Origin of the sequence: Lysinibacillus boronitolerans JCM 21713 = 10a = NBRC 103108, assembly GCF_000772935.1 — a bacterium.
GTDB classification, from domain to species: domain Bacteria; phylum Bacillota; class Bacilli; order Bacillales_A; family Planococcaceae; genus Lysinibacillus; species Lysinibacillus boronitolerans.
The window spans coordinates 1-57,671 of record NZ_JPVR01000061.1; the positions used below are offsets into that span (position 1 = coordinate 1).

The window sequence follows — 57,671 nt, forward strand, 5'->3', positions numbered from 1 at the left end:
GCCACAAATGCGACGTTAAGGGTAGGGGCAAGTGTAAGTGATGGAGGAATCCTGAGCTATCAATGGTACAGTAACACGACGAATAGCCCGAGTGGAGGGACTCCAATAAGCGGAGCCACAAATCCGATTTATGCAGCCCCCACCTCTACAATAGGCACGATGTATTACTATGTAGTAGTAACGAACACAAATAGTGGAGTAAGTGGCAATCAAACTGCTACAGAGACAAGTAATGTAGTAGGGGTAACAGTGAATGCGTTAGTAAATGCCGAGACGCCAGCAATCGGAACGCAGCCAGCAGGAAAGACCGTGAACCAAGGAGCCACAAATGCGACGTTAAGTGTAGGGGCAAGTGTAAGTGATGGAGGAACCCTGAGCTATCAATGGTACAGTAACACGACGAATAGCACGAATGGAGGGACTCCAATAAGCGGAGCCACAAATGCGACCTATGCAGCCCCCACCTTTGCAGTAGGCACAGTGTATTACTATGTATTAGTGACAAATACGAATAGTGGAGTAAGTGGCAATCAAACTGCTACAGAGACAAGTAATGTAGTAGGGGTAACAGTGAATGCGTTAGTAAATGCCGAGACGCCAGCAATCGGAACGCAGCCAGCAGGAAAGACCGTGAACCAAGGAGCCACAAATGCGACGTTAAGTGTAGGGGCAAGTGTAAGTGATGGAGGAACCCTGAGCTATCAATGGTACAGTAACACGACGAATAGCACGAGTGGAGGGACTCCAATAAGCGGAGCCACAAATGCGACCTATGCAGCCCCCACCTTTGCAGTAGGCACGATGTATTACTATGTAGTAGTAACGAACACAAATAGTGGAGTAAGTGGCAATCAAACTGCTACAGCGACAAGTAATGTAGTAGGGGTAACAGTGAATGCGTTAGTAAATGCCGAGACGCCAGCAATCGGAACGCAGCCAATGGGAGCGACTGTGAACCAAGGAGCCACAAATGCGACGTTAAGGGTAGGGGCAAGTGTAAGTGATGGAGGAATCCTGAGCTATCAATGGTACAGTAACACGACGAATAGCCCGAGTGGAGGGACTCCAATAAGCGGAGCCACAAATCCGATTTATGCAGCCCCCACCTTTGCAGTAGGTACAGTGTATTACTACGTAATAGTGACAAATACGAATAGTGGTGTAAGTGGGAGCCAAACGGCAATAACCACGAGTAGTGTAGTTCCTGTGATAGTAAATTCAGCACAAACTATTACTGTCACCTACAATGGCAATACAAACACTGCGGGCACAGTTCCAACAGATAGTGAAACGTATGAGCAAGGAGAAACTGTAACAGTTCTGGGTAATACAGGAAATCTGGTAAAAGTGGGTTACACGTTTGAGGGCTGGAACACGCAAGCAGATGGAAGAGGAATAGATTATGCACCAGCTTCAACTTTCCTAATGGGTAGTGGAAGTATCATATTATATGCAAAATGGAAGCCAGTGATTGTGACTTATACGGTAAGATTTGATGTAGCGGGGGGAAGTCCTGTCTCTAATCAGACGGTGGTACATGAAGGAAAAGCAAGTCAGCCAACCCCAGCACCAACGAAAGCTGGCCATATATTTGAAGGCTGGTATACGAGTCCTGCCTATACAACACCATATGATTTTAACAGTGCCATTACTAGGCACACAACGATATACGCAAAATGGATACCAATAACGTATACGGTGCGTTTTGATGTCAACGGAGGAAGTGCCGTCTCGAATCAAACGGTAGAGCATGGGAAAAAAGCAAGTCAGCTAGCCCAAGAGCCAACGAAAGCGGGCTATACATTCGGTGGTTGGTATATAAGTAATGCTTATACAACACCATATGATTTTAATAGTGCCATTAACGAGAACACAACAATCTATGCAAAATGGATTCCTGGGATGTATACAGTGAGGTTTGATGTCGACGGCGGTAGTGCTATCTCAGATCAAACGGTAGAATATGGGGAAAAGGCAAGTCAGCCTAAGATTGAGCCAACGAAAGCCGGCTATACATTTGTTGGCTGGTACACAAATAATGCCTACACAACACCATTTAAATTTGATACTGCGATTACAGCTAACACAGTGATCTATGCAAAATGGATTAGTAATGATACAGGTGGCGGTAATACTGATCCTTCACCAAATCCTGATTCCGGTTCATCAACACCTTCAACCAATGTAGAGGAAATTGTGGTAGATGTAGAGTCTGGTGATGGTGACTTAGTTTCTAAAACAGCTATAAAACGAACAAAAAATGTAGATAACACTATAAACGATGAAGTGACATTAACGGCACAGAGCGCAACAGAGACGATTAGGAAATTAAAGGAACAAGGAAATGATAAAGCAAGAATCATTATTCCGGATCAACAGGATCAAGTAAATCAAGTCCATGTATCCGTACCAAGAAATGTGGTGACACTTCTACAAAATAGTGCAGTCCATCTTGAAATTGTCACAGATAACGTTAGAATTGAAGTGCCAAAAACTTCGTTGGAAACGTTTAATGATAATCTCTATTTCCGACTTGTTCCTATAAAAGAGCGGGCTAATCAATTGGATATTAAAGAACAAGCTAAAAAGGAAAGGGCTGTACAGCAGTTGGCAGGAAGTACGGTTGTTGAGTTGCTTGGTCGTCCAATGACCATTGAAACAAATATGCAAAGCCGTCCTGTTATATTAACCTTACCTCTACCAACTGATTTAACACGTGAACAGCTCAATCATCTGGCTATTTATATCGAGCATAGTGATGGCACAAAAGAAGTTGTACGTGGGAAAGTTGTAGAATATCAAAAGGGAATAACAGGTTTACAGTTTGAGGTGAATAAGTTCTCCACCTTCTCCATTCTCTACTTACCAGAGAAGGAAGAAGTGAAGGAACCAACTACTGATGGTGTTACACATCTACCTTATATTCAAGGCTATCCAGATGGTACCTTCCGTCCAAATGCTCCTGTTACAAGGGCACAGATGGCAAGTATGTTTGCTCGTCAATTAACAGGTAATGCCATTCCGCAAGCAAAGGCAACCTATACAGATACATTCCAACATGATGCTAAAGATGCAATCGAATTCGTGAAGGAGAAGGGTCTGTTTAAAGGGGTTACAGCAACAAACTTTAATCCAAACGGCTTGATTACACGTGCACAGATGGCTACAGTGGCTGCCCGCTGGATAGGACAGCAATGTGTAGAACGTCCTGATACAGATTTCTGTGAGCCAACCTCACCAAGTGCAGCATTCAAAGATGTGAGCTTCAATCATTGGGCAGTGAAAGCAATTGATACTGTCAATGCAGCGGAAATTATGACAGGAGTAACAGCAGATACATTCAATCCAGATGGTTTTTTAACACGTGCACAAGCAGTGAAGGTATTAAATCGACTGTTTGAACGTCAGGTACTAACAGAAGTCCAAACACCATTATTTACAGATGTGCTAAGACAGCATTGGGCATTTTATGAAATTCAAGAAGCGGCAAAAAAATAAGCTAAAAAGGGTACGACGATTCGTTATGTAATCGCCGTGCCCTTTTTTCATGGTTCAAAAAGGAATTGATACCCCGAACCTCTCACTGTCATAATCTTTGCTTTATGACCATCAACGGATTCTAACTTTTTTCGTAAATTACTAATATGAACCTTCAATGCCTGTGTATGCCCAATACTTTCCTCAGCCCAAATAAGCTTATACAGTACTGATGGGGGAAAGATTTGACCTGGTCGTTGTGCTAGAAAGAAAAAAATTTGAAATTCCTTTGTAGATAAGGCTAATGCTTTGTTACCAATATATACTCTTCCCGAATGTACATGAAATTGAAAACCCTCTATTATACGAGCATCTTCATCTATGTGGTGTGCATCAGCTTTTTCATGAAATTGCTTTCTTCGCAAGGAAATTCTTTTGATTGTTTTCATTAAACGTTCTTTCTCAATTGGCTTTAAAATATAGTCAACAGCCTGTACATTAAAAGCTTCTATTGCATAATGCTCATAAGCAGTTACAAATACAATGTCCATTAAAAACGGAAAGTCTGCAATCTTACTAGCAAATTCAATACCATTCAATTCAGCCATATCTATATCTAAAAAAAGAATATCGGGTTTGAGTGTAGGGATATTTGCTATAGCTTCTAGTGGATTTAGGAATTTTCCGATAATAGTAACAGCGCTATTATCATGTAACGTAGCTTCTAATAAGTTGATTGCCAAAATTTCATCATCTACTATGATGGCTTTTAACATTTTTTCACCTCTTATCTTCTAAAAAGTAGAATATTATGTAGCACAGCCGTACTTTGTAAATTTTCCGCCACTAATTTTATACTTTGCTTGTAGCAATGGAAGGTTGAATAGCAAATCATGTAATTCGGAAAATTCTATAATTTATTGCGAGGTAAAAACGCTATTCGCCGTCCAATATTTGGACAATCCCTACCGCTCTCTTTTTCACCTTTAACTGTTTTAAGTTTATTAGTATTCCTGCACTTTAGTAAATGAGATGCATTTCCCAAATCGTGATGTATTATGAGTGGATAATAAAATGTGCCTTTCTACCTATAGTGTAGCATGCCAATAGTTAACAAAAAATAGATTAAATCGTGCATCATTATCTAATGATAGAAATTTTAATCTAAGGGTATTTGTGCATTTTGTGTATTTAAAGTGCATATACTTACAATCACTCTGTTTTTTGCTTATAATGAGAAAGTCAGAATTATTTCTGAAAAAGTAGCCACAAAGTGAGCGATTGCGATTGAAAAAATTATTATATGGTATCTTCTTTGTTGTTTTTATAGTCATTTTTTTGTACGTAAACAATCACTGGCTAGTCGTAAGTAAACATACGTTTGAATCAGAGAGTGTGCCTGATAGCTTTGATGGGCTACGCATTGTACAAGTTTCGGATTTACATGATGCCGTCTTTGGTGGCAATCAACAAAAATTGATTGCTAAGATAAAGGATACAAAGCCGGATTATATTTTTATCACAGGTGACGTGATCGATAGTAATCGCTATAATTTAAAACAAAGTCTCCAGGCAGTAGCAGGACTAGTTGAAATAGCGGATGTTTATTATGTACTAGGAAACCATGAGGTAGCGACGAATAAGGTGAATGAAATTTATGAGGCGCTGTCATCGTTAGGGGTACATATTATGGCCAACGAATCGACCGTGTTAGAGCGCGACGGGGAGCGCTTGGCGATTGTTGGTATTGAGGATCCATTAATGGGTAGAACAACAGAAGATATGCTAGACATTGCAACAGCCTATTTGCCAGACGATATGTTTAAGTTGTTACTAGCGCATAGACCAGAAATGTTTAATACGTATGTAAATTATCACGTTAATTTAGTATTTTCGGGACATGCGCATGGTGGGCAAGTTCGTATTCCTGGGCTTGGAGGACTTGTTGCACCAGGACAGGGGCTTTTCCCAAAATATACAGCTGGTGTCTACGAAGCAGGCGCGACGAAAATGGTAGTTAGTAGAGGCTTGGGTAATAGCTCAGTACCATATCGCATTTTTAATCTACCAGAAATTATTGTGATGGATCTAAAGAAAAAATAAGCACTGCGTAAAATTTACGCAGTGCTTTCAATTTGTTTGCGTTCTATACGTTTAACGAGATAAATACTTATTTCATACAAAATAATCATCGGTATTAAAACGAGTAACTGACTTATAAAGTCTGGTGGCGTGATAACAGCGGAGCCTACGCCCATTGCGATATAAGACCAGCCTCGTATTTTTTTCATGGATTCAGCAGTCAGTACACCAATGGCAGATAAGAATAGGGCAACAATCGGTAACTCAAATAATAGACCAAGCGGTACTGTAGTCATGATTAAAAAGTGCATATATTCATTTGCTGATACCATGACATCGAAATTGGTAGCCCCAATGCTTACTAAGAATGTATAGCTAAGTGGGTTTACGACAAAATAACCAAAAGCAACTCCTACTAAAAATAGAACTAACATGATTGGTGCATAGAGGCCTAAAAATCGACTTTCCTCTTCTTTTAAGCCTGGTTTAATAAAGCTCCATAGAAAGTGAACGAGGAAAGGCATTGCAAGACCAAAAGCTAAAGTAGTTGAAATCGTCATGTAAAATTTAACTACTTCTAATGGTCCTAAAATAACGAGTGAGTGACCTCGCGTTATGAATGGAAACCAAATATTAATAGTAGAAAAGACAACAATGAAAAATAAAATAAAAACAGTTAACCCTTTGATAATTTGCTTACGTAAATCAGTAAGATGCTCCAATAATGAGGTAACAGGAATAAGGGGCTCATTATACACATGCTCCTCTTCAATTGCTACCTTTGTTGGTATTTCAACTAAAGCCTCCACTGGTTTTGGAGGCTCAGCTTGTGGTTTATCAAGAGGGCTTAAATATTTTCTTTTTCCGTCTTCATATGGATCCATAGGAAACCCTCCTACGAAGCATCAGATTTTTTTTCGACCTTTTTCACGGTATCATCATCATCATCCATAAGTCCCTTTGTAGACTTTTTAAATTCTGCAAACGTTTTACCAACCGCTCCACCGATTTCTGGTAATTTTTTTGGGCCAAATACAATTAATACAATCACTAAAATAATGATTAATCCAGGTACTCCAATTGCTCCTAGACCTCCCATAAGTCTTGCCTCCTTTAGAATGATTTTTTTATACTAATGAACCACCTGATTGACTATATTTAATGACTCCCTCAGCACAACGGTAGGCAAGTGCTCCTAATGTACCTGTGGGATTATAACCGCTATTGTGTGCAAAGTTGCCTGCACTTACTGCGAAAAGATTATCAACATCCCAGTGCTGTAAGTAATTATTCACAACACCTTGTTCTGGTGTTAAGCTCATCACCGTACCACCCGTATTATGTGTTGTTTGGTATGGGACGATATTGTAATCGGTAATTTCTGCGTTAGGGACAATTGTTTTTGCACCCATTTCCTTCATAATCTCTGCTGCACGTGCAGAGATATATTTATGGAGAGCTCGATCCTGATCAGTAAAATTGTACGTTAACTGAGTTAATGGTAGTCCGTAAGCATCCTTGTAGGTAGGGTCAAGTGATATATAATTTTCCTTATGTGGCATAGATGCTCCTTGCGCACCAATACCGAATGAGCGTGTATAGTAGTAAATTGATTGCTTTTTAAATTCTGGTCCCCAAGTAGGTGTATCTGGTGGGGTTGGATTTGAGCCGATTGGTCGCGCACCTGTCTGTGTAAGCGCAATGTTACCTCCGTGAATAAAATCTAAATCACTATGGTCAAAATTATCCCCATTGTAATCGTCTATACACATACCTAACGAACCTGCGCCCATAAATGTATTGTATTGTTCCTCGAAGAATCCAGCGGCACCTGGCAAGATTTGATAGCAATAGTTTCTGCCGAGTGTTCCTTTACCAGTAGTAGGGTCATATCTTTCGCCTATGTCAGATACCATTAATAGCTTGGCATTATTAAAGACATAACTAGTTAATACAACAGCATTAGCTGGCTGAATGAATTCTTCTCCCGAAACAGTATCGATGTATCTTACACCTGTAGCCTTGTTACCCTGCTTTAAAATTTCAACAACATTGGAATTAAAGCGTAAATCAAAATTTCCTGTCTTCAGGGCGGTTGGGACAACCGTAATTTCTGCGGACGACTTTGCACCATATTCGCATCCAAAGCGTTCACAAAAACCACAATATTGACAAGCATTGATCGTTTCGCCATCTGGGTTTTTATAAACCTCTGACACGTTAGCTGAAGGAACCATATAAGGTGTTAGCTTCAGGTTTGTTGCAGCTTTTTCGAATTGTGCAAGCATAGGTGTTTTTTTCATAGGCGGTGTTGGATAGGGATTCGAACGCTTTCCACTAAATTTATTTTTATCATCGCCTGAAATACCAGCAGTTTTTTCAAACTTATCCATATAAGGTTCAAGCTGATCGTATGTTAAACCCCAATCTTGAATCAGATAATCTGGTCCAAGCTTATTTGGTCCATATCGTTTATCTGTTAATGTTTTGATCTGAAAATCATAGGGTAAAAATCGATAAGTCATCCCATTCCAGTGTGTTCCTGATCCACCCAGACCCTCACCAAGCAAGAAGGAGCCAAGCTGACGCATTGGTAATGCCTTCATATTTCGATCATTACGAAAGCTTACTGTTTCTTTGGATAGATTTTGCATTAAATCATATCGAATCGCATAACGGTATTCATCATGGACATTTAAATAATCCTCGGTACCACGCTTTTGACCTCGCTCTAAACCAACTACCTTTAGGCCAGCTTTGGCACATTCAGCAGCAACGATACCGCCTGTCCAACCTACACCAACTGTTACAACATCTACACTCGGTAATGTTTTAGCCATTTTTAATCCCCCCTTAATGGTTGCCTAATGAATTAGGCTCAATTTTTTGGAATTTCGCATCTTCTATTTGTGTAATATAAGCCATTTGATGACCAGGGAAGCCCTTCATACGCCAGCCATCCATATTACGATTTCCTCCATACATAGGGTCAGAATAAGCTCCCTCTAATGTAGCTGCTCGTAATAATGTAAAGAAGAACGCGGAAGTAACCCCAACCATTTCTATGTCACCTTTTTGGAAGGCAGTTAAAATTTCATCCATTTGCTTGCCATCTAAATCGTTAAAGCTTTTCTTATAACGCTTTTGTGCTTCATCCTCCATTTTTTGAATACCCTGCCTAAAAATCTCCGCTCGCGTTAAGCGGCTCTGATAGCCTTGAGTTGGGGCACCCACATCAAATGGACCTTGCATATATTCTTTAGAGTTACTCCCATAATTTCCTGCAAGTTGATGATCGATAAAATAGGGAACATCTAAACCAATAGCACCTGGTCCCAAATCGTCTTCTGGGAAAATACGTTCTGTGGCCTTTGATAAGATACTAAAATCTTTTTCATTTCTGAAAAACATCTTAGCCTTCGGTGAGCCTATGGCCTCGTTTGTTGTTTCATGACCACCATGTTCCAGGGTAGAAGTACCTTTACCATGGATGTTGTAGCCTACTAATCCTCCAATTAAACCACCACCGACTAATGTACCAGCAGCAATACCTGTTGTTTTTAAAAAGTCTCGACGAGAAACATTATTTTTGTCTGAACTCATGGAAATCCTCCCCTCAAAATGTGTTAAACGGATCCTATCTTTAATAATCAGCAAAAAATGTGAATTATAATCAATTTTTGTTGGAAAATGTTTAAATTTCATCCAACAACATTATATTCTCTGTCTTTTTATAACAAGAAGGATATATGAATTGAAAATTTTGTAGAAAATTGTTAGCACTATAAAGATAGTGATAATGGTATTATTATACATTTATTAATCATATTGGAAAATCTTTGTTGACTTCTACTTTTAGTGACTTTACTCTGAAGTTATGCAAAAATATGCGGTTTGTATAGCTAAAAATGGAAGAAGTAGGAAAAAGAGAAATGTGGTTAAAAGGTATTGGTGGTAAATTAATCGTTGCAATTATAGCTCTTGTATTTGTAACATGCGGCACGCTCGGGCTATCTACTTGGATAAATAGTACAAAAGCTGTGAATGAGCAAGTGGAATCTAATTTGGTTTCAAGAGCAGAGGATGTTTCTCACTACATAGAAGAACACTTCCAATTAACACTAGTGGAAGTGGAAGCAATTGCAGAGCAAGAGGCAGTTCGGAGCATGGACTTTGAGAAGCAGAAAAAATATCTATCGAAACGACTTGCTAGTAATGAAAATTACTTAGGCTTTGGCATTATCAACGCTGATGGGGTTGCTCATTATCTAGATGATACAACAGCTGAACTAGGGGATCGTGATTACGTAAAAGAAGGCTTTACTGGTAAGTCTGTCATGTCTGAAATTACGATTAGTCGTGTGACAGGTGAACCAGTCATTTTAATCGTTTCTCCAATTGAAACAGTAACAGGTGAAAAAGCCTTATTATTGGCACGTATTGATGGCTATTACCTATCTAAAATAGTAGAAGGCATTAAGGTTGGAGACAGTGGCTACGCATTTATGCTAGACGCTAACGGAACGATTATTGGACATAATAATCACGCGTATGTGAAGGAGCAATACAATCCAATCAAGGAAGCAGACGAAACAGGTCTCAAGACAGGCAGGGCAATGGCTGTTAAAGAAATGCTTGCTAATGATAACGGTTATTTTTCTTTTGAAACGGAAGATGCAGGAATTAATTTAATGGGCTATCATACCCTTGATAATGGTTGGAAAATGGGTGTTATCGCATTAGAAAATGAGATGCTTTCAGGGCTTTCTAAGCTTAAGACAAACTTTATAGTCACTACGATCATTGTTTCGATACTCGGGCTATGCATCTCGTTTGCCATTTCCCGCTCTGTTTGTAGACCACTTCGACATGTACTTCGCATTAGTGAGGGGTTATCAGAAGGAGACTTTACACAGGAGATTCCAGAAAAATATTTGAAACGTATTGATGAAATGGGAACGATGGCACGTGCATTAGATCGAATGATTGATAATATGCGGGAAATGATAGTCAAAGTCAGTCAAGAAGCAACGGCAGTGAATGAAGCTTCGTGTGATTTAATGGGAGATGTAAACGGAGTAACAAAGCATTCAAAACAAATTGCTGGTGCAATAAGTGAAGTAGATCGAGGGGCACAAAGTCAAACTGTGATGGCAGAGGAAAGTGCCTCAGCAATGGAACAAATGGCAATGGGGATACAAAATGTAGCTGAAGTTGCCTCCACAATTGCTTGTAATACAGATTTTATTTCCCAGAAAATTAGTGAAAGCAATCATGCTGTCCAACAATCAATTCGTCGTATGAATGAGATTCAGCAAGGCACAACAGATGAACTAACAATTATTCACAAACTAGAAAAAGAGTCAACGGAAATTAGCTTAATTTCAAAAATGATTACCGATATTTCCGATCAAACGAATTTATTGGCATTAAATGCCTCTATTGAAGCAGCACGGGCAGGAGATGCTGGTAAAGGCTTTGCCGTTGTAGCGGAAGAAGTTCGCAAGCTATCAGAGCAAACAGCAGAATCAGCTACTAAAATTAATGTGCTCATTGAAAGAGTTCAATCTTATACATTAGAAGTAGTAAAAGCAGCGGAATCAGGTGAAGATAATGTTGAGCGTGGTTTAGCTTCCATTGAGGCAGTTGGAGAACGCTTCGAGGAAATGGTTCAAGCAGTAGGAGAAATAGCAGGTCAAATTGAAGAAATGAATGCTTCAGCTGAACAAATGTCTGCCAATACGGAGGAAGTTTCAGCATCTATGGAAGAAATGGCAGCTACTGCACATGCAGCAAGCGATTATGTTCATGAGGTAACAGATGCAACAGCGGAACAGTTGAAGACGGTAGCAGTAATGAACAATCAAACTGAAAAACTATCAGAAATGGCAAAACGTTTATATGAAGCCATTCAAAAATTTAAATATTAAATGAGAGAGGAGCTGTCTATTAATGATAGCTCCTCTATTATGCAATTAAGCGTCTTGCATTGCTGCTAGTAATTCTTCTTTCGAAACGGTGTAATCGCCACCGCCTTGTACCATTTGGTCACTTCCGCCACCCTTACCATTAATAAGAGGCAGTGCCTTTTGGGCAACATCCTTCATGCTTTTTGAAACATTATTACCTCTTGCTGCAACGAATTGTAGCTTGCCTTCATTTTCGGACACAAGTAGAGCTATTACATCTTTCTGTTCCGTAACAATAATACGGGCTATTTTTTGTAGCTCTTGCATTGTTCGCTGATTAAAAGCAGCTGTTACTACACCTTCGTTATTAACAAGTGCCTTTGCTTCATACGTGAGTAATTCCTCTTTCGCAGCAGCAAGTGCTTTTTCTGTATTTTTTTGAGCAGATAGAACTTTTGTGAGTGCTGTGGCAGCTTCAATCTCAGGGACACTTAATTGTCGAGCAACGTCTGCTAATACTTTTTTTCGCATGCCAAGCTCAGTCAACACACGTTGACCACAAACAAAAGAAACGCGCACATTGCCCTTCATTTTTTCGGTACCTAATATTTTGATGGTACTAACTTGTCCTGTAGATGTAGGGTGAGTGCCACCACAACCGTTGTAATCAAAATTAGGGATAATCACAAGTCGAATATCACCCGTCACGGCTACTTCTTTACGAAGGTTATAGTTACCAAGCTCTTGTTCTGTAACCCAGGTAGTTTGAATAGGGCGATTCTCTAAAATAATGTCATTGGCTCTTGCTTCTGCTGCTGCAAGCTGTTGCTCAGAAATCGTTTCTACAGCAAGATCAATTGTTACTTGCTCACTGCCTAGATGAAAGCTTACAGTCTGTGCATTAAAAAGCTCAACAAAAGCAGCTGTTAAAATATGTTGGCCAGCATGCTGCTGCATATGATCAAATCGTCTTGGCCAATTTAATTTGCCATGTACGACGCCATCTAAAGTCGATAGATCACCTTGAATATAGTGACGAATTTCATCATCCACTTTTTCAACATCTATGACCTCCAACGCATTCAATGTACCTGTATCGTGGGGTTGACCTCCACCAGTTGGATAGAAAGCGGTGTTCGATAGTACAACATAATGACGGCCTGATTCATCAGTTCCTTTACCAATAATAGTTGCATCAAACTCTTGTAACATAACGTCTTGATAATATAGTAGCTCTTTCATGAAAAAGCCTCCTTGTATGTAGGGAAATTTAGTTCTAAATTAATTCCATTTCATTGTGGCATAATTACTTACAGGTGTATACGGCTTTTCTAGTTGACCCATGCTGAAATTGATTTAATATAGAAAAGAACAGCTAAAGAAAAAGGAGCAAACATAATGGAAATTACACAATTCTCAATGGAAGAAATTTTAGACCCAACAAATATTATTGAAGGTAAGCGTTATGAATTTATACTGGATGTAGAAATTGATGAAGAGGATGAGCTTTACCACGAAGCTGGTATTGAAATTCGTGTCCTTATTGGTGAAAAAGACGAAGAACCATTCATATTAAATTACTTCATCATGGAAAAGGCTGAAGGTGAATATTTAGACTTTGCATTAGAGGATGATGAACTAGAAGAAATTTTGACATTCTGTAAAGAAGAAATAGCTAAAGCATAGTAAGTAACAGGTAGAGAGTATATATTCTTTACCTGTTTTTTTATTGAATTAAGGATTATGTAAGCTTGATGAAATATACATGTAGTATTGAAGGACTAAACTTAGTTTTAGTGTTCAGAAAATAGGGCAATTTAAAGAGAGAGGTGTTTCTATGTCAACGTATACACAATCCATTTTTATAGCTTTTTTCATAACCATCATGTTATCCTTCGTACTATTTATACCATGGCTGATTTATACGTATCGAAAGTATGGATACTTATCGATGTCCAAAACCATTATCATGTTCTCATTTATTTTTTACTTTTTATCTGCGCTTTGTTTAGTATTATTACCATTTCCATCTACCAGAGATACTTGCTCACTTCAATCCCAAGACACCGTTCATACTAATTTGCGACTTTTTCAATTTGTTGATGATGTTTTAAAGGATAGTGGAGTAGTTTTAACAAATCCATCTACATGGCTTGCTATCACAAAACAGCAGGCATTTTTTCAAGCCTTCTTTAATTTCTTACTACTGATGCCATTCGGCGTTTACTTGCGATATTTTCTTAAAGAAAGAAGGTACTGGAAACGTGCATTTTTAATTAGCTTTTTGCTAACATTGTTTTATGAGGTCACACAAAGAACAGGCATTTATGGCATCTTTAATTGCGCATACCGAATCTTTGATGTAGATGACTTATTACTAAACAGTGTAGGTGCGCTCCTAGGCTTCTTCTTAGCACCAATTGTTTGGGCATTATTCCCCTCTCATGAAGAGGTTGAGGCTAAAGCTGTTGAAATGGAAAAAAATGATATTGTTAAGCCGATTTCTATTTTACTAGCATTGGTCATTGATTTATTTATCGCCCAATTGGTTTGGATGATTATTGGTGTTCTGACTGGGTACAGTGGTACTTTTGAATTCTTAGTGAAAATGGCTCTGTACATTGTACTCTTTGGTTTGATGCCAAGTTTAATGAATGGTGCAACGCTCGGTATGAAGGTGATGCGTTTTACAATGGTCAACAAGAATGGCAAAAGTATTGTAAAGCAATCATGGCGTCGCTGTATTGCCATTATCGCTACCTTGTGTTTATCAGATGTCATTTCAACATTAGGTGACATTCAATTAGATATGGATTCACCATTTTATGTTCTGCAAATTGTCATTTCTCTACTTGCCGCAATAGCAGGTTTTGCACTTACAATGATAATAGCCGTTCACGTGGTAAGGGTCATCGTAAGTGGTGGAAAACGACGTTTGTATATCGATCAATATGCAGATTTAATGGCAACAAGGAAAAAATAAGGGGGCTTGTAGAATGAAATACGTCATCATTGGGGGAGATGCTGCAGGTATGTCTGCAGCAATGGAAATCTATCGGAATGTTCCAGGGGCAGAAATAACTACTTTAGAACGTGGTTTTATTTATTCATATGGGCAATGTGGATTGCCTTATGTTGTAGATGGTCGTATTTCATCAACCAAACGTTTAATTGCAAGAGATGTCGAAACTTTTCGAGATAAGTATGGCATTGATGCAAGAGTTGGCTATGAGGTAGAGAATGTAGATATAGAGAAGAAGGTTATTACAGGTACACAAGCAAGTGGTGATAAATTTGAGATTACCTACGATAAACTTCTTATTGCAACGGGGGCTAGTCCAGTCATGCCTGTGAAAAGGGGGAATGAGCTAGATGGTATCCATACGGTAAAAACAATACCTCAACTGGAAGATTTGATGGCAGATTTATCATCAGAGATTGAGCAGGTAACCATCATAGGTGGTGGCTATATTGGTTTAGAAATGGCTGAAACCATACATGCCTGTGGGAAAAAGGTAAGGCTTATTCAGCGCGGAAGTCATGTGGCCCGTATTTTAGATGAGGAGCTTGCTCAGCATGTTCATGAGGAAGCGAAAAAGAACGGTGTCGAGCTGTTATTAAATACGAGTGTTGAAGCTTTTGAAGGAAATAAACGAGTAGAACGTGTTATTACAGATAACGGCGTACTAGAGACCGATTTAGTCATTGTTGCTTCAGGTATAAAACCAAATACTCAGTTTTTAAAGGATACTGGAATGGCATTTGCAAAAAATGGAGCGATCATTGTAAATCGCCATTTAGAGACTTCTATTGAAAATATTTATGCAGCTGGCGATTGTGCAACTCACTTTAATATTGTGAAAGAACGTTTAGATTATATACCTTTAGGAACGACTGCCAATAAGCAAGGTCGTTTAGCAGGTCTCAACATGTCAGGCAAATTTGCTCCGTTTAGAGGAATTGTGGGCACATCTATTTTAAAATTTTTCAACTTAACTATTGCTACAACAGGCATTAATGAGCGCGATGCTAAAGAGCTTGGTTTTGACTATGAGGCATTTAAATTATCTGCACGCCATATAGCTGGCTATTATCCAGGCGCACAACGTATGTTTATAAAAGTGGTCGTTCGCAAGCGCGATCAATTGTTATTGGGTGCGCAAATCGTGGGACCAGCGGGAGTCGATAAACGTATCGATGTTTTTGCGACGGCATTATATAGTAAAATGACCTTACCTGATTTGTTAGATTTAGATTTGGCCTATGCACCACCATTCAATGGTGTTTGGGATCCTTTGCAGCAGGTGGCAAGAATGAATGGACGTTTATAATAGGAGGTAGAGAGATGAGCATTTATGATATTAATGTAACTTTAGAAGATGGTACTATTTATAGCCTTGAACGTTATAAAGGAAAGCCGATGCTTATTGTTAATACAGCTTCCAAATGTGGCTTTACACCACAATTTGAAGAATTAGAAGGTCTCTATGAAAAGTATCAGGAGCAAGGTCTGGTTGTACTTGGTTTCCCATCAAATCAATTTAAACAAGAGCTAGCGACAGCTGAAGAAGCTGCCTCCCAATGTCGATTAACATATGGTGTGACATTTCCCATGCATGAGATTGTTAAGGTGAATGGTAAAGAAGCACATCCTATTTTCGATTATCTCACTTCCCACTCCAAAGGATTTTTAGGCAATAGTGTTAAATGGAACTTTACAAAATTCCTTGTAAACCGTAATGGAGAGGTTGTTGGACGATACGCCTCAGCAGATAAGCCAAGTAGCTTTGAGGAAGATATTCAAAAAGTATTAGCTCAATAGATTAGAAAGGTTCATGCACTACTTGTGTATGAATCTTTTTTTGTCTATAAATTTCAAAAAGCTGAGGATTTAAGGTTGCTGTAAGCTTGCGACAAATTTGCTGTAAGTTTGAGGTCGTATACTAAAGTCAGAAAGAAGAGGTGAGCGTATATGACGCCATTATTAAAGGTACAAAACGTTGGAAAAACTTACGGCAAAGGCGCAAATACTTTTACAGCGCTATCGAATATATCATTTGAAGTAGCAAAGGGAGAGTTTGTTGGTGTAATGGGTCCTTCTGGGGCGGGGAAATCTACGCTTCTTAATGTATTAGCAACGATTGATACGCCAACGACTGGTGAAATTATTATTGAGGATACCAATTTGGCCCGTATGAAGGATGCTGAATTAGCAGATTTTCGTCGTGATAATTTAGGGTTTATCTTCCAGGATTATAACTTGCTCGATTCTTTAACAGTGAGAGAAAATATTGTCTTACCGCTAGCGATTGCGAAGATGCCAACAAAGGCTATTAATGCAAGAGTTGACCGCATTGCTGAATTGTTTGGCATTAGTGAATTATTAAATAAATATCCTTATCAAATTTCAGGTGGGCAAAAGCAGCGTACCGCCTCGTCACGAGCATTAGTGACAGAGCCGAAATTAATTTTTGCTGATGAACCTACAGGTGCACTAGATTCAAAATCTGCAACTGACTTGCTAGAAAGCTTAAGTGATTTAAACCAATCTCAAGCCGCAACAATTATGATGGTTACCCATGATGCCTTTGCAGCTAGCTTCTGCCAGCGCATACTATTTATTCAGGATGGACAGCTTTCTAAGGAAATTCAACGTGGGACTCTAACGAGGAAGCAATTTTTCCAAGAGATCTTGCAGGTGCTGTCTAGCATCGGGGGTGGAGTAAATGACGTTATTTAGTTTAGCGCGTAAAAATATTCAACGCAATTTATCGAATTACTTTTTATATATTGCTTCGATGGTATTTAGTATCGTTATTTACTTTACGTTTGTGACGCTCAAATACAATGATGATCTTTCAGCCTTAAAGCAATCGTCACAACAAATTAAAGGATTGATGAGTGCCTCGTCAGTCGTACTTCTGTTCTTCATTGTTATCTTTATGGCCTATTCCAATTCGTTTTTTATGAAGAAGCGGAAAAAGGAAGTAGCCCTTTACTCTTTACTTGGTGTGCGTAAGCAAAAAATTGGCTTAATGCTCTTCTTTGAAAATTTAGTCATAGGGCTTGTCTCTCTAGTGTTTGGTATCCTTCTAGGTTTCTTTATGTCCCAAGGGTTATTAATGATACTAGTTCGCTTAATGGGCTATGAAGTGGTTGGTAGTCTGACATTTTCAATGGAGGCACTAATTAATACAACGGGCATTTTTACACTATTGTTTTTATTCACATCCTTACAAGGTTACCGTGTGATTTATCAATTCAAGCTAATTGATTTATTCCATGCAGACAAACAGGGAGAGCAAATTCCACGTGCATCATTAGTAGCTGCTTTACTTGGCACTGTATTTATTGCATTTGGTTATTATACAGCTGCCTCTGATATGTTTACGAGTAAAATATGGCGATTCTTTACGGTGTTAGGTACGCCATTAATGGTCATTGGCGTAACAATTGCAGGGACATACCTTCTCTTCCATAGTGTGAGTGTCTTTGTGTTAACAGCATTAAAAAAAGCAACATCATGGTCATGGAAGGGCTTAAATTTAATCGGTGTTTCTCAGCTATTGTATCGTATTCGAGCCAATGCTAAATCGTTGTCAATTATTGCAATTTTAAGTGCCACTACGATTACAGCAGGTGGCGGTGTCTTCGGTATGTATTACAATGCAGAAGCTTCTGTACGTCAGATGCTGCCAAACACATTTATGTGGAAAGGCGAGACAGTAGAATTTTCACAAAAGGATGTCTTATTTAATGAAGCACTGGCTGTGAAAAATTTACGTGTGGATAATGAATTCTCATTTTTCGAATATACATTACTTAAGGAATCGGACTATAACCGCTTAGCGAAATTACAAGGCAAGGATAAAGAGCTACACATTGCAGATGGCTCTACGGTTTTACTTGATGCAGCCTTTGATGAACGATTTTCACATGATTTTACAGGTGAGGACTTTAAGCTACAAAACGGCGACTCCTTTCATGTAGAGAAGATGTACACGGAAAGCGTGTTAAACTTTATAGCAGCTGGAACAGTTCTCGTTGTGAATGATCAAGAATTTAAAGCTACTGATGGCGATGAGATCATGATGCAGGTTGTTGGATTAGACAATGATTTGAAACAACAGGACGTGTCAAAAGACATTTACCAGCAGTTATCTACTGAACAGCAAGAATCATTCTCTAGTGTACCGCAAAGCTATGAGGATAGTTTAGCAACAGTAGGTGCCCTATTGTTTGTGGGAAGCTTCCTAGGATTGGTCTTCCTAGCAGCAACGGGCAGTATTATCTACTTCAAAATTTTAACGGAAGCCGAAGAAGATCAGGCGAAATATGCTATTTTAAATAAAATCGGTGTAAATAGTAAGCAAATCTTAAAGACAGTAGCAGGACAGGTCGCTGTTATCTTTAGTGCGCCACTTATTGTAGGGATTGCACATAGTGTGTTTGCATTACTAGCATTTTCACAGCTATTTAACATGAATATTACAAAACCAGTCATCTTGTGGATGATTGCATATTCAGCTATTTACTTTATTTATTATATCTTTACGGTTCGTTCGTTTTATAAAATAGTGAGACAGGGGAATTAATATGAAAAAAGTATTTTTCGGAATAGGTGCGTTGTTCATCTTATTCGTAGCAGGATTGATTGTATTGATGACAGTAGATTTTAACCGTTTAAATAAAGATACCTACTATGTTCATATCACGGCTGATGGTGAGGTAGAGGAGTATAAGGCAGATAGTGGTGAAATCTTTAAAATGTATTGGTACGAGCTACCTACTTACGATAAAAATGGGGGAGAGAAAACATTAAAGTTTTCCGCTCATAAAAATTTACGCCAGGATGCTTATTTAAAGCTTTACGTGAAAAAGGAAACAGAAGTTACTTCATTTGATGAAGTGAAATTCCATGAATTACCTGCTAAAGTACAGGATCAAATGAAATAGCACAAAGTGGGAGTCTCAAAATTATATGAGACTCCTTCTTTTTTACACGTAAGCGCAGTATAACGAAGCGGTAGTGCCAAAATTCAATTGGTTAAATTTGGTTTATTACTTATTGGTATCCCTTTTGTAGATCAATAATAACGCATGTACCTTTTCCTTTTTCCGAGGTGATGGTCACTGTTCCTCCATGGGCCTCAATGATATCTCTAGCAATAGCTGTGCCTAAACCAGTACCAGCAGTATTGTCCGTATTTGTGCCTCGATAATAGCGTTCAAAAATATGTTCTAAATCCTCTGGGGCTATCCCCTTGCCATTATCAGAAATTGAAAGAGTATGCTCATCAACAGACACATGGACAGATACATCGGGAGCATTGTGAAGCAGAGCATTGTGTAAAAAGTTCATGATAGCTCTGCGCATAAAATGTTCATCGATTTGATGCAGGCTGTTCTCGGTTGTCGCCTCAAACGTAAGATTAGCCTGTTCATATTGTGGTGTATTTAATGTTTCAATCACTATCTCTCGAATAAAAGGCACCATGTTAACTTCATTTAGTGTAAGTGGAAGCTGTTGATGTCTTAAACGCATCGTTAAATTTAAGTCATCCAGTAGATTTTGCATATGCAATGATTGTTTTTCTATAATTTGTGCGTACTCCATTTGCTCAGTATTGGTTATTTGTGCATCATTCAATAGTTCTGCATAACCTCGTATAGAGGCAAGTGGGGTTTTCATATCGTGGGAGACATTACTAATCCATTCTTCACGCATGATCTCTAGTCTCTTTCGCTCCTGTTCATGAGCTGCCAATTCTCGTGATACTTCATTTAAGTTTTCAAAAACCGGCTTGTAGACACCACTAGGAGCCTTAATAGACGTATGATCATGATTTTTTAAATGGTGAATGCGATCTATCATCGCATAAAGAGGCTTTGTTAATGTACGACCAAAAAGCCACCCTACTAATGTAGCTACTAACAAGTCCGCAATCACGATGAACAGGCCAAATTTTCCTATAAACTGTAAGAGTGATGTGCCAGAAACATGCGTCACAATTCTTGTAACACCGCTCCCTTTAATACCGATTAAATAACTAATGGGATCCTTACTGCCAATATACACCGTAGTATCAGAATCGAATTCTTTATATTTATATACTTGAATTAAGTCGATAGGTGCATAGTGCAATGGTGCTTTATCTGGTGCAAAATGAGAATCAATAACTTGGCCATTTTCATCAAGCAATTGTATCCAAGCATTTCTTTGATGCAATTGTTCGAGTCCTTCTGCACGTATGGAGGTTGCTCCATTTTTTATCTCGATATATTTTTGGAATTCTCGCACAAAGTCTTCCTCTTCGGTGGCAGAAACGCCTTCAGAGTCAGTTGCTAGCCGATAAGTAAGGAGTCCCAGGAAGATAGCTGTATTGACGAAAATAACAATGATGACTATAGAAAGTACGGAAAGGAGAAAGCGAGCGGTTAATTTCCACTTCATTCTTGTGCCTCTTTTGGCATGACAAACTTATAGCCAAGTCCTTTTACAGTTGTGATATATAGAGGATTAGAGGCATCCTGCTCAATTTTTTCACGCAAACGACGAATATGCACCATAACAGTGTTATCAGAACCGAAGAAATCCTCTCCCCATACACGTTCAAACAATGTTTCTTTACTTAAGATTCGATTGGGATTGTGCATAAAGCATGCCATTAATCCAATTTCCTTAGCTGTTAACTCCAATAATACGCCATTTTTATGCACTTCAGTTTCATCGGCATTCAACTGAAATGGTCCAATTTGTAGTGTTTTTTCAACAATATTCGTTACGGTATCTTGTGTTTGATAGCCAGCTCTACGCAATTGAGCCTTCACACGATAGGCAACTTCTTTAGGACTAAAAGGTTTTGTAATATAATCATCTCCGCCAATGGCTAATCCTAAAATTTTATCGATTTCTTCGTTTTTAGCAGACATAAAGAGTACAGGGACATGGGATACTTCACGGATACGCCTACATAAATCGTAGCCCTCACCATCTGGAAGCATGACATCTAGAAGTATAATATCGGGTGTTGCTTGTTGAAAGCTTATCCAAGCATCGTGAATGGTACCAGCTGTATAAATTTGTTTGTAGCCCTCTTTTTGTAAGCTTACTTTAAGAAGATTCGCTAAATCAGCCTCATCATCCACTACTAAAATGGTTGGTTCTTGCACTTGTTCACACGACCTTTCGATTTGGAAGAATCTTTACTGACAATCATTATAAATGAAATGTATAGAAAAGAGGAAATGTTGGGTTGCACATCTTAATCAACAGATGATTTTAAGAGAAGCAACATTTTGTATATAAACCGCTCCATAGTGAAACCTTTAGAGATGGTAAAGCGTAAAAAGAGTATGACAAATTAGGAGGAATGACGATGTTTAAAAAAATAGCAGCAGATGCACTTGGACTTTCAGATATTGGAGTGGTTGTACCGCGAGAGGACTATGATAAGACAGATGCAGATGATTTTATCTTACATGAAATTGATGAAAAAATTTATTTTTTAATTAAAACGAAGGCAGATGAGTATTGCTTTACGAATCGTGCCATTATTCATGTAGATGGCGAAAGCGCTATGAGTAAGAAACGATTACTGCGACGCTATGATTATTCAATGTATACTGTTACAGAAGTTTTTCTCGAAACAGCAGGAACAATCGACCTTGATGTCGAAATTAAGTTTACAATCGGCAATTCCCCACTATCCATCGACATTCATAAACGCTTTATAGATGATATTAAAGATTTATATAAAGCACTACATGCCATTAGCTATGAACAAAAGAACAATGCTTATAAGCTAGAAGTAGCAGAAAAAAGTTTACACATTGCTTCTTCTTCACTTGGACGAATTGGCAATGACAACATTTCTCCATCAGCGTCATTCGAGGAAATTACACGCTTTGCAAATACTTGGATGATCGATCATAAAGATAAGTATAAAAAAGAAGACTTCTCACATATTTTTGATTTATATATGAACAATTGATAAAAATAGCTCTCTGCAAGTGTGGAGAGCATTTTTAACATATAACGATATACATAAAAATTATTCTAGGAGCGTGATAGAAAATGACAAACGAATTGCATGTGCTAGAAAAAGAAGAGGTAGAAAGTGATGATTTTATACAGCGACCTCAAGCCGCTGAGACATTGTTCGTAAATGAGTTTATTGATGGTATTTTAGATCCGTCACAAAAGATGTTAGGACCGGTTAAGGATGGTGGAACGATTATTGCCAATACAACACCTGGGTGTTGGGGGCCCATGCTTACACCCACTATTCGTGGAGGACATGAAGTTACGAAGCCCGTGTTTGTAGAAGGGGCAGAGGTGGGTGACGCTATTGTTATAAAAATTAAATCTATTCAGGTCACATCTCTTGCAACTTCATCTGGTCATGATGAGGCAATTGTAGATCGATTCATTGGTGATCCGTTTGTTTCTGTAAAATGCCCAGGCTGTGGCAAGCTTCACCCAAGCACAGTTGTAAAAGGAATAGGGCCTCATGCAATTCGATGTTCAACATGTGATACAGAAACCGCACCCTTTAAAATGACAAATGGCTATACGATGGCACTAGATCATAAAGGGCAAATGGGTGTGACTGTTGGACGTGAGGGTGCTAGACGAATTGCACTTGATGCTAGGAACTTCATGAGAACACCTGAAAATTCTGTACAAAATCCTGTTGTTGCACTAGCTCCAAGTGACTTAGTAGGTGTAATAGCGAGAATGCGACCATTTTTAGGTCAGCTTGGTACAACCCCTTCTAAAGCGATGCCAGATTCTCATAATGCTGGTGACTTTGGTTCATTCTTAATTGGAGCACCACATGAATATGCTTTTACCCAAGATGAATTGGATTTACATCGTACCGATGGACATATGGATATCAGCCGAGTTCGTGAAGGGGCGACAATAATTTGTCCGGTTAAGGTACCAGGCGGTGGTGTATATATTGGAGATATGCATGCCATGCAAGGGGATGGGGAGATTGCTGGTCATACAACCGATGTAGCGGGGATTGTGCAGCTTCAAGTAAAAGTCTTGAAAAAAGTAGCATTGCAAGGCCCTATTTTACTACCAAATGTAGAAGATTTACCTTACACAGCAAAGCCCTTTACGAAGGAAGAAAAACGTCGTGCACGTGAGCTAGCGGAGGAATTCGGTGTTAAACAGGTAGAGGATGCATTCCCAGTGTCGGTAGTTGGTTCTGGGAAAACGTTAAACGATGCGACTGATAACGCGATCAATCGAGCTGCGAAGCTATTTGAGATGAGCGAGCCAGAGGTTTTAAATAGAGCAACAATCACAGGCTCCATTGAAATCGGACGCCATCCAGGGGTTGTTACAGCCACCTTCCAAGTACCTAAATCCGTATTGAAAAAGGTAAGAATATATAAAACTATTAAAAAACAATATGACTAATAGATGATTTCTTGAAAAAGCAAACTTTTAAAAGTTTGCTTTTTTGTATGGGTTACAAGTCAGATAAGTAAAGGTTTGTCTGAAATTTGAAGTTTGGATTGAAATCTATTGTTGTATTGATATAATAGTTAAAGTTTAACAATGATTAACATGACGTATATAAATAAATGAGTATGGAAGAGAAAAGTTGGTGTCGAATGACAGAAATTATAGGTGCGGAAAACAAAATAGAGAAAAAGAGTAGTATAAAACCTTTTATATTAAAAATGAGAGGAGGAGGTCATGCTCCTTCTCGAACAAATTTCGCAGATGCCTTTACTGGAGCAATAGGTGGATTAATATGCATTTTTGTGTTGCTATGGCTAACTAACATTACCGATTCACCTTGGTTAATGGCATCATTAGGTGGTAGCTGTGTTCTTGTATTTGTCGTCTGGAATGCACCATTGTCACAGCCTCGAAATATAATTGGAGGTCATTTCATTTCAGCCTTTATTGGGTTGACCATGTATTCATTACTAGGCTCCAATATATTGTCTATTAGTCTTGGCGTTGGATTAACTATATTTTTTATGGCCTTTTTAGGTGTCATCCATCCTCCAGCAGGCGCCAATCCTATAATTATTATTTTAGGAGGTTATGGTTGGAGTTATTTACTAATCCCTGTATTCATTGGAGCAGTCATCATTGTATTTTTCGGGTTGCTGATAAATAATTTACGAGAAAAAAGAAAATATCCATTGTTTTGGTAAGGATGATATCCATCTATGAAGTGTGTTCACTTAATAGATGGTTTTTTATTTGTTAACGTTTTCGCTATGCATACCGATATTTTTTTAGCATATGTTAGTTAAGATTTGTTATATTGAAGAAAGAGTGTAAAAAACATGTATTTGAATGGTAGGGGAAGATCTTTGTTGGTAGAAATTGATGGGAGGATCCATTTTTATGCTGTTGGACTGTGATGAGCAATTATTCATGGCTTATAAACAAAAAAGTGAAAAGGGTGCTGAAAATATACTAGCAACATGGCTGGAGGCAGAGTCAAATCTACAAGAAGATCCAAAAATACTTGGTACTTCGCTTTCACCCAAACTATTTTTAGTAAACGAAGAAACGGCTAAGAATATTGCCTTTTCCACAGCACGTAAATATTGGGGTCATGTATCAACAGAAATGCAAATGTATTTTGACAAGTATGGTTTGGATTCAAAATTTGTGAATGAGCGTCTCAGTGCTTTTTTCTATACACAAAAAGGTAAAGATACTTTTTTTGAGCAGCTTTTTGCCCAACATACAATAGACTTAGAACGTTTAATTTGGTTGGTTTTCGGAAAACGAATGCAAATGGCTATGCCAGCTAATGAGCTACAATCAATTATTTTATATAAATTTCAAGATGAATATTTAGTGCATATGATGTATAAAGAGCATGCGTCTTTTTGGCATTGGCTTTTCACAAAAAAAGTTTATTCACTGCTTATCCACAAACCATTAGAGCAATTCACATTTCTTTATGAAATAATGGGACATTTCGAGCAATCTATGAGAGAAAATTGTGAACATGTGGATAACTTTGTGTATAACTATAAGGCGATACTGGATAAGTGTATAACTCATGTGGATAAGCATAATGCTAGCTGTTTGGCAAAGAAACAGTTACGTCTTTATCAAATTGTTACTCATTACTGCTTATCAGAAGGTGATTTTAATAGTGTCAAAGCGTTTATTACCTCATTTGAAGCCGAATGGCGCTACTCAATGTATGCACTATCAGAGAAGGAGAAAGTGTTAATTGCCTATATTTTATTTCATATAGCAAATAGAGAACAGCAGAGTGAAAAGGTTATTCATTATGGTGAATATTTATTAGAGGATGAACGAATAAATAATTATGCCATTGAGATACTACTGGAGTATAAAGAACTATTACCAAATCGTAAACCAACACCACCTGCCATTATTAAAAATTATCAGCTAAATTATTTAGAAAATTTATATGCCATTCTACTTGAGCACTATGTAAAAATGGCACGTTATGAGGATGGCTTACTTTTATTAAAAGAGCATGTTTTAGCCTCGAATAAAAAAATTAATTCCTCATTAGTACAAAAAAACTTTAGTAGTGAACAACTTGTTGCGATTGAGGCATATGTTCAACAGGATATAGCACTTCATGTGAATAACTCTCTACAGCATATTGGTTTATCTGTGGAAGAGTGGCGACGCAATTATCGTCAACCAGATGCACCATACTATGTTGTAGCACAAAGTGCTTCTCTGCATATGTTAAATATTTTAAGAGTATTGTTTGTCACCGAGCAGTACGAGCTTTTTGAAAAATTAATGGAGATTTATAAAAAATATCTACTAATTGATGATCATTTTGAAAACCTACGTATGTTTATTAGTGCGTATGTATAAAAAAGGTGTCTAATACGTCACAGTATTAGACACCTTTTTTTACTCTAAAACGCCTTTTTCTTTCAAAGCTTCGATTTGTTCAGCATCAAAGCCCAGAGATAATAAAACTTCCTCATTATGCTCTCCTAGCTTAGCACCAACATGCTTGTATTCAGGCTGCGCACCATCAAATTTAAATGGAGAGGCGATTTGTTTTTGCATAGTCCCATCGTTTTTGGGAATAGTTACAATCATTTCTCGTGCCTTTAGCTGTGGATGCTCACATGCTTCAGGAAATGTTAGAACTGGCTCTACACAACCTTCAAAATCCTCGTTAAATACTTCAAGCCATTCCTCATATGTCTTGGACAAAAAGGCGTCGTGAACAGCCTCTTTAAAACGAATTTGTGTATAGTAGGAATCATTGAAGGTGTTATCGATTAACTCAGGAATATCGAGTGCTTCACAGAGTAATTTGCGAAATTGAGGCTCTAAACTACCAACAGAGAAAAACCGCCCATCCTTTGTTTTGTAAAAATCATAGTAACTGCCTCCATTTAAAATTTCTTGCTCTGGCTGTGGGACACGTCCACCTCCAATAAATGCAGCTCCATACATAGCATTAAGTGAAAAGACAGCATCTGTCATACTAATATCGATGAACTGTCCTTCTCCAGTTTTTTCACGATGAAGGGCAGCAGCAAGCACGCCAATTGCTGCATGCATTGTCCCTCCAGCTATGTCAGCTAGTTGAACGCCCATGGAAACAGGCTTTTTATCCTTATGGCGAGAATAGTCGAGTATGCCTGCTAAGGATAGATAGTTATTATCATGTCCTGGTCGATTACTATAAGGCCCTGTTTGACCATAGCCAGTAATGGCACAATAAATAACCTTAGGATTTATTTCTTTAAGCGCTTCATAGCCGATGCCAAGTCGCTCCATTACACCGGGTCGAAACCCTTCGATAATAACGTCATACTCCTGTACAAGTGATTTAACAATGTCGATAGCTTCTGGTGATTTTAAATTTAACGTTATGGATTTTTTTGATCGATTTAAATGTTGATGGATGTATGCCTCGTGATCATCGTCATAGGGAGGCATAATTCGCGTTAAATCAACTCGCTTAGAAGATTCAACATGGATGACATCTGCTCCTAAATCAGCAAAAATCATTGTCGCCATTGGTCCTGGTAGTAATGCAGAAAAATCGAGAATTTTTAACCCCTTTAAAATGCCCAAATCTTCCAACCCCTTTTTGTGTAGGCTACACAACCATCTGTATGATGATGGCGAGTAGCGCTTTTCTCATAATCCCCATTGTGTGAAAAGCGTATTCTATATACTGTATTATTACAGTTTATTATATTTTAATGAGTATTATAACAGATTGAATCTTAACTTGCCTATGCTAATTTTTATTATAAAATAAACGCTTCAACTTTTATATGTCAGAATAACAATAAAAGTAAAAAAATTTAGAATTTAGATTTTCTATCAAATTTCAGATAATTAGAGTCAGCTGTTAGAATATTTAATCTAAGTATCTAAAATGTTGGAATTTTGTTTGCTAGATTCTATAGGATACGACCTCTTTTATTGTTACAATCCTAGAGGTGTATTGGATTCTTCTTACACAATTAATACATGTTACTTTTACCTATAGGAGTCTTTGCTTATAATAGGCACTAATTGTTTAAAGAATCTCTCAAAATATACATATTAAAAAATATAAACAGGAGGGCAGAAATGAAATCGCATCAGTTAAAATTAAAGCATCTTATAATGGGCGTAGCGATGGCGGCATTCTTTTTTACAAGCATTGGTAGTGTTTGGGGCGGGTATAGGATGAACATTGATTCCATTAAGGAAAATACGCTAGAAACGAATAGAGTTTATGCTCAAAAATTGGCCTCAACGGCTGATTCCTATCTACATGAGGCTTTTCAAATCTTAGGATATAGTGCGGATCAGATCAGGACGAAAATGGATGATGAACAAGTATTGAATCAGGAAACAGAGCGATTGAGATTGCAAAATCAAATGTTCAATTCTGTGGTTATAACAAATGCAAAGGGACTTGTTTTATCTGTCTCCCCACCCTCTATAGAGATTAAAGGAGAGGTTTTAACATCAATTGGCGCTAAAGAGGCATTAGCCAAAAAGACACCAATTATTTCTAAGCCATATGAGGCGATGACAGGGCGGCTCATCATTTTTATATCGTACCCTATTTTCTCAGAGTCCAATGAATATTTAGGAATGATTGCTGGCACTATTTATTTAAAGGAACCTAATGCCTTTAAAACCTTATTGGGAGAACATTATAGTAAGGATGGTTCTTACGTATATGTAGTTGATTCAGATGGACGAGTTATCTATCATCAAGATCCAAGCCGTATTAATGACGTTGTAACCAAAAATAAAGTGGTTCAAGCTGTTACATCCGGCAAGGATGGTGCTCAACTAGTTGAAAATACAAAAGGTGTGAAAATGCTAGCTGGCTATAGTGCAGTGGCATCGACAGGGTGGGGAGTTGTTGCACAGAAACCTTTAGATGTAGCATTAGCACCTTCATTTGATCGTGTACAGGAGGTCATTATAAAATCTGTTCCTCTTATGATTGTTTCGATCATCATTGTACTTTGGGCTGCAGCACGTATTGCGAATCCTTTACAACAACTAGCATCATTAACAGAAGAAAGTTTAGATAAGAAAAATGTTGAAGGTTTAAAATCTGTAAGTGGATGGTACTTTGAAGCCTATTCTTTGAAGAATGCATTGGTTCGAAGTTTATCGTTCCTACATGGACAGGTCTCTTTTTTTAAGGATCAATCTACTGTTGATCCACTGACGGGTATTACGAACCGACGTACAATGGATTCAATGCTTGCTGAGTGGTTAGCAAATAAGATACCTCATGCCATTATTTTGCTAGATTTAGATCACTTTAAAAGTGTGAATGATACATATGGACATGCAATAGGCGATAAAGTTCTACAATTTTTAGCTAGACAAATGGAATCAGTAGCTCGTGAAGGCGATGTCTGCTGCCGGTACGGTGGCGAGGAATTTGTCATGCTTCTTCCGAATACGACGGCACAGGAAGCAACACTAGTTGCTGAACAACTACGAAAAGCTTTAGCCGATACAGTCAGTCCATGTGGTAGACCAATAACATTATCTGCAGGAATAGCGGTCTATCCAGCGATGGCAAATACAACTGAAGCGCTAATTGAAGCGGCTGATGATGCACTTTACCTAGCGAAACAAGAAGGGCGCAATCAAGTAAAAGTTGCAGTCTCAAAAAAGGATTAAAAAAAATATAATAAAAGAGCTTACAACGCAAATTTTTGGGGTAATGATTAATGCAAACATCATTTGGGCAAGCTATGTATAAGTCATCCGCCACATGACTTTTAAACATGTTCAAATGATATGTAACTCGGGCCACATCTCTTGATCGACTTGACAAGACGTAAGGTTATCCCCCTTTCCCTTATGACAGCCAAGTACGACTAGATGCATGCCTATATATCGTCAAAAGCCAAGCGAGCACCGATGCTCCTTGGCTTTTTTTGTTGAGTGCTTTAGTGAAGTTCATTTGATATTTGGTGGGGAATACAAATAGGGTAGAATCCTTATGAAATGCTTGGGAATAATTAGGTTGTTCTAATGAGGAGTGTGGGAGTGATCACAAAAGTGAGGAATCCGCTCAAAGAGGGTGGAGAAGTGATCACAAAAGAGTTGCCCCCGCTCATAAGGAGTCTGAAAGTGATCACAAAAGAGCTGCCTCCGCTCATAAGGAGTGAGGAAGTGATCACAAAAGAGTTGCCCCCGCTCATAAGGAGTCTGAAAGTGATCAAAAAGGGTTGTTCCTGCTCATAAGGAGTCTGAAAGTGATCACAAAAGAGTTGCCCCCGCTCATAAGGAGTAAGAAAGTGATCCATAAAGAGTTGCCCCCGCTCATAAGAAGTGTAAAAGTAATCCCTAGAAATCAATCCTACCTGGGTTACTAAGGGGAATTGAAACTATTTTTCGACAAAGAAATTAGCATAGTCTGAAACTATTATAAGTATTAAGAATTTTACCTGACTATTTTAAACTTATCTATGAAGGTTCACTAGCCTTTGGTCGATATAAAGGATATGAGCAAAATGATATTTGTACGTATCAAAATACATAAGCGAAAGGAAGAGTGGAATGGATAAATCTAAAATCCAAAAAGTAAATAAAGCCTTGATTGCAACAGTATTTGCTTCAAGTGGGATTGCTGTAGTAGTACCACCACCAAAAGCAGCAGCGGCTTCTTCTCCCTTTACGGATATTAACCAGTACACAGATCATTATAACGATATATTAAAATTATATTCACAAGGGGTAATTAAAGGGTTTGCCGACAATACATTTCGTCCAGATGTGAATGTAACACGTGGACAGGCAGCGAAAATGTTGGCAACTGTTTTAAAATTGGATACGAAAAATATCCAAGATCCTTATTTTAAAGACGTACCTAAAGGTAGCGAATATTATAAATATGTCGCTGCATTGCAAAACGCAGGCATCATGTCAGGTTATTCAAACGGAACATTTATGCCAAATGAAGTCATTACTCGAGGCGAACTTGCCAAAATGGTAGTGGTTGGATTCCATTTAGAGGTATCCCAAAATTATAATAATATTTTTAAGGATGTTAATAGCCAAACAAGTAACGCTCTCTATATTCAAACAGTTATTGACTTAAATATTACCGAGGGTACAACCCCGGTTACTTTCTCACCGTTTGCTCCAGTAACCCGTGGACAGTTTGCTTCGTTTGTTGTAGGTTCACAGGAGAAGAAGAGCAATGAAACATCATTCAAAATTACAAGTGTTGAAGATGATACAGTTTATGTAAATGGTGAATCTTACACAATTCCAGAACATCTTTCTCATATTTTTAACGACTATAATGCACCTGTCTTAAAAGGTGCCTACATTGAGGGTGATCTTTCAGGGAAAGTAATTCGATCCATTTCAAAGCTAACGCTTAATGCAAGTGGAACAAGTTCTCGTTCACTTGATTTCGATGGTAATTACGGATCTTTTGGTGCAACGATTATTGTAAATGGTAACTATATTGAATTCTCTAATATGACATTGACAGGGACAATGTTTGTCAATGAAACAGTTCGCCCACCATTGCATATAGGTGCTGCAAACCATCAACCATTAGCTCTTGGACGTGTAGCAAGTAACAATATCTCATTTATCAATTGGTCGAATCCAGATAACAATAAAGGAGAAGATTCGTCGAGCAACAATTCGAATGATCTTCAAAATTGGACAAAACCAAATACTGATAATGACAAGCCATTTGTCAATTGGTCTAAAGAAAAAGAGGAAATGAAAAATGTTGAAAAGTACCTTGAATTCTATAACAGCAGTGTTTCTCGACTCGTCGTTTCTCAAACGGGTACAAAAATTGAAACAAATACAAAACTACCACGAGTAGACATCATTGGAAATGTGCGAGAGTTTGAAATTCAAGGCAATATTGGTACGTTAAATTTAAATACTGAAACAAAACTCACAATTTATGGTTCAGGAAATATAGATTGGATTAATTACAATAGCTATACAGATCTTGAGCTGTATATTGATGGTCGAATCGGCACATTATTTGTTGATAATGCATATGGCAAGATTGATATTGGAGATTATACGTATATTGATAAAGTTATTTTACCTAAGGACGTGTCACCGAATGATATCTTCGATGACTTCTTAGATGATAAAGATAATGTTGGGGAAATTACTGATCCAGATGGCAAACCAATCGATAAAGACGATAATGAGAACCAAAATCCTGATGATAAAACAAAACCTCTTGTTAGTATTACGGAACTCCAATTACTAAATGGTAGTGAGATACAAGTAGATTTCACTTCAGATGAAGTCGGTACCTACTACTACATTGTGCGTGAAAAGGATGTAGAGGCACCAAATAAAAGTGAAATGGTCAACCGTCTTTCAAACAAGAATGTAGCACATGGAACTGGTGCAGCCATTAAAGGTAAGAATACTATTAAGGTTTCTAATTTAGGTGAGAAAAAAGAATATGTTATCTACATTATGGTAGTAGATGGATCGAAAAATGCATCAGATATTGTATCTCAATCCTTCCAAATGAAAGATGCATCACCACCAGTAGTAAAATCTTTACAAGTTACGCCTTTACATGGTGGAACAAGAGCTGAATTCAAGTTTACTGCAAGTGAACCTGGAGACTATTACTATTATTTACGCCCAAAAACGACAGCACCTGACCCAACAACAGCAGATATTGTTGCCAATCCAACGGGTAAAGGGAAAGCAAAGGCTGGCGCATTAGGCATAACAGAAATTTTAACAGGCTTACAGGCTGAAACAGGCTATCAGCTTTATGTAGTAATGAAAGATGAATCAGGCAACTTTTCAGTAGACCCTGCTGTAGCTAAGGATTTTACAACGAAAGAGCTTGATAATATTCATCCGTTTGTAGACAATGTGAAGCTTGAACCTGCAAGTAAAGTAAACCAATTTTATGTTTATTTTAATGAGGCTTTAGATCCTGAAAGTGCGCGAGATGTAAATAATTATGATTTATCCGGAACAGTTATTGTTAATACAACAGGTCAGAAAAAAATTAAACCTTCTTCTGTGGAATACAAAGAAGGTGACAAAAAAGTATTATTTACCATCCCTTCAGGAACCGGATTTGTTTACAAGGATACATTACGCGTAACGATTTTACCTGGTGTCAAGGATTTAGCAGGGAATGATTTTGAGAATTCGAATACAGTACAACCCGGTGGAAATATCCGTAACTTTGCGGAATACGTCCATGAAAAATTTGAAATGCCTGTCATTAACATAGAGAATATTGTAAATAAACCGGATGAATCGGATAATTTCAAACGAGTAGAAGTTGAGTTTAAACCAAGTAAGGCTGGTACGTACTATTATATGATGCTACCTGATACTGTTGTTGATAATGGTGAAACTAAAACATTTAAACAATATTTAACGGACAAAGGAATTACAGAGCGTGATTTTGTAAATGAATTTGCTGCAGATTCATCATCAAAATCCGGATATTTCCAAATAGATGGTAAAGATATTTATGTTGAAATGGGTTCTGGACCAGCTGATTTAGAAGAAAAAACCAAAAAATTCCCAATTACTATTTCGAAAGACAAACTTAACCCATTCTTAAGCTATTCTGTTTATATGGTTTTAAAAGATCGTGGTGGAGAAATATCTAAAATCACATCGAGAGAAATGATTGGAGATTCTAAGGCGCCTTTAATTTCTGATTTAGTGTTAAAATCAGGTACTATAAAAGGACCCGATGATAAACAAGCTACTATTAGCTTTAATACTGATGAGACAACAGAACTTCATTATTGGTTTGTACCAAAGAAAAATGCTGATGGTAGTGAAAATCCAGATGCAAAACTTACAATAAACACAGCTGCAGAAAGAAAACAATTAGAAGATAAACTAAAATCCAGTCCTTCTATTAAAAAGAGTGGTAAAGGTGCCTCAGGTATATTAGATATGAGTGGAATTTCCTTAACCCCTCATACAGAATATGTTGTCTACTTTGGTGCACAAGATACGTACGGTAATTTTACTGTTTACACAGCTGATTCAAGCGGTAATAATCATGATGAAACAGAAAATGGCTGGATGAAACAAAACTTTTATTCAGATGGTACACCACCACGGTTCGAAAAAATTGTCGATGGGAAAAAGAAACAGAACATAGTTTATCGTAATCCTAATGAAACATTTACAATCACTTTTAGTGAAGCTATTATGCGTGATTCGAATGGCAAATCTACTATAAATGATTTAAGCTTGTTAAGTATTGAAAATGAAAATGGTGATGACATAACATCAGAATACCAATTTGTTTCTTACACAAGAGGTACAAAAACCACAGATGAAAGTTATTTAATTATAAAACCATCTTCGTCTGGTACAATGGACAAAACGTTTACAGTGAAAATGAAGGATGATGCAGTAGACTATCAAATTACAGGATTTACTGGTAATAAATTTGATGTCAATGACTTTGGTAAATATGTACATCAAGGTGCAGTTACAAATAGCATTGAGGATGCAGTAGTGACAGGTACAAATATAGGTACAAGCAATGTTCCAGCTTCAAAAACAATGCGCGCTATTGTAAACATTGATGCCGATTTATCATACGAACAAAGATATTATTATGCAGTTACGGGCTCAGCAACTAAAATTGATCCACAGCTAGTAATTGATTTGGTTAAAGACCCTAACACACCTAACAATTCTATACTAGTGTATGGAACTGGTGTATTATCAGCAACAAACCCTGCAGGAAAGCAATTCACATTGGATTTAACTGCTCCTGTATCGACTACTCCTGGATATAACCCTATCTTTAGAAAAGGCAATAATTTCTTTATATTCACTTTAGATAAATTCGGTAATATTGTATTAGCCAAAAATCAAAATAATATGAATAATAGTTACTTTGAAATTGGCTCTGATATTAAACCATAATAGTCACCAACACCCTTCAGCGTATATACTGAGGGGTGTTTTTTTGGTCAATTAAATTTCACAGTGTCAATCGTTGGTCAAATTGTGAACATTCGCAGTCTTTTATTCGAGAATCATTTTCAATTATAGTAGTAATTGCAAGAAGGTAGATAGGAGGAGTTAGGTGCATTATGTGGACTCTTGCTGCTATCAAAGTGCTTTATGTTAGGACAATCAAATTGAGTATATTCAGCAATTTCAAGTCATACATGGTAGCAAAGGAACGCTCTTAGATATTTTTCTAAAAGAGGATGAGCTAGAGTATTATTTGATTTTTATAAAGTGATCTTGCCTGTCCTACACATTAAGAAATAGTAGAACTCATGAAGTAATCCATTTCAGTTGCATTATCGTTTTATATCAAATTACACGAAATTGTGGATCTCCTTACCTGCTGTGAAGGAAAGGGAAGGTTAGACATTAGTTTTTCCTGAAAACAGTAAAGTTACAACAAAGAGGCTGGGGCAAAAGAAGAAATGTTAGACCATTTACAAGTTTGGTCTAACATTTTTTTGCGTTATTAGAATACATATACTTTAATAAACCACAAAACTAACACTTATTTTTTACTTTTTCTCAATAAAATGAATTATATCCACCCTATTTCAGCTAGGGAGAAAAACTACTTAATTACAATTTGCTATATCTTTTTATGAAAGAATAATATTTATAAATGTTATTATTTTACAATAAATACTTATTTTAATAAAATGTAGTTATAAATCATTTTTATGGCAAATTAGTAAAATTAATAGATGAGATGCATTACAAGGAGGAAAAGAAATGAGTAATATTTTAACATTGTCGAACGTCACAAAGAGTTATCGAAATAATAAAGTAATTAATAATGTTTCCTTCTCAGTTCCGAAAGGTGAAGTAATAGGGTTAGTTGGACCAAATGGTGCAGGAAAGACAACACTTATGCGAATAATTATGGGATTAATAACAAAGTTTGAGGGAGAGGTTCGGTTTGATATTGAAAAGCAACCTTTACAACAATCTCATGTAAAACGTATTGGAGGACTGATTGAATACCCCAGTTTTTATCCTTATATGAGTGGAATGGATAACCTTATTTATTTTGCAGAGATTTCAGGGGGATTTGATAGAGATAATGTATCATCTGTAGTGCATTTATTAGGGATTGAAGGTTTTGTTCATAAGAAGGTAAAAAGGTATTCTTTAGGAATGAAACAGAGGTTAGGCATTGCACAGGCACTAGTTAATAATCCTAAATTATTAATTTTAGATGAACCCACAAATGGATTAGATCCAGAAGGAGTTGCTGAAATAAGAGAAATATTAGAAAAAGTTTCAAAAGAGAGAGGGATATCAATTCTTATATCCAGCCATATTTTGTCAGAGATCGAAGCTGTTTGTGATAAAGTTTTGTTTTTGAAGAAGGGAACTGTAGTAGATTATATTGATTTAAAAGCAGAAAAACAGACTGATAGAGAAATACTTGAATTTATCATAGAAACTAAAAAAATAGAAATGGTAAAAAACTATTTAAATGATATACAAAACATACCTTTTATAGAAATCGATCAAGGTAAAGTAAAATTTCAATATCTCTATAAGGATTCTGATTCTCTTATAGTAGATTTAGTAAAAAATAACATTAGTATAAATGCTATTTATCCTCTTCGCAAAGATTTAGAAAAGAGATTTTTTGAATTAATGGGGGGAAATAAGATTGAATAGTACTATAAGAATATCAATATTAGAGGTTAAACAATTATTCAAAAGATATGGCATTTGGTCAAGTTTATTTATTGCAGTTTTGTACACTATTTTAATTTATCTAAAAAGGCCGTTGAACCCATCCACCTCCGATTTGGAAACATATTACAATCACTTTGGTGATATTTCGTACTATCTTATTCTCATTATGCCCTCTTTTATTATGTCCAGAGAGTTTTCATTAAAAACTTCTACAATTATATTCACAGGATCTTTCTCACGTATAAATATAGTTCTATCAAAATTACTTTCATTGCTTTTAATTGGATGTATTGTAGGAACTATTCATCGATTACTAGCAAATTTATTGTGGATATTGGAACATAATGAATTTACTCTGATTAATCTTACACACGATATATTTACAAATCTAATAAATTATTTACTTATTTCTTTTTTTGTTTCAAGCTTATCTTTCATCATTGGGTTTATTACGTTCAGTCAAATTGCAACAATTATTTCCATTATTTTTATGTTTTCATTTGAGAGTATGATTAGAGGTATTATTTTAATAAAATTAGACCCTACAACAAAATTTGCTCTTTGGGTTAAAGAGAATCCACTGGCTTTGGTTTATAAGGGAATGCAATATAATAATTTATCAGTATCAAATAATATTTGTTTAGCATTAACAGGCTTAGTATTATTTTTGGTATCTTTAATAATTATTAATAAAAGGGAAATTTAGGAGATCGATAATATGACTGGAATATTTTCTATAAGCCGAATGGAAATAAAAAAAATATTTGATACCTCTACATACGTTTTTTTAATAATATTATGTATTGCAACAATTATTGATAATGTTCTTTATTACCATATGAATTTAAATAAAAGCATAGAGTTAAGCGGAAATATTGGTATTTCCTTATTTATTTTACAAATTTACTTTATTTACTTAGGCAGTAATATGATAGGATCCGAGTTCAGTTTTGGAACTTCAAAAATGGTGTTTAGTAGTGTGTATAGTAGAAGTCAAATAATTCATATTAAAAGTATTTCATTTTTATTTTATACTTCTCTATATGGCATTTTTAATATATTAATTGGATTAACCGTTCAATTTTTCATAGGTAAACATTTCTCTAGTATGGAGATCCTAAGTACGCTATTCTCAGTTTGGATTGTATATATAGTTTATTTCTCTTCTATTTTATCAGTGGGTATATTTACAATTTCTATTACGTTTAATCGCGTTTACTCATTAATAATTGGATATGTTCTATATATTTTTTTATATAGCATTGGTATACAAATTGTAGAAAGAGATGAAAGTTGGATGAAAACGATTATGGAGAATACACCATTTTTCATTGCTTCTGATGGTTTTTCTACTCTATACTACAATATTAATGATATTGTTTACTTAAGCTTCTTTTCAGTAGTGATTTATATAATAGGTCTCTATATAATCAAAAAAAGAGATTTGAAATAATATTTTTATAAATCCTTTAGATTATTGGAATATTCGCAGTTTATCAGGGAAATATATTTTAAATGTAGTGCCACTATCTTCTTGAGAATCTACACTTATGCGTAACCCTAATTTTTTGCACAAGGTTTCACAAAGGTACAAACCCATACCAGTAGATTTAACATAGTTTCTACCATTGGTTCCGGTAAACCCACGTTTAAAAATTCTCTCAATATCAGCTGAATCTATACCTATACCGTTGTCTGATATTAACAATAAAGTACCGTTTTCTACTTTTTTAGCAATAAAGGATAATTTAAGTGGATTATGACGATATTTGATAGCATTATCTATCAATTGTTTTATTATAAAAATAATCCATTTTGAATCAGATGTGACTTTTAAATCAAGATTATCCTTATATATACTACCATTGGCACGAATAATACTTAGGGATAGTGATTTAATGGCTAAATTTACAGCTTTATCAAGTGTAAATGTTTCTATTTTATAATCCTGATTTAAAGTACTACTTCTTGCATAATATAAAGCTTGTTCAACATAACCTTCTACTTTTAATAGTTCTTCTTGAATAAGGATTTTTTCAGGCGTCTTATGGTTACTTATAATTAACTTTAGTGCAGTGATCGGTGTTTTTATTTCATGCACCCAGAGTTCAATGTAGTCGGTATAATCACGTTGAGAGTTCTTCAAAGTGAAAATACAATCATTCATGTATTTTGTTGCTTCATTTAAGATGTTGTAGAAGAGTTTCCCTGAAAAAAAAGGGGGTTCTTCTACAATATCTGCAATATATGTTTTTTCTTTGATTCGTTTTGAAATATCTTTTATCTCATCGTAATACTTCTTTAATTGGTAGTATTTCAGACACATGGGTGTGAAAAAGAAAAATAGAAGAATCAAATCTATTATTATTACTAAACTTCCATTTCCATTATACAAATAGAGGACACTAGAGATAATAAGCAATGATAGTAAATGAAAAAATATTGCTAACTGTTTTTCCTTAAAAAATTCAATTAAACTCATAACTGATAACCCTGTCCTCTCTTCGTTAATAAGTATTTTTTTAAACCGATTGATTCTAATTTGCGCCTTAACCTCGATATATTAACATTTAAGGTATTTTCATCAACAAAATCTCCGTTTTGCCAAAGCTCATTCATTATTTCATCTCTAGAAACTACGTTTCCTTTATTCATCATCAATAATCTAAGGATACATAATTCATTCTTTGTAAGTTCTATTTCTGTATTATTATAAAAAGCTTTGCTCTTTAATATATCGAGAGTTAAATCTTTATAAGAAAGGATAGCACTTTTGGAAATTTCATATGTTCTCTTTAAAACAGATTGAATATGAGCCAAAAGGATTTGTAAATCATATGGTTTTGTAATAAAGTCATCTGCTCCTATTTGAAGACTTAATAGTTCGTCAAAGGAAGTATCACGGCTAGTTACTATAATAATGGGCACAGATAACAATTTCCGAATTTCACGACACACTTGAAAACCGTCTTGATAAGGAAGGTTAAGATCCAAAATAATTAAATGTGGCATGCTTTGTAGAGCATCTTCTACAATTTTTGTAAAATCATCGCCACTTATACACTCATATCCATATTTCTCTAGAAAGTCAAAAAGTTCCTTTCTGATAATTGGATCATCTTCGATAATGAATATTTTCACTTTTAATCTCCCCTTAATCAAACCAATGAATGGTTTTATTTCCATTATTTATACTATTTAATTATATTATAGTGCATAGCAAATAAACTTACAAAACGGTAATAATATGATACAATAATCGATTTTTTGTTAATTCGTTGCATGGTAATATTATGGTAGTAAAAGGTTGGTTTATCCATAAAAGGAGTGAAAATGGAAAGTGAATGCAATATTAAAAGTGGAAAATATTGAAAAGGTGTATGGTAATAAGGGAAATGTAACCCATGCATTAAAAAACGTTTCATTTGAAGTACGAAAAGGGGATTTTATAGCAATTATGGGGCCGAGTGGAAGCGGTAAATCGACTTTACTTAATTGTATTTCAACCATTGATACTGCTACAGCTGGTCATGTATTTATAGATGGCGAAGATGTCACAAAATTAAAGGGCCATAAATTATCAAAATTTAGAAGTGAAAAATTAGGTTTTATTTTTCAAGAATATAATTTACTAGACACACTAACTGCGTTTGAAAATGTTTCTTTGGCTTTATCTATAATTAATTATCCAGTGAATGAAATTGAACATGAAGTCGATAGAGTTGCCGCCGCTTTGGATATAAAGGAAGTATTGTACAAATATCCATATCAAATGTCAGGAGGACAACAGCAGAGAATTGCGGCAGCGAGAGCAATTGTTACAAGGCCAACACTATTATTAGCCGATGAGCCAACCGGGGCTCTTGATAGTAAATCTGCTAAAATGTTGCTAAAAAATTTGGAAATATTAAATCAGCAACAAGATGCCACTACTTTGATGGTAACTCATGATCCTTATAATGCTAGTTTTTGCAGAAGGATTATTTTTCTAAAGGATGGAGAAATTTTTAATGAACTAATACGAGGAAAAGATGATCGTAAAGCTTTCTTTAATCGAATAATGGAGGTTGTTGCACTACTTGGAGGAAATATCAATGATGAGTTTTAAATTGATATACAAAAATGTAGGTAGAAGTATTAAAGATTATGCTATCTATTTTCTTACTCTTGTTTTAGGTGTCAGCCTATTCTATGCATTTAATTCAGTATCATCACAACCAGCTTTAAATGATTTAAATTATTCTATGGAGATTTTTGGGGATGCATTAGTTACGTATATTGGGCTATTAACTAGGTTTATTGCAATTGTTTTTGCTTTTCTCATCATATATGCCAATCAATTCATAATGAAGCGAAGAAAAAAAGAAATGGGTATCTATATGACATTAGGGATGAGTAAATGGAGGATATCCTTTATTTTTGTAGGTGAGACTTTTTTGGTAGGGTTATTTGCTCTAATTATAGGCATTGGGCTAGGATTTTTAATGTCACAAGTAATTTCAATATTAGCATTGAAAATGTTTGTAGGTGATGCAGTAGGTTATAAATTATTGTTATCAAAAGAAGCTATAAAAGAAACTATTATAAGTTTTTCAATTATTTATATTATAGTAGCACTTTTTAATACCCGTAATATTATGAACATTAAACTTATTGATTTATTAATTGCGAATCGTAAAAATCAAGAGTTAAAGGTCTATAACAAATGGGCGACAAGTAGTCTTTTTTTAGTAGCAATTACTTTAATAACTACTGGAATACTATTGTTAATGAAATTCGGACTTGATAAGAATTATTTAACTGTAATAGTCTCGCTTCTTGGTCTTGGTATTATTTTGTTTTATTATACAATTTCCGGTGTGATGGTGTTCTTGGCTAAAAGAAATAAAAAGCTGTATTTTAAAGAACTAAATTCATTTTTGTTTCGACAATTCGGAAGTAAAATGCAAATTAATTTTCTAGTAATAAGTATTTTAAGTGCATTACTGATAGCTTCACTGGTTGTTCTAGGGACAGGATTTAGTGTCACAAGTTCTATGAATAAACAAGTTACCACGGCAACCCCATTTGACTTAACAATTGTACAACCATATGAGGATAACAAGGATCTTTTAGAAACAGCAAAACAAGATGGCATTCCACTTAAAGAAAATCTTAAAAGTTATGTAGAGATAATGCTGTTTAATGCAGATTTAACTTATGGAGAATTGTTTAAAGAGCAACAAGTAGAACTATCTGATTTAGAACAAGAAATACTTATGTCACAAGTTACTTTAATAACGGAAACAGATTACAATAAAATATTGAAATTATCTGGACAAGATGAAATTCAGTTAGGAGGAAATAATTTCATAATTAATGCAAACTATGAACCCTTTAATAAACATATTCAATTTTTCTTAAATAAAGAAGGGAAAATAAGAATTGGTGATAAGGAACTCACTCCTGCAAACAAAAAAATATTTAGTAACATTACATACTTAACAAATTCAACAAGAGCAAATGATGTAGGAACAGTGGTTGTGCCAGATAATACGAAAAATTATATGAATCCTGATAGTTTCTTATTAAATGGTGTTTTTCCCTCTCAAGAAATTGAGGGCATGGTCTATAAAATAATGAATAATAAATGGGTTGAAAAATCTCTAGAAGGAGATATTTATTATGTAACTAAGAGCGTGATTCAAGACACTTACTTTGGCGTATTTGGAGTAATAGCTTTTATTAGCAGTTACTTAGGAATAATTTTAATGATTGTCACTTTATCAATACTAGCATTACAGCAATTAACAGAAACACAGGATAACAGAGAAAGATACCTGACATTATCAAAAATTGGTGCAGACAAAAAAATGATTAATAGGTTGTTATTTAGACAAATTGGATTTTATTTCATTTCACCTTTAATTTTAGCTAGTTTCATATCAATCTTTACTACTAAGGTTGTATTAGAAAAATTAGAACCGTTTTTTGAAGTTTCTATCAAACAGAATATGTTTGTAAGTTTTGGTGTTATTTTCTTGTTATATGTAATATATTTCATTGCAACTTATCAAAGTGCGAAACAGGTAATTTTAGACAATAGGCTTAAATAAAGGAGTAGATAATATGACTGAATTTCTAATGGGTTTTGGATTGTCAGAGGGAATTGTTGAAACTATTAAATGGTGGATCCCGTATTTAAGTTTTATAATGATTATAATCATCGTAACCATTTTATTTAAGGTTATCCGTAAAAAGAAAATAAGGAATGCGAAAAATTAATAAGCCATTTAGTATAAAAAAGCGATATTCTTGATTAAATGATAGTAGAACTAAATGTCGTTATTAAATGACTGGTTCCTCACAGCTTTTCTTATAAATGCACTGTACTATTGTCAATTGAAGTAGTTAAAAATAATAAAGTATTCAACTTAGAATCACAGGTTCAGGAGATCGCTTGCATGTTCAAGGATCGTTTAGAGAAAGAGAAGTAAATGTTATAAAAATGCCCAAGTGGAATGATTACCACTTGGGTTTTTCTGCTAGGAATTTAAAAAACGTGGAAGGCGACTAAGCATACAAGGTAGAACGCTCACATGGTCCTCCTCATCAAACTTCACATAATTAGTATGAATGTTTTGGTTGCTTAAACGCTTCATTTGTTCAGCTGCTAGATCAGCTCCCTCTAACATATCTGGCAGCTCGTTAGCACCGATTGTGATTAAGAGATTAATAGTATGCTGAATTTTCCAACCTTTAGAAAATGTATCTATTTCTTTTAGTAAGGCATTGTTAGCCCACCAAACAGAGGGACTTCCGACTACTACATGACTAAATAAATGGGGTCTTGCACATAAAGCATATAGTGTGAAAAGACCGCCTAAGGAATGACCGACAATCGCTTGCTTCTTTTTATTGATAGGCCATTCCTTTGCTATAGTAGGCATGAGCTCGTGTTCAATAAAATCTAAGAACTCATTGGCTTTACCGTTTGGAGGCCAAGGTGCTCCATCTGGACGTGGTGGCAGATGTTCTTCGCTAACAGGTAGTGTAAAATCGTGACAGCGTCGTTCCATATCAAAAGGTTCCTTTGAGGGATAGCCGATGCCAATAACAAGAGTGGGATCATAGCCTTTTGGTTTACGTGTTTGTAATTTTACTGCCTCTGCAAGCGTTGGAAAAAGGGCGTCCCCATCTAAGGCGTAGATAACAGTATAACCATCCGCTGGTAGTTCATCTGTTGGGGCTGCAATTAAAATGCGATAATCTAGCTGTTGACGAGACGTCATGGCAACCTCAAAGTAGTTTTCTGATGTATAAGGTTTTTTTGTCATTATTGTCATGGCGCTAAAAACTCCAATACATCCTCTATCACTTTTCCTTGAGCATGAATACCGCCATTTAGCCAGTAATCCTCGGATGTCTCAAATACTTGACTGTTTTTGAAGGCTGCTGTACTTTGCCAAATTTTACTGTTCTTCAACTCATTTAAAAATTCATCCCCAAGATTACCATCATTGATTAGGAAAATATAATCGGCATCCAGCTCAGGTAGAATCTCCAATGATACTTCGAAGGCACCATTTTTCACGTAGCTGCTTTGTTCAAATCCTAATTCATGTGTTAAGACATACCCACTAAAATACTCATCCGTCATGAAAAACATCCCTTTTGCATTAAAGCGAATTAACGCAACCTTTTTACCGTTTGTTATAGAGGAAAGCTTTGTTTTTGCTGCATCTACTTTTTCTTGATAATCCTGTAAAGCTTGCTCAGCCATGTCTGGTTCATCAAGTAGTTGACCTAATATTTTAATAGAGCCTTCTAAATCACTTGCAGCATTTTTAAAAACATAGGTTGGTGCAATTTTTGCATATTTTTCATAGGTGCCATTTTCCACATAAAATGAATTGTGCAAAATAATTAAGTCTGGTTTATCTGCCATAATGGCTTCGGCTGAAGGCGGACCGCTTGCAAAGCTAATTTCTGGTATACCCTGTAGCTGATCTTGTAAATAAAGCTGTGGCTTAACACCGTTAGACCATTGCATAGTTGGCTTGATACCAAGAGCTAGTAGCGAATCCTCCATGACAGGTGCAAAAATTTTAGTAGGCTTAGCAGGTAGTGTTACTTCATTACCGACCTCATCTTTTATTGTCAACGGATAAACACTTTGCTCCTTTGTACTTTCGGAGTTAGACTGTGTTTTCTGTTCCTCTTCATTGTTTGACGGGATATTGCAGGCGGTTAGTATGCTGATAGTTAGCAAAAACATCGCTAATAGATAGCCCGATTTTATATTTATTTGACATTGATTACGGCAATTTCGTTTCATTGTTCATTAAAGTCTCCTTCCGGTGATAATCATTCTCAAATGGAATTATAAATCACCGTCAGATACGTTACCATGGACGGGAACAGGAAAAGGGTTTGGATTTTTTCCCGTTAGCATAAGCAACATCTCATCTAGCATTCGGTTTATAGCGATTGCTGAGTATTCAAACCAAGGATTCGAAGGTAAAACATAGACATGTCCATTTTTTACAGCACGGAGCTCTTTCCAACGATCAAGGTATTGTAGAGTAAGCCAATAATGTCGGGTTGGTGAATCTGGACAAATGATAAATAGTAAACGGTCAGGGTTTAAATTGACTAGCTGATCAAGTGTAATATGCTCGTTATATGTTTGTTGTTGGGCATTGATAGGGCGAAGCTGCAAATCTGTAAACAGTACATCCTGAATTCCTTTATTACAATATAAAAATAATTGATCGCCACATAATCGTAGAACGGCAAAACTATCTTCCTTGGTCGCTCGTTTAATTTCTTGCTTTGCCTCTAATACCTTTTGTTCGTAGGACTGTATGAAATGCTCACCCACGCTTTGCTTTTTGACAGCTATAGCTATTTCTCTTAGTTGTGTTCGCCAATCTTTTGCTTGAATATAGACATTTTCGATGCCAATAGTTTGAAGCCAATCAAGCATCGAGAGGGAGGGTTCTTCTTGAAAAATATGAATATCTGGCTTTGCAGAGGCTAATTTTTTGAAGTTGTCCTCTGATTCTGCATCAAATATATTAACATAGACTGGAATTTTCTCATGATAATGATTGTAATAATAAGGACTCCATTTAGCATCTAAAGGAGCTGCAACTGGTAGGATTCCAAGTGCTAATAAGTTTCCAGTAGTGGAGACCGAAAAAGTAGAGATACGCTTGCGGGCCATCTTACTATAAGCAGAAGGTGTAATCCCAACTTCCTTTTTAAATTTTCGGCTAAAATAAAATTCGTCACTGTAACCTACTTTTCTAGCAATCTCACGAAGTAATAAATCGGTATCACGCAGTAATTGCTTGGCATGTCCAATACGTAGCGCCGTTAAATAATCTGTTGCACTTTGATCAAATGCCTTTTTAAATGCCTCTCCAAAGTAGCTGGAACTCAGACCCGAAATGAGTGCTAGATGCTCAATCGTGAGAGGTTGATGATGGTTTTTAGCAATATAATCTCGAATATCCTTTAGTGATATTTGAGTTGTCGTATCTGTTCTACTTTCCGTTTTCATATATGAATGTCACCCCTTATTATAAGTATGAGAATTACCTGGCAGTAACCAATAGCTTTGGCAATGCACCGAGTAACTTCTCTCTTGTAAAGGCATCTCCGTAATTCCACTTTGTTGCATCCACTAAATAAGCATGGTTAGTTTGTACAGCAGGGAGTCCTTTCCAAATGTCGCTATTAATCAATTCAATCGTAGCCATTTGCGATTCGGGTTTATCAGATAACAACATAAAGATGCGGTCACCAGCATACTGAGGTAAGTGATCTATTGGTATTTCTCTATACCCCTCGCCTGCTTGAAGTAGTTTTTTGACTTGTGGGTGAGGCTGAAATCCATCTGGATGGAAAAGGGCAGTGGATAGACCTGTACAGCCCATAATAAAAAGGCGTTTGCCATGATCAAAAGTCAAAACAGATGCCGATTCACCAGGCTCTACAACTGTTTGAAGCTGCTGCCACATCGTTTTTTCTTGGGTTTTAAAGTGTTCTAGCCAATCTTCTGCACGCTGTTGTTGGCTAAGCCACCGTCCTAATAAAAGAACCCGTTCCTCTAATGAATCCCAGGAATTTAGGGTAATCGTTGGTGCAATAGAAGATAGCTCTTGATATTGCTGCTCGTCACTATTTGTAATGATAATTAAATCAGGGTTCAGCTTCGAAGATTTTTCAAGATTGATTGGAAAGGCAACATCTTGAATATAAGGAACATGGTTTTTATAGAAGGATTTACTAATAGAGTTTTTGTCACCACCTATTGGTTGCACATCAAAAATCAACATATCCCCAAACGTTTCTCCATGATAAATAACACGATGTGGTGAGCGAGGAATGGCTACCTCGTGTCCTGTCCAATCTTTTACAACAGTTTTTTGTTTAGATTGTCGTGCAAACTGTTTTGGAGGAATTCCAAATACCTGTCGGAAGCGGCGATTAAAATAATATTCATCATCAAATCCTACTTGCTGCGCAATATCTTTTAATGGCTCATTTGTTTGTAGCAATAATTCCTTGGCATTTGTAAGACGTAAATCTGTAATATAATCTAGCGGTTTCTTCCCAGTTAAGGTTTGGAAGATCGTACTATATTGCCATTGAGCTATACGAGCGAGTTCCGCTAGCTTTTTCACTGTTAAAGGCTGTTGAAAATAGTTATGTATATAGTCAATGGTTTCTTCAACTGCTTTTGTCATTGTCATCTGGTAGTTCTTATGAAGCTGATGTTCAAATAATAAATTTAATAGTTCATACAAGAGTCCTTGTTGTTTAAGAAAATCCAATTTAGGATTTATATTATACAGATCTTCGGTAAGACGAATTAATCGTGTATAAGGATAAATTGTATATTCCACTTCATCAGAAAAAATAGATCCTAGATGTGGAGAAGGGTGCTTATGTTTTAGCTGAAAGGCTGAAAAGGCAATTTTATAGAAACAGTAACCATTGTTTATATCCGATATATCAATCATAGTTTGAGGCTGTACAAGAAAAATCTTTCCTTTCGTCACCAAATAGGGAATATCATCAATCGTCAATGTCCCGCAGCCATTTGTAAAAAGTATCAATGTATGATGAGAAGTCAAGATAAACGGATAGCTCTGCGAAATACAGTCAATATTTTCAAAATGAAATAGTAAATCATTATTAATAGAAGCTGATTTGTTGTCTTCCATCTGTTCACTTCCTTAGTAAATGAAAATGATTATCAATTAAATGTATTGTATAAAAAGTAAAGAGACATTTCAACTAAGATGAAATGTCTCTTGTTAGCTATTTTTTTAACATATTAGGTAATTGTGATAACAGCCATTCTCTTGTTGAGGCATCGCTATCACTTTTTTCAATATCAATCGTGTAGACATGACCGTTCTTCACTGACGGTAGGTTCTTCCAAATTGGACTTTCCATCATTTCCTTTGTCGATTGTTTTGCTTCATCATCGGCTGGTGTTAGGATGAAAATTCGATCACCAGCATATTCAGGAAGAAGTTCTGTAGAGATTTCAGCAAAGCCTGTACCATCATCAAGAATTTTTTGTATTTTGTCACCAGGCTTAAGCACATTTGAATCGTATAAAACTTGAGAAAGTCCAGCACGTGCCATGACAAATAATCGATCTCCTGGATAATATGTTAAAACCGATGCCGTTTCATCTGGTTTAATGATGTCATCAGCTACAAGGGACTCCCACATTTTATCCGCTTTTTCTGTATAAGCATCCATCCATTGAGCTGCTTCTTCTTTTTTATTAAGTATATCGCCCAGCTCGGTTAAACGTTGGTTTAATGGCGCAAAAGTATCAAACACGATAGTTGGAGCGATTTTAGAAAGCTGTGAATATGTCTTATCATCAGAAGTACCAATAATAATAAGGTCAGGCTTTAATGACAATGTTTTTTCCACATTAATAGGAAAACCAACGTCCTCCAAATCTTTTACGCGATCTTCCCAAGCGTAATTTGTAATCCAAGAGAAGCCAGCACCTACTGTTTTGATTTTCAATGCAAGTAAATCACCGTATCCTTCTCCATGATAAACCACCCTCTCAGGATCTACAGGAATTTCAACCTCATGACCTAAATAATCCTTATAAACACGAGTTGTTGATTCTGATGTTGTTGTCTCTTCCTTCTTCGTTTCTTCATTGGTAGAACCACAAGCAGCTAGTATGATACTAACCAGTAATAATAGGCTATAAATGAGCATATGTCGCTTTAATTTTTTCATGTCTCTTCCTCCGTAAATGATAATCATTATCGATATAGGCTAGCATAAATTAGTCAATGGCCTAGAACAATGGATAAAATGAAAAAGGGCCATTAAGGTTTATCCAAAAATCTAACTGTAACTTTAAAATAAAATCCGTTTTACCGTATAAGTATCCTTCCATTGGTGGAGAATGGACCTTTCATTGGACTAAGATTCGTGTGTAATGAAAGGGGGTAAAAAATGAAAAATTGTTGGATGTTTGTCATAACAGGAATGCTATTAATTGTTACAACTACGGGATTTGGTCGCATGGCATATGGCGTTATATTGCCGTTTATGCAGGAGGGATTGAGTCTCACAACCATTCAATCTGGTTACTTAGGAACAATGCTGTTTTTAGGTTATGTACTAACAGTAGGTCTTTCTGGAGCTTTACAACACACATTGGTGCAAAAAATGTTCTGTTAGTAGGGGGAGCCTGTGCCATTTTAGGGTTAATAGGATTGGTGTTTGTTGCAAATTTCTGGTGGGCTGCCATCACACTGTTCCTTGCAGTGTTGGGAGTGCACCCTAAGAAACGAGGTCGGTCATGGGACTGTTAATGAGTGGAGCTGGGATAGGGATGCTTTTATCAGGTTTGTTGGTACCTTTCTTGCTTCATCAACTTCCTGAGTTAGGGTGGAGAGGAGCATGGCTAATTTTTGGTGTTTTGACACTAATCGTCGTATTGTTAGTGTTTTGTGCAATAAAGCAACCCAGTTCTATACAGAAGGAAACCATGCATGAAAAAACAACAACCTGGCGTAACAAGAGCTAATATCATAGCAGGTATTTACTTCTTAGTAGGGATTGTCTTAATCTATGCCAAATAAGCTGTATGATAATTCTTGAATTATCTAATGGCTAGCAGGCTCCATATATACTATTGCGAGGTTTATATCTAGTAGAGGTGCACCGTTTTGGGAGATGCTGGCAGAAGATATAATTGGTGTGAATAAGGCATTAACAACAGCCTTACTATTAGCTACTGTTGGCGATAAACTGCCAATCATGCAAGAGACCATGAGTGGATATATATTATCTACTATTCTTTGGGGTTCTTCACTCGGTGGTGTTCTAGTATTGACTTTCAAACTAATTCTAAATTGAACGGAGAAAAGATAGCACTAAAGAAACCAACATCGTTTCTCATTGGTATTTCTTTAGTGCTTTATATTTTAATTGTTTAGGATTTGGAATGTGTCAGATGTAGTTGTTTGGATAATATGACGATTTCCACTGATGATGAAATCGGCAGGTACTCGCTTACCCACATCGTTTGAGCGAACGATGGATGAATTTGCTGATAAACCTTCAATTATGATTTCCATATTGGCATCAAAGGTTACTGGTTTTTTATTCAATGTAGCTTGAAGTGTAATTCGGTTTGCCTTTTTTGTAACTTGAATATCCATTACCCCTTCATCTTCATTGACAAGTGTATAAAGTGGTGGAATGATGATGGTCATTTTGTCTTTTGTTGTTAGAATATAACGTTCCGTGTCAATTTCTGATGTGGCTACATTTATTTTGGCTCTATAAGTATTTTTATTTTTTGTCATTGCAGTTGTTTTCCCAGGAATAGCTGCTGTATCTGATAAATCAGGTTTTTTAGGTATGTTATCTTTTGTAGGAAGTGTGTGTTTTCCTTGTACAAAATCCACTAAAGTCCAAACGTTTGGCACGAGCTGCTGTTGGACAGGTGTTAATGCTTCAAAAGATGTTTTGACTGCCTGCACATCCTGAGCTGTAGACGTTTTTGGTGATAAAGCTGCAATTGCGTTTTCCACTTCTTTAGCTGCCGCTTTATCCTTCACAACAAGCTGTTCAGCATCAAGTAACAACTGTTCAATACCTACAGGTAAAGAAGCATTAGAAAACTTACGCAGTATATTAAGCTCTGCGCGGGCATCGGCTACATCCTTATGGAATGAGAGACGAGATGAATTAATCAATTGAATTTTATTGACTACCTTTTCAACAGATGTATTTGGTGCAATATAGGAAGTTAATATTTTTTGCGCAGATGCGCTTACAAAGGTTTTTTGTGCTGCATTCAAGGTATTATACCAATCTCTTGTTTCAATAACATTTTGATAATAATTAGCGGATGTAGAATCCACAGAATTTAATTTCTCTTCAATTTGTGCTGCAAGCTTTCGATAAGCAATTCTTGTCTGCTGATGTGATGACAATGTGGAATAGTTCGTGACATACTGTTTTTCTGTTCCCGTTAAAGCATTATAAGCCTTTAAAGCGGCCTCTAAATTTGTTTGGAAGGTAGCTGTTGTATTGTTAATATTGTTAATTAGTTGTACAACATTCGCCACATTAGCATTGTAGTTAGCAAGTATGTAGGCTGGCTTTGATATCTCAGTAGCCGATGCTGGCGTGCTGTAAAGAAGGGAGGGAACGGCCACTAAAGACAGTAATACTAATTTTTTTTTGTTTTTCATCTTGGAGAAGCCTCCTATTTTAATAGTTAATGTATATAGAACTGTAACCCAACTAATATTTGGTAGTATATTAATTCTATCATAGCCTAGGATTTTTTTATGCCCTTTTTGGGTGAATAGGTATAGTGGTTATAAAATTTATAGTAGAATGGCATAATTTTAGGAATCATATTGATAAAGATAATAGAATTATAGTGAGAAAACAGGTGATGTGAGGTTAATACATTGCCTGTTTTTTTATATTGTAGAGGTATTTTATCTTGTGTATATGGTTTAACACCTTCTGAAGCAAGGAGTAGGTTAGGGTATAGTTCCCATTCCTTTTGTAGCTTAATTTTAAAATCATGGTTAGTATCAAGTCCTCTTAAATCAATAGCCCCTTGTGTAGCAGCTACTCCTTTTGCAGTATTGGTGAAATCCATCCAAATAAAACGTAGAAGTGTAAGAAAGCAAAAAAACAATCCGGCAACGAGCATTATGGTAATTTTTTTAGAGAAAATTTTCTTTTTTATCATAAACAATAAATTTCGACAAATAGGCTCTATTCTCCTTCAATAGTAACAGTTCCCTATCAATTCTTTCAAAAAATGAACGATAATAATACAAGGAATAGTTTTTAAGGAGGGGAACAGATGAGAATCGTGCTAGTGGATGATGAATATTTACCATTAACGAGACTAAAAACCTTGCTTGAAAAAAGTAATGTCTCGGGAATTGAAATAGTTGGAGAATACACAGATTCTTTCGAATTACTTAAAGATATAGAGATCCTGCAACCAAATGTTGTATTTTTAGATATTGTCATGCCTGATATGGACGGCTTAGCATTGGGTGAAAAAATTCAAGAAATAGTACCTAATGTTGAGATTGTGTTTACTACAGGTTTTGATCAGTATGCTATTGATGCATTTAATCTACATGCTATCGACTATCTATTAAAACCTGTACAAATTTCACGTTTAGAAAAAACTTTAGAAAGGCTAGACCAAATCAATAACAAAGTAAAAGAAATTAAGCCTAGACTAACAGTAATAAAGCTTTTTGGTGGCCTTCATGTTGTTTTACCAGATGGTCGGACACAACCGATTAAATGGCGAACTTCCAAAGCTAAAGAACTATTTGCTTACATGCTAGAGCATAAAAATGAAATGATTTTCCGTGATACGATTCTAGAGTTATTTTGGCCAGAGTCTGATATTGATAAAGCATCAAAACAACTGTATACCGCCATTTATACAATAAGGAAAACATTAAAAAACTATGGGGTGGAGGGCGTGAAAATTTCAAGTCCTTTGCTAAGTTCTGGCTACAAACTAGTAGTTGAAAATATTGTGGTGGATGTAGAACAATGGCTATCTCGCTTAAAATTGCTACCTCCAATACAACAGACAACAGTCGATGAACATGAACAAGTATTCCAGATGTATACAGGTGATTATTTAGGAGATTGTGATTATTTATGGGCGGAAAGTGAAAGAGAACGTTTAAGAAGACTATGGTTGTACCATGCTCAGCAATTAAGCGAATTTTACATAAAAAATGAAAGTTATATTGCCGCCATAAAGGTGCAGGAAAAAGTCCAAGCACTATTCGCTGATGCCGAGGATAACTATTTTACTTTAATGAAACTTTACGATCTGCTTAATAATACAGCCGCAGTTGAGGAGCAATACTGGCTGTTAAAAAAGACGCTTCAAGAGCATTTGGCAGTGGAACCAAGTGAGGAGATTGAGGATTGGTATAGAAGCTGGAAACAGATAAATATCATGTCTTAAATAGATGCCTTTAATTAGTCAAAATTTTTAAGGACTCTGCATAAAGCAGAGTCCTTCTTTTAGTGTAATAAACCATCACGTTTAGCAGAGTTGTAATAGCTCAATGCGCTGTTTAAATTATTATAAGCACTTACGACTTCAAGCTGAGTTGCGTAATAATTGTTTACAATAGATTTAGCTTGTTCAATATAGTTATTTAGATAGATCCAATCATTTTGGGAAGTCCATTTTGAGTAATAAGGTACATCACTGCCATCTCCATTGTACGATATTGAAACAAGGTCATTATAGGCTGAAGTGATAAGGGACTCTAAATAAGATTTTTCGACATTATAACCACCATTTGTGCCATACTTATAAGCATTTTTATAAGTTCGTATAGCATTGTTTAAATTATTGATCGCGTTGGCAATATCGGTTTGAGTCGCATAATAATTATTGACAATTAACTGTGCAGACGAAACAGCAGCTTCGATTGCGTTTCTTTCCGTCTGAGTAGTCCAAGGCGAATTATAAGGTACATTTGATCCGTCCCAAGAAACCGTAACATATTGAACAGAATTAATTAAAGACTGTAGTGAAGCTTTATCGCCATAACCATATTTTGTACCACTCTTTTGAGCAGCTTGGTAGACTGCTAGTGCATTTTTGTACTGATTGATGGCATTTTTCACCTGTTCTTGTGAGGCATTTGAATTATTTGCTACAGCCTTCGCACTTGCTACAGCAGAATCAAACACTGTGCGGTCTGCTTGTGTCGTCCATTTGTCCGTATTTAAAATATCATAGCCGTTTACAGATACTTGTACATATGGTGGGGATGCGATAAGTGTATTAAGTTCCTTTTTATCAATAACAGGTAGTGTCACGGAGACATTTTTATTGTCTACTTGTACATTGTTTACCAGATGTCCTGAATCTAAAGCTACTTTAGTACCGCCCTTTACAACGATTTGCTCTATTTTACCCTCACCATAAAGATTGAAATCTTTCGCAACATCAATTGTAAGCTTTTCTATATTAGACATAGCTTCAAAAGATGTAACTTTACCTACTACATCTACTTTGGAAAGAGTTTGGTCAGAAGATATATTGACTTTAGTACGTTCCAAATTGATGTTTGATGATTTCATATCGATTAAAGTAACGTATAGCCAACTTACATTTTTCGTTACAATTGGTTTTAATGTAATTGTTTCATCTACTACTACATCATCAAGTGTAAGGGCTTTTTTTACTCTGTTTGTAATGAAAAGCTGACCATCCACACTAACATCTTGAATCTTTAGATAGTCTGCATTTACAGTAAGATCTCCAGAGATTTGTGCATCACCTCCATCAAAATAGACAGATTTTTTGCTTGTACCTGCTTTGTTTAATATTAATGAGGTAACGTCCGTAATTTGACCATTTTTCACTACAATGGTAGCCCGGGCATTTGTTAATGCAGTTTTATTTGAAGTATCAAATAGGGGCTTTAATGCCGATTGAACTCTAAATGTACCATTAGATGTTATCACAGTATCTTTTGTTATGTTTTTGATCGTTACGGATTCACCAATCACCTTTTTTGCTGCTGCTACCTGTGTCTCATATAAATTTGATTGAATTTGAGATGATGCGGCATTCGCAGTAGACATTGGTAATACTAGTGTCGCTGTAATAGCCGTGGCCATTAATGTTGATAGCGCTTTATTTTTCATGTGAGTCACTCCAATCATTCTATTTAATAGTTAATATATCATATTCTTCTATAATTTAGAATTCGAAGAGAATGTTTTACTATGAATCTCAATTCAAATAAGTCATTAGTCCTTTGTATTGAAAAATGATGATTGGCAATGTATCGGTATTTTTCTCTATAATTTTGTAAGTTTTCTACTTTATTTGCTAAATAATTTATTGTGATACAATCATCCATCCATTATTATTAGTATAAAAGTGGGGGTGTTAGTAATGAAAAAATCAAGAGGAATTGCCTTAAAACTTTCTTCCCTTATAATAGGATTATTTCTCATTTTATTTTTATCCTATACTGTCATAACGGGGATTATTATAAAAAAGCAAAGTGTTGAAGACGCAGAGCATGGAACATTGCAAACAGCTGAATCCTCTGCAGCTATTATGAGTGAACGCTTTAAGAAAGCCAATACGACATTACAAACAACAAAGCGTATCATAGAAAGCATGGAGAAGAATAATACGTTGTCTACCAAAGGTGTTATAGACATAATGGAAAATAATTTAGCTAACAATAATGACATTCTTGGGGTAGGAGCAATCTTTGAGCAGAATTCTATTATTCTTGAACCAACTGAGGCTGCTTTAATAGATACTAACAAGCGTTTTATACCTTATTTAAGTAAGAACGGAAATGATATCACGACTGCTCAAATCGAAGGTATTGATGATAAGAGTGTTTCTGAGTGGTATTGGGTACCAAAAGAAGACAGACGTGCAGTTTTGACGGAGCCCTATGATTATAATGTAAATGGGCAATCTGTATTAATGACAACGATTTCGGTGCCATTAATCAATGCTTCTGGAGCATTTTTCGGTGTATTGACAGCGGATGTATCAATAGACTTTTTAAATGATTTAACAAAATCGAACGCCCCAGCAGGCGGTTACGCAGCAATTATTACGAATAAAGGTGTGCTAACAGCTAACAGTTTTGGTGAAGAGCTTGTTGGGCGCAATATGCAAGAGGATCCTACTTGGACAAGTATTAGTAAGACAATGGAAAATGGTGAACTAACAAGTATGTACGCTGATTCTAATCAGCTGAAGGAAAAGGCATATAATGTTTTTGCTCCAATGATTTTAGAGGGCATTGACGAAACTTGGACTGTTCAAGTCGTGTTAGCTGAATCAAAGATCCTAGAGACATATAATCATGTATTTGTATTTACGATTATTGCTTCTATTATTATGGTCATTTTGATGACAGTTGCAAGTGTGTTATTCATCTATAAACAGTTAAAGCCACTTAAATTTTTACGTGCATCGATTGAAACGGCAGCCGAAGGGGATTTAACACAAAAGGTAGAGGAGAAATATATTAAGCCTGATGAAATTGGAGCAGTGGCTGTGGCCTATAATAATATGTTGGATAAAACCAATAGTGCAATTCAAACCGTTCTAAATTCTACGAGGTTATTGAACCAATCTTCTAATCAGGTAAATGAGGCATTTAATGAGGTAGTTGCTTCTAGTCAGGAGGTTTCGGTAGCTATCAACGAAATTGCACAGGGAGCTTCGAAGCAATCAGAGGATACAGAAGAAACAAATTATCGGATGATGGATTTATCTGATCAGATTGATGCCATTACGTCCCTTTCCAATGAAATGGATGAGCTATCTCATAAAACAGGTGTAACAACGGAAAAAGGATTGCATGAGGTTGAAAGTTTAAGAGTGCGTAATATGGAGACAAATGAGATGAATGGGCGTATCCAGCAGCAAATAGAATCATTAGCTTCTAATATTGCCAATATTAATCAGATCATTGCTTCGATCCAAAGCATTACCGAGCAGACTAATCTGCTAGCTTTAAATGCAAGTATTGAGGCAGCACGTGCTGGTGAACATGGTAAAGGATTTGCTGTAGTAGCAGAGGAAGTTAGAAAGCTAGCAGAACAATCTAAGAATGAAACAGAAATTATTAAGAGTACGGTAGAAAGCATTCTTGAAAATTCTCAGCAAACGGTTGCTGTTATTGCATCTAATGCAGATTTAATGCAATCACAAAATGAGTCAGTACAAAGCACGCAACTAGCATTTAAAGATAGCAGTGACTTGTCAGGTTCAATTGCCAATTCTATTAGTGAATTAATGAATAAATTATCTAGTATGTTAGAGCATAAAAATCAGGCAATCATGGCTATCCAAAGCATTTCGGCTATTTCAGAGCAAACAGCAGCCTCTGCGGAACAAGTAAGTGCTTCCGCAATGGATCAACAAGCAGAATTACAAAAAGTAGCAGAGTCTATTCAAAATATGAACGATATTTCAAACGAGCTACAAGAGGTTGTAAATCGATTTAAGCTTGCTTAAAGGGAAAGGCTGCCTTCGTTATAGAGGCAGTCTTCTTTTATTGTGAAAGTCAGAGAAATTGACCTAGAAGGAATTCGGCACTACTATTAACACTGGAAGGGGGACATTGATATGATGTATCTCGGAATGATTTTCTTTCAAATTGTTGTACCTATTTTAGTGTTACTTGTAATAGGCGCTATACTACAAAAGAAATTTCGCTTTAATTTAAAAGCATTATCTCAGCTTATTACATATTGCTTTATGCCAGCAGCTGTTTTTGTAAATTTATATGAAACGCATGTAGAGTTATCTGTACTGGGAGAGGTCGGATTATTTATTGTACTCTTTATCGGTAGTCAAATGATACTCAGTCATTTTATGGCGAAAGGGCTCGGTTTAGCTAGAACAGAGGCAGCTGTCTTTAAAAATAGTGTGGTGCTTATTAACTCAGGTAATTATGGTATTC

General features: G+C 36.2%; 48 protein-coding genes (1 of these 48 running past the window's edge). 29 read left to right on the forward strand and 19 right to left on the reverse strand.

What is annotated here, in order from left to right; genetic code table 11:
* Nucleotides 1-3,498 (forward strand): InlB B-repeat-containing protein (locus tag CD31_RS23760; protein WP_244905092.1); only part of this gene is annotated, 3,498 nt, incomplete at its 5' end.
* 47 nt (nt 3,499-3,545) lie between these two features.
* Here CD31_RS23760 and CD31_RS03995 read toward each other — a convergent pair.
* Complete coding sequence (locus CD31_RS03995) at nt 3,546-4,253, reverse strand: response regulator transcription factor (protein ID WP_036075909.1); 708 nt, start codon at nt 4,251-4,253, stop codon at nt 3,546-3,548.
* Nucleotides 4,254-4,764: 511 nt separating this feature from the next.
* Here CD31_RS03995 and CD31_RS04000 point away from each other — a divergent pair.
* On the forward strand, nt 4,765-5,580 hold the full coding sequence (locus tag CD31_RS04000; RefSeq protein WP_036075911.1) for a metallophosphoesterase: 816 nt from the start codon (nt 4,765-4,767) through the stop codon (nt 5,578-5,580).
* 14 nt (nt 5,581-5,594) lie between these two features.
* Here CD31_RS04000 and tatC read toward each other — a convergent pair whose 3' ends face one another.
* The 4 genes from tatC to CD31_RS04020 are packed head-to-tail and all read right to left on the reverse strand — an operon-like array spanning nt 5,595 to nt 9,162.
* Entirely contained in the window at nt 5,595-6,443 is an 849-nt protein-coding gene (tatC, locus tag CD31_RS04005) for a twin-arginine translocase subunit TatC (protein WP_036075912.1), read from the reverse strand.
* A gap of 11 nt (nt 6,444-6,454) precedes the next feature.
* Nucleotides 6,455-6,658 carry a twin-arginine translocase TatA/TatE family subunit gene (gene tatA / locus CD31_RS04010; protein WP_036075914.1) on the reverse strand — a complete coding sequence of 68 codons (204 nt, stop codon included), beginning with the start codon at nt 6,656-6,658 and terminating at the stop codon, nt 6,455-6,457.
* Between the two features lie 28 nt (nt 6,659-6,686).
* A complete protein-coding gene (locus tag CD31_RS04015; protein ID WP_036075915.1) occupies nt 6,687-8,399 on the reverse strand; it encodes a GMC family oxidoreductase in 1,713 nt (570 codons plus the stop codon).
* Nucleotides 8,400-8,412: 13 nt separating this feature from the next.
* Entirely contained in the window at nt 8,413-9,162 is a 750-nt protein-coding gene (locus CD31_RS04020) for a gluconate 2-dehydrogenase subunit 3 family protein (protein ID WP_016993258.1), read from the reverse strand.
* 329 nt (nt 9,163-9,491) lie between these two features.
* Here CD31_RS04020 and CD31_RS04025 point away from each other — a divergent pair, with 329 nt between their 5' ends.
* Nucleotides 9,492-11,489, forward strand: a complete 1,998-nt coding sequence (locus CD31_RS04025; RefSeq protein ID WP_036075916.1) for a methyl-accepting chemotaxis protein — start codon at nt 9,492-9,494, stop codon at nt 11,487-11,489.
* A gap of 45 nt (nt 11,490-11,534) precedes the next feature.
* On the opposite strand, the gene CD31_RS04030 is transcribed toward CD31_RS04025, so the two are convergent.
* Nucleotides 11,535-12,710 carry a serine-tRNA(Ala) deacylase AlaX gene (locus CD31_RS04030; protein ID WP_036075917.1) on the reverse strand — a complete coding sequence of 392 codons (1,176 nt, stop codon included), beginning with the start codon at nt 12,708-12,710 and terminating at the stop codon, nt 11,535-11,537.
* Between the two features lie 156 nt (nt 12,711-12,866).
* Between CD31_RS04030 and CD31_RS04035 the strand changes: the two genes are divergently transcribed.
* The 7 genes from CD31_RS04035 to CD31_RS04065 all read left to right on the forward strand — a co-directional run bounded on the left by CD31_RS04035 (nt 12,867) and on the right by CD31_RS04065 (nt 19,424).
* On the forward strand, nt 12,867-13,154 hold the full coding sequence (locus tag CD31_RS04035) for a DUF6509 family protein (protein WP_036075918.1): 288 nt from the start codon (nt 12,867-12,869) through the stop codon (nt 13,152-13,154).
* A gap of 151 nt (nt 13,155-13,305) precedes the next feature.
* Nucleotides 13,306-14,451: a VanZ family protein gene (locus tag CD31_RS04040; RefSeq protein ID WP_036075920.1), complete on the forward strand. Its 1,146-nt coding sequence runs from the start codon at nt 13,306-13,308 to the stop codon at nt 14,449-14,451.
* 13 nt (nt 14,452-14,464) lie between these two features.
* Nucleotides 14,465-15,799 carry an FAD-dependent oxidoreductase gene (locus CD31_RS04045; protein WP_036075922.1) on the forward strand — a complete coding sequence of 445 codons (1,335 nt, stop codon included), beginning with the start codon at nt 14,465-14,467 and terminating at the stop codon, nt 15,797-15,799.
* Nucleotides 15,800-15,813: 14 nt separating this feature from the next.
* Complete coding sequence (locus tag CD31_RS04050; RefSeq protein WP_004233894.1) at nt 15,814-16,290, forward strand: glutathione peroxidase; 477 nt, start codon at nt 15,814-15,816, stop codon at nt 16,288-16,290.
* 150 nt (nt 16,291-16,440) lie between these two features.
* Nucleotides 16,441-17,208 carry an ABC transporter ATP-binding protein gene (locus tag CD31_RS04055; RefSeq protein WP_016993265.1) on the forward strand — a complete coding sequence of 256 codons (768 nt, stop codon included), beginning with the start codon at nt 16,441-16,443 and terminating at the stop codon, nt 17,206-17,208.
* The gene (locus tag CD31_RS04060) at nt 17,195-19,063 is read left to right on the forward strand and encodes an ABC transporter permease (protein WP_036075923.1); all 1,869 of its coding nucleotides are present in this window, start codon (nt 17,195-17,197) and stop codon (nt 19,061-19,063) included. The genes CD31_RS04055 and CD31_RS04060 overlap by 14 nt, the downstream gene beginning before the upstream one ends.
* 1 nt (nt 19,064) lies before the next feature.
* Nucleotides 19,065-19,424 (forward strand): YxeA family protein, encoded by a 360-nt coding sequence (locus tag CD31_RS04065; protein WP_036075924.1) that lies wholly within the window; start codon nt 19,065-19,067, stop codon nt 19,422-19,424.
* 109 nt (nt 19,425-19,533) lie between these two features.
* Here CD31_RS04065 and CD31_RS04070 read toward each other — a convergent pair whose 3' ends face one another.
* Both CD31_RS04070 and CD31_RS04075 read right to left on the reverse strand, forming a co-directional pair.
* Nucleotides 19,534-20,922: a sensor histidine kinase gene (locus CD31_RS04070; RefSeq protein WP_036075925.1), complete on the reverse strand. Its 1,389-nt coding sequence runs from the start codon at nt 20,920-20,922 to the stop codon at nt 19,534-19,536.
* The gene (locus CD31_RS04075) at nt 20,919-21,641 is read right to left on the reverse strand and encodes a response regulator transcription factor (RefSeq protein ID WP_016993269.1); all 723 of its coding nucleotides are present in this window, start codon (nt 21,639-21,641) and stop codon (nt 20,919-20,921) included. Before CD31_RS04075 ends, CD31_RS04070 begins: the two co-directional genes overlap by 4 nt.
* A 206-nt stretch (nt 21,642-21,847) precedes the next feature.
* Between CD31_RS04075 and CD31_RS04080 the strand changes: the two genes are divergently transcribed.
* From CD31_RS04080 to CD31_RS04095, 4 genes are all read left to right on the forward strand, one after another.
* Complete coding sequence (locus CD31_RS04080) at nt 21,848-22,462, forward strand: PH domain-containing protein (protein ID WP_016993270.1); 615 nt, start codon at nt 21,848-21,850, stop codon at nt 22,460-22,462.
* A gap of 83 nt (nt 22,463-22,545) precedes the next feature.
* On the forward strand, nt 22,546-23,904 hold the full coding sequence (locus CD31_RS04085) for an acetamidase/formamidase family protein (protein WP_036075927.1): 1,359 nt from the start codon (nt 22,546-22,548) through the stop codon (nt 23,902-23,904).
* Between the two features lie 197 nt (nt 23,905-24,101).
* Nucleotides 24,102-24,656 (forward strand): HPP family protein, encoded by a 555-nt coding sequence (locus CD31_RS04090; protein WP_036075929.1) that lies wholly within the window; start codon nt 24,102-24,104, stop codon nt 24,654-24,656.
* 196 nt (nt 24,657-24,852) lie between these two features.
* Nucleotides 24,853-26,328 carry a hypothetical protein gene (locus CD31_RS04095; RefSeq protein WP_036075930.1) on the forward strand — a complete coding sequence of 492 codons (1,476 nt, stop codon included), beginning with the start codon at nt 24,853-24,855 and terminating at the stop codon, nt 26,326-26,328.
* Nucleotides 26,329-26,367: 39 nt separating this feature from the next.
* Here the strand turns inward: CD31_RS04095 and CD31_RS04100 are convergent, their stop codons facing one another.
* On the reverse strand, nt 26,368-27,552 hold the full coding sequence (locus CD31_RS04100) for a CaiB/BaiF CoA transferase family protein (RefSeq protein WP_036075932.1): 1,185 nt from the start codon (nt 27,550-27,552) through the stop codon (nt 26,368-26,370).
* 507 nt (nt 27,553-28,059) lie between these two features.
* Between CD31_RS04100 and CD31_RS04105 the strand changes: the two genes are divergently transcribed.
* The 6 genes from CD31_RS04105 (at nt 28,060) to CD31_RS04130 (ending at nt 38,098) form a co-directional block, all read left to right on the forward strand.
* The gene (locus CD31_RS04105) at nt 28,060-29,628 is read left to right on the forward strand and encodes a sensor domain-containing diguanylate cyclase (RefSeq protein WP_036075934.1); all 1,569 of its coding nucleotides are present in this window, start codon (nt 28,060-28,062) and stop codon (nt 29,626-29,628) included.
* A gap of 372 nt (nt 29,629-30,000) precedes the next feature.
* The gene (locus tag CD31_RS23485) at nt 30,001-30,198 is read left to right on the forward strand and encodes a hypothetical protein (protein WP_036075936.1); all 198 of its coding nucleotides are present in this window, start codon (nt 30,001-30,003) and stop codon (nt 30,196-30,198) included.
* 315 nt (nt 30,199-30,513) lie between these two features.
* Nucleotides 30,514-34,881 carry an S-layer homology domain-containing protein gene (locus CD31_RS22680; protein WP_052125317.1) on the forward strand — a complete coding sequence of 1,456 codons (4,368 nt, stop codon included), beginning with the start codon at nt 30,514-30,516 and terminating at the stop codon, nt 34,879-34,881.
* Nucleotides 34,882-35,703: 822 nt separating this feature from the next.
* Nucleotides 35,704-36,624, forward strand: a complete 921-nt coding sequence (locus CD31_RS23765) for an ABC transporter ATP-binding protein (RefSeq protein ID WP_036075937.1) — start codon at nt 35,704-35,706, stop codon at nt 36,622-36,624.
* Nucleotides 36,617-37,351, forward strand: a complete 735-nt coding sequence (locus tag CD31_RS04125) for a hypothetical protein (RefSeq protein ID WP_036075938.1) — start codon at nt 36,617-36,619, stop codon at nt 37,349-37,351. The genes CD31_RS23765 and CD31_RS04125 overlap by 8 nt, the downstream gene beginning before the upstream one ends.
* Before the next feature lie 12 nt (nt 37,352-37,363).
* Entirely contained in the window at nt 37,364-38,098 is a 735-nt protein-coding gene (locus tag CD31_RS04130) for an ABC-2 transporter permease (protein ID WP_036075940.1), read from the forward strand.
* Nucleotides 38,099-38,119: 21 nt separating this feature from the next.
* Here the strand turns inward: CD31_RS04130 and CD31_RS04135 are convergent, their stop codons facing one another.
* Nucleotides 38,120-39,127, reverse strand: coding sequence for a sensor histidine kinase (locus tag CD31_RS04135; protein WP_036075941.1), 1,008 nt, complete (start codon nt 39,125-39,127; stop codon nt 38,120-38,122).
* Entirely contained in the window at nt 39,124-39,786 is a 663-nt protein-coding gene (locus CD31_RS04140) for a response regulator transcription factor (protein ID WP_036075945.1), read from the reverse strand. Before CD31_RS04140 ends, CD31_RS04135 begins: the two co-directional genes overlap by 4 nt.
* 199 nt (nt 39,787-39,985) lie before the next feature.
* Between CD31_RS04140 and CD31_RS04145 the strand changes: the two genes are divergently transcribed.
* The 3 genes from CD31_RS04145 to CD31_RS23490 are packed head-to-tail and all read left to right on the forward strand — an operon-like array spanning nt 39,986 to nt 42,909.
* Complete coding sequence (locus CD31_RS04145) at nt 39,986-40,753, forward strand: ABC transporter ATP-binding protein (protein WP_036075947.1); 768 nt, start codon at nt 39,986-39,988, stop codon at nt 40,751-40,753.
* Nucleotides 40,740-42,740 (forward strand): FtsX-like permease family protein, encoded by a 2,001-nt coding sequence (locus CD31_RS04150; RefSeq protein ID WP_036075948.1) that lies wholly within the window; start codon nt 40,740-40,742, stop codon nt 42,738-42,740. The genes CD31_RS04145 and CD31_RS04150 overlap by 14 nt, the downstream gene beginning before the upstream one ends.
* 13 nt (nt 42,741-42,753) lie before the next feature.
* Nucleotides 42,754-42,909, forward strand: a complete 156-nt coding sequence (locus CD31_RS23490) for a hypothetical protein (RefSeq protein WP_016995528.1) — start codon at nt 42,754-42,756, stop codon at nt 42,907-42,909.
* A 260-nt stretch (nt 42,910-43,169) separates the two neighbouring features.
* On the opposite strand, the gene CD31_RS04155 is transcribed toward CD31_RS23490, so the two are convergent.
* The 5 genes from CD31_RS04155 to CD31_RS04175 form a co-directional block, all read right to left on the reverse strand.
* Entirely contained in the window at nt 43,170-43,970 is an 801-nt protein-coding gene (locus CD31_RS04155) for an alpha/beta hydrolase (protein ID WP_036075950.1), read from the reverse strand.
* Nucleotides 43,967-44,962 (reverse strand): ABC transporter substrate-binding protein, encoded by a 996-nt coding sequence (locus CD31_RS04160; protein ID WP_036075951.1) that lies wholly within the window; start codon nt 44,960-44,962, stop codon nt 43,967-43,969. Before CD31_RS04160 ends, CD31_RS04155 begins: the two co-directional genes overlap by 4 nt.
* 45 nt (nt 44,963-45,007) lie before the next feature.
* Nucleotides 45,008-46,192, reverse strand: coding sequence for a helix-turn-helix domain-containing protein (locus CD31_RS04165; RefSeq protein WP_036075952.1), 1,185 nt, complete (start codon nt 46,190-46,192; stop codon nt 45,008-45,010).
* A gap of 34 nt (nt 46,193-46,226) precedes the next feature.
* A complete protein-coding gene (locus CD31_RS04170) occupies nt 46,227-47,861 on the reverse strand; it encodes a helix-turn-helix domain-containing protein (protein WP_036075953.1) in 1,635 nt (544 codons plus the stop codon).
* Nucleotides 47,862-47,958: 97 nt separating this feature from the next.
* Nucleotides 47,959-48,915, reverse strand: coding sequence for an ABC transporter substrate-binding protein (locus tag CD31_RS04175; protein ID WP_244905093.1), 957 nt, complete (start codon nt 48,913-48,915; stop codon nt 47,959-47,961).
* Nucleotides 48,916-49,137: 222 nt separating this feature from the next.
* Here CD31_RS04175 and CD31_RS22685 point away from each other — a divergent pair, with 222 nt between their 5' ends.
* The 3 genes from CD31_RS22685 (at nt 49,138) to CD31_RS22695 (ending at nt 50,046) form a co-directional block, all read left to right on the forward strand.
* Nucleotides 49,138-49,365, forward strand: coding sequence for a hypothetical protein (locus CD31_RS22685; protein ID WP_052125318.1), 228 nt, complete (start codon nt 49,138-49,140; stop codon nt 49,363-49,365).
* Between the two features lie 121 nt (nt 49,366-49,486).
* Nucleotides 49,487-49,714, forward strand: a complete 228-nt coding sequence (locus CD31_RS24150; RefSeq protein ID WP_052125319.1) for an MFS transporter — start codon at nt 49,487-49,489, stop codon at nt 49,712-49,714.
* Nucleotides 49,715-49,887: 173 nt separating this feature from the next.
* Nucleotides 49,888-50,046: a hypothetical protein gene (locus CD31_RS22695; RefSeq protein WP_167334354.1), complete on the forward strand. Its 159-nt coding sequence runs from the start codon at nt 49,888-49,890 to the stop codon at nt 50,044-50,046.
* 68 nt (nt 50,047-50,114) lie between these two features.
* Here the strand turns inward: CD31_RS22695 and CD31_RS04185 are convergent, their stop codons facing one another.
* Nucleotides 50,115-51,392 carry a hypothetical protein gene (locus CD31_RS04185; protein WP_036075956.1) on the reverse strand — a complete coding sequence of 426 codons (1,278 nt, stop codon included), beginning with the start codon at nt 51,390-51,392 and terminating at the stop codon, nt 50,115-50,117.
* Nucleotides 51,393-51,478: 86 nt separating this feature from the next.
* The gene (locus CD31_RS04190; protein WP_036075959.1) at nt 51,479-51,907 is read right to left on the reverse strand and encodes a hypothetical protein; all 429 of its coding nucleotides are present in this window, start codon (nt 51,905-51,907) and stop codon (nt 51,479-51,481) included.
* Between the two features lie 117 nt (nt 51,908-52,024).
* Between CD31_RS04190 and CD31_RS04195 the strand changes: the two genes are divergently transcribed.
* The gene (locus tag CD31_RS04195) at nt 52,025-53,167 is read left to right on the forward strand and encodes a response regulator (protein ID WP_036075961.1); all 1,143 of its coding nucleotides are present in this window, start codon (nt 52,025-52,027) and stop codon (nt 53,165-53,167) included.
* Between the two features lie 59 nt (nt 53,168-53,226).
* On the opposite strand, the gene CD31_RS04200 is transcribed toward CD31_RS04195, so the two are convergent.
* Complete coding sequence (locus tag CD31_RS04200) at nt 53,227-54,870, reverse strand: hypothetical protein (RefSeq protein ID WP_036075963.1); 1,644 nt, start codon at nt 54,868-54,870, stop codon at nt 53,227-53,229.
* Nucleotides 54,871-55,123: 253 nt separating this feature from the next.
* Here CD31_RS04200 and CD31_RS04205 point away from each other — a divergent pair, with 253 nt between their 5' ends.
* The gene (locus CD31_RS04205) at nt 55,124-57,223 is read left to right on the forward strand and encodes a methyl-accepting chemotaxis protein (RefSeq protein WP_036075966.1); all 2,100 of its coding nucleotides are present in this window, start codon (nt 55,124-55,126) and stop codon (nt 57,221-57,223) included.
* Nucleotides 57,224-57,334: 111 nt separating this feature from the next.
* Nucleotides 57,335-57,671, forward strand: partial view of an AEC family transporter gene (locus CD31_RS04210; RefSeq protein WP_036075967.1) — the beginning only. 593 nt of this gene lie beyond the right edge of the window; only the first 337 of its 930 coding nucleotides appear in the window; the start codon lies at nt 57,335-57,337; its stop codon lies off the right edge, out of view.

Coding starts and splice junctions, on each gene's coding strand:
- CD31_RS03995 (WP_036075909.1), bottom strand. CDS start 4,253: ATGTTAAAAGCCATCATAGTAGATGATGAAATTTTGGCAATCAACTTA.
- tatC (WP_036075912.1), bottom strand. CDS start 6,443: ATGGATCCATATGAAGACGGAAAAAGAAAATATTTAAGCCCTCTTGAT.
- tatA (WP_036075914.1), bottom strand. CDS start 6,658: ATGGGAGGTCTAGGAGCAATTGGAGTACCTGGATTAATCATTATTTTA.
- CD31_RS04015 (WP_036075915.1), bottom strand. CDS start 8,399: ATGGCTAAAACATTACCGAGTGTAGATGTTGTAACAGTTGGTGTAGGT.
- CD31_RS04020 (WP_016993258.1), bottom strand. CDS start 9,162: ATGAGTTCAGACAAAAATAATGTTTCTCGTCGAGACTTTTTAAAAACA.
- CD31_RS04025 (WP_036075916.1), top strand. CDS start 9,492: ATGTGGTTAAAAGGTATTGGTGGTAAATTAATCGTTGCAATTATAGCT.
- CD31_RS04030 (WP_036075917.1), bottom strand. CDS start 12,710: ATGAAAGAGCTACTATATTATCAAGACGTTATGTTACAAGAGTTTGAT.
- CD31_RS04035 (WP_036075918.1), top strand. CDS start 12,867: ATGGAAATTACACAATTCTCAATGGAAGAAATTTTAGACCCAACAAAT.
- CD31_RS04040 (WP_036075920.1), top strand. CDS start 13,306: ATGTCAACGTATACACAATCCATTTTTATAGCTTTTTTCATAACCATC.
- CD31_RS04045 (WP_036075922.1), top strand. CDS start 14,465: ATGAAATACGTCATCATTGGGGGAGATGCTGCAGGTATGTCTGCAGCA.
- CD31_RS04050 (WP_004233894.1), top strand. CDS start 15,814: ATGAGCATTTATGATATTAATGTAACTTTAGAAGATGGTACTATTTAT.
- CD31_RS04055 (WP_016993265.1), top strand. CDS start 16,441: ATGACGCCATTATTAAAGGTACAAAACGTTGGAAAAACTTACGGCAAA.
- CD31_RS04060 (WP_036075923.1), top strand. CDS start 17,195: ATGACGTTATTTAGTTTAGCGCGTAAAAATATTCAACGCAATTTATCG.
- CD31_RS04065 (WP_036075924.1), top strand. CDS start 19,065: ATGAAAAAAGTATTTTTCGGAATAGGTGCGTTGTTCATCTTATTCGTA.
- CD31_RS04070 (WP_036075925.1), bottom strand. CDS start 20,922: ATGAAGTGGAAATTAACCGCTCGCTTTCTCCTTTCCGTACTTTCTATA.
- CD31_RS04080 (WP_016993270.1), top strand. CDS start 21,848: ATGTTTAAAAAAATAGCAGCAGATGCACTTGGACTTTCAGATATTGGA.
- CD31_RS04085 (WP_036075927.1), top strand. CDS start 22,546: ATGACAAACGAATTGCATGTGCTAGAAAAAGAAGAGGTAGAAAGTGAT.
- CD31_RS04090 (WP_036075929.1), top strand. CDS start 24,102: ATGACAGAAATTATAGGTGCGGAAAACAAAATAGAGAAAAAGAGTAGT.
- CD31_RS04095 (WP_036075930.1), top strand. CDS start 24,853: ATGCTGTTGGACTGTGATGAGCAATTATTCATGGCTTATAAACAAAAA.
- CD31_RS04105 (WP_036075934.1), top strand. CDS start 28,060: ATGAAATCGCATCAGTTAAAATTAAAGCATCTTATAATGGGCGTAGCG.
- CD31_RS22680 (WP_052125317.1), top strand. CDS start 30,514: ATGGATAAATCTAAAATCCAAAAAGTAAATAAAGCCTTGATTGCAACA.
- CD31_RS23765 (WP_036075937.1), top strand. CDS start 35,704: ATGAGTAATATTTTAACATTGTCGAACGTCACAAAGAGTTATCGAAAT.
- CD31_RS04130 (WP_036075940.1), top strand. CDS start 37,364: ATGACTGGAATATTTTCTATAAGCCGAATGGAAATAAAAAAAATATTT.
- CD31_RS04135 (WP_036075941.1), bottom strand. CDS start 39,127: ATGAGTTTAATTGAATTTTTTAAGGAAAAACAGTTAGCAATATTTTTT.
- CD31_RS04150 (WP_036075948.1), top strand. CDS start 40,740: ATGATGAGTTTTAAATTGATATACAAAAATGTAGGTAGAAGTATTAAA.
- CD31_RS23490 (WP_016995528.1), top strand. CDS start 42,754: ATGACTGAATTTCTAATGGGTTTTGGATTGTCAGAGGGAATTGTTGAA.
- CD31_RS04155 (WP_036075950.1), bottom strand. CDS start 43,970: ATGACAATAATGACAAAAAAACCTTATACATCAGAAAACTACTTTGAG.
- CD31_RS04160 (WP_036075951.1), bottom strand. CDS start 44,962: ATGAAACGAAATTGCCGTAATCAATGTCAAATAAATATAAAATCGGGC.
- CD31_RS04165 (WP_036075952.1), bottom strand. CDS start 46,192: ATGAAAACGGAAAGTAGAACAGATACGACAACTCAAATATCACTAAAG.
- CD31_RS04170 (WP_036075953.1), bottom strand. CDS start 47,861: ATGGAAGACAACAAATCAGCTTCTATTAATAATGATTTACTATTTCAT.
- CD31_RS04175 (WP_244905093.1), bottom strand. CDS start 48,915: ATGAAAAAATTAAAGCGACATATGCTCATTTATAGCCTATTATTACTG.
- CD31_RS22685 (WP_052125318.1), top strand. CDS start 49,138: ATGAAAAATTGTTGGATGTTTGTCATAACAGGAATGCTATTAATTGTT.
- CD31_RS24150 (WP_052125319.1), top strand. CDS start 49,487: ATGGGACTGTTAATGAGTGGAGCTGGGATAGGGATGCTTTTATCAGGT.
- CD31_RS04185 (WP_036075956.1), bottom strand. CDS start 51,392: ATGAAAAACAAAAAAAAATTAGTATTACTGTCTTTAGTGGCCGTTCCC.
- CD31_RS04190 (WP_036075959.1), bottom strand. CDS start 51,907: ATGATAAAAAAGAAAATTTTCTCTAAAAAAATTACCATAATGCTCGTT.
- CD31_RS04195 (WP_036075961.1), top strand. CDS start 52,025: ATGAGAATCGTGCTAGTGGATGATGAATATTTACCATTAACGAGACTA.
- CD31_RS04200 (WP_036075963.1), bottom strand. CDS start 54,870: ATGAAAAATAAAGCGCTATCAACATTAATGGCCACGGCTATTACAGCG.
- CD31_RS04205 (WP_036075966.1), top strand. CDS start 55,124: ATGAAAAAATCAAGAGGAATTGCCTTAAAACTTTCTTCCCTTATAATA.